Genomic DNA, 56,592 nt, shown 5'->3' on the forward strand with positions numbered 1-56,592 from the left:
GCTCCACCAAAGCCTGGGATACCGAACCCCAGCCGAGGTGGAAACCGAATTTTGGAAGCAGAACTTGCCACAGGCAATAATGGAAATCAAGGCAAATGCCTAGGAACAAAACCCGGGGCACTTCAGTATCGAGAGTCATCGGTAGCGACCGCACACCACTTTCACTGCCCGAGTAAGGCTCTCATCAACACGGCCCAGCCAGACAGCTAGGTCGAGGCGCACGCCATGGATGAATTTGAGGTCGCGGGGTCGTAGCGGCTTAGGGGAGTATCCTGGGAGCTAGAAGTCCTATTGGGAATTGAGGCTCTCATGTTCAGTATTACGCAACGTGCTTGGAACGTACTTATCTTCACAGGTATTGCGGCCGCTGTTTTCGGAATTATCGCGCTGATATGGCCAGCCCAGACGGCGCTTACTCTTGTCCTTATCTGGGGTTGGTATGCCTTTATTGACGGCGTAATTGAGCTCGTTGCGGCATTCCGGCCTGAGGGGCGCGCCACGCGCGGGTTGTTAGTAGTCACGGGCATTGTCGGCGTGCTTGCTGGACTCGTGGCTATTTTCCGCCCCCTGGAGAGCGCAGTGGCGCTCGCCTGGGTACTGGGAATCTGGTTGCTGGCCCGTGGAGTGTCCTCGGCTATTTCAGCTTTTTCGGAGGCATCCGTTACTCCACGGTGGACGCTGGTGCTCGGTGCCGTGTGCTTCGTGGTCGCGGGCTTGATTTTCATCATGAACCCAGGTGCGGCAGCGTTGACGCTGAGCATGTGGTTGGGCGCTCTGGCCCTCGTGTGGGGAGTGTCGATACTTGTGGCAGGATTCGCACTACACCGCATGTCTGGGAAAGAGAAGGCAGCGGTGTAGACCTCGCGATCTTCTAGGCGTGAGCGCTTAAGCCCTCAACTAGCGGCGTGGTCGCACGACCGATCAGCCGCGAAAGCGTGCCATCACTAAAGGCGAGGTCACCCGCACGGATGGCCTCGCCTAGTGCTGTGCTGAACCCGATTAGAGCCTCGTCTACGCCGGCTTCGCCCAGCGCGCTGATCAACTCAGCGGTACTCACAGGGCGATACTCCACCTCGCGTCCGATGACTGTAGATATGGCGCTTGCCAGTTCTTTGTAGTCCCAAGGCTCGTCGCCGCCCAATTCAAGTGTGTGGCCGAGGAAACCTTCTCCCAATGCAATGGCTGCGAGGCCCGCCGCATAGTCAGCACGACTGGCACTGGCCACTTTACCTAGCCCAGCGTTGGCCAAGACTGTTCCGGTGGTGCGGGCGGTAGCTACATCGGGAAGATAGTTTTCGGTGTACCAGTTGTTACGGGCTATGACGAAGGGGACGGCGCTGGCCTTGAGCGCAGCCTCGGTTTCTTTGTGCTCCGGAGCCACGGGATTGCTCGTAGTATCCGCCTGCGTGACGCTGGTGTAGATCAACTTGGAAATACCTGCCTCCGCGGCGGCGTCGATGACGGTCTGGTGCTGCTTGATTCTTTTTCCAATTTCGGAACCAGAAACAAGGATGACGGTGCCAGCGCCTTCCATGGCTGAAGCCACGGTTGCGGGATCATCGTAGTCCATGCGGACTGTGTTGACTCCCAGCTGCGCCAAGGGCTGGAGATGCTCGGTGTTGCGGCCGGCAGCAATGATGCGTGCAGGCTCCAAGCCGCGTTCAATAAGCGCGTGTACTGTAAGCGAGCCGAGGTGGCCGCTGGCGCCGGTGACAAGGATGGTGGGTTGCTCGTTGCTCATGATGAGAGCCTCTCTGTAGGTCTAAGGCGGGGGAGGGAATGTTCCTCCCTTGCCTTTGCCACAAAGCGCAACACTTATGGTTTATTCCATATTATCCCCGCCCTGTTGAAACATGGCGGAGAGCAAATGCGCGTCTAGGAGTTCAGACGGCGTACGGCCTCACGAATGATTTCGGGACGCTTAGAGAAGGCGAAACGCACCTTTTGCTTCCACGGATCGGGATGATCTGTAAAGGCGGTCAGCGGAATGGCCGCCACGCCCTTTTCTGCAGGCAGGCGCTTACAAAACTCTCCTGCGTCTTCACCAACATCCGCGACGACATAATAGGTTCCCTTTGTATCGTGCACGCGGTAGCCGGCGCTTTCGAGGCCTGCCACGAGGATAGACCGGCACTCGGAGAGCTCTGCGACCATGCTCTCCACCCACGCGCCTTCTTCGCGCAGCGCATACGCCACCGCAGCCTGGAAAGGCGTGGCGCCGACGAAGGTGATGAACTGCTTGGCTTTCACCACGCCGTCGAGCAGCGCGGGGGTGGCAATGGCCCAGCCCGTTTTCCAGCCTGTCACGTTGAAGGTCTTGGCGGCTGAGGATACCTTAATCGTACGTTCAGCCATGCCAGGCAGGAGCCGGATTTCTCTATGCTGGGCATCCCCGAAAGTCAGGTGTTCGTAGACTTCGTCGGAAAGGACGAGGAGGTCTCGCTCAACGCACAGGCTGGCGAGGTCACGCATCCCCTGCTCACTAAAGATCGCGCCGGTGGGATTGTGCGGGGAGTTGATGATGATCATGGCCGTACGATCCGTGACGGCGGCGCGGATGGCCGGGACATCAATATCCCATGTATTGCCAACGGCTTTGAGAGGGACTGCGACGCGCTGGGCACCGGCGAGTGCGATGGCTGCGGCATAGGAGTCATAGTAGGGCTCTATGACTATGACTTCTTGGCCGGGTTCAACCAAGCCGAGAACGGAAGCGGCGATAGCCTCCGAGGCTCCTACCGTGACAAGCACGTTGTCCACAGGAACGTTGTTGTCGGCGCTGATGGCCTCGCGCAGGGCCATTACGCCCATTCCGGGAGCGTACTGGTTATGGCCGGTGGCGATCTGTTCCTGGGCGATCTCGAGCATGCGCTTCGGGCCGTCACTATCAGGAAAACCTTGACCGAGATTGACCGCGTGGTTGTCCAGAGCGAGTTGGGTCATGGTGGCGAAGATGGTCTCGCCGAACTCTTGCATCCTTTTGACGACCATTAGAGCACCAAGAGATCGTAGCGGGTGGCTTTGACGTCACTGAGGCGCTTGCGTGCGCGCTCGAGGCGTGCCCATTCGTCTTGGGGGATTGACTTGCGGGCAATGCTTACCGTCTCCGCATCAGGGGTTCCCCAGGCGATTGGCATCGGTGTGACCTGCTGCCAGTGCTGCGAATCCGAGCTGTTGCGGTGTCCAGAGACGGCCGCGACTGGAATCTTGGTTCCCACGGTGCGCTTGACCCCAGGAATACTCGTTACGGTGCGCAGGCACACTCCCCAGCGCGGCTCGATGGTGGGGTCGACGTTGGTATTAACCAAGGCCATCAGGACCATGTCACGCTCGTTGACCTCGGCGACAACGGCAGGGGCGAGCGGGTACTTGTCATAAAGATCTTGGGCGGTTCCCACCTTGCGCGAGGCCAAAACCCCGACGATGGCAACGAAAATACCGAAGAATAGAACCACGAGGCCGACGGTTATCCGCCACGCGGCATCCACGGTGAGATAGAGCGCCACCGCGCCGGCGATGAATAGCAGGCCCATGACAAGCCCGGAGTTGCGCAGGCGAGACGAGTCCCGCAGGAGTTCGTTGTTTTTATGTGCGAAGGTCTCATCGACCTGAAACTTGAAGATCTTCATTAGCTCATAAGTCTACTGCGTCGATGAGGCGATAGGAATATCCCTGCTCGGCGAGGAAGCGTTGCCGGTGAACTGCATAGGAGGCGTCGAGGGAATCGCGGGCCACCAGAGCGTAGAAGGCGGCTTCGCGGCCGTCGGCCTTAGGGCGCAGCAGGCGCCCGAGGCGTTGGGCCTCCTCCTGGCGGGATCCAAAGGTGCCAGAGACCTGAATGGCAAGGGCTGCCTCAGGGAGGTCGATAGAAAAATTTGCCACCTTGGAGACGACGAGAGTGGGCAATGCGCCACTGCGGAACTCGTCGAAGAGTTTCTGGCGGCGCTTCGTCGAGGTGCGACCATCGATGACCGGGGCGCCCAGATGCTCCCCGAGGGCGGAGAGTTGGTCAATATAGGCTCCAATAACAAGTGCCTGTTGACCGTGGTGGAGCTCCAAGAGCTTGTCGACGGCGTGCATCTTGCCCTGGGCAGTAGCGGCAACGCGGTAGCGATCTCGGGCGGTGGCCGTGGCATAGGCCATGCGCTCGTCGAAGTTCATGTCGACGCGCACTTCAACGCAGTCTGCGGTAGCGATGTATCCGGCGGCCTCGAGCTCTTTCCACGGGGCGTCGTAGCGCTTAGGGCCGATGAGGGAAAACACGTCTGATTCCATGCCGTCTTCGCGCACCAAGGTTGCGGTAAGGCCGAGGCGACGCCGCGATTGCAGGTCCGAGGTCATCCGGAAGACCGGGGCGGGAAGTAGGTGCACTTCGTCGTAGATGATAAGGCCCCAGTCCCGCGAATCGAATAATTCCAGCGCTCGGTACTCACCTTTGGTCTTGCGCGTGACCACCTGGTACGTAGCTATGGTGACCGGCTTTATCTCCTTCTTTTCCCCTGAGTACTCGCCGATCTCGTTGGCGGTCAGCGAGGTGCGTTTGAGCAGTTCCTCACGCCATTGGCGTCCGGCGACCGTGTTGGTGACGAGGATAAGCGTGGTGGCCTGGGCCCTGGCCATGGCTGCGGCTCCGACGAGGGTCTTTCCCGAGCCGCAAGGCAGGACGACCACTCCGGAGCCACCAGCCCAGAAGGAGTCTGCGGCATAAGACTGGTAATCACGCAGCGACCAGCCTTCCTCTTTCAGCGAGATGGGGTGGGATTCCCCGTCGACGTAGCCGGCGAGATCCTCGGCGGGCCAATTGGCCTTGAGGAGCTCCTGTTTGAGTCGCCCGCGTTCTGAAGGCGCAACCGCAAAGCTGTGCTCATCAATGCGGGCACCGAGCATGGCGCCAATCTTCTTGTGCCGAGAGAGCTCTTCGAGGATGGGGACCTCGGAGGATTCGAGGATGAGACCGTGGGCGGGGTGTGACTGGAGGCGGACTCTGCCGTAGCGCGACATGGTCTCAGCGACGTCGATAAGCAGGGACTGGGGCACGGGAAACCGGGAGAAGCTCTCTAAGACGTCGACAACCTGCTCGGCATCGTGGCCGGCGGCGCGGGCATTCCACAGCGCCAGCGGGGTAATCCGATAGGTGTGGATATGCTCCGGCGCGCGCTCAAGCTCGGCAAACGGGGCCAGCGCGGCTCGGGCCTGTGCCGCCTGGGGGTGGTCGATCTCGAGCAAAACGGTTTTATCGGATTGGACAATCAAGGGTCCAGACATGGACGTTCTCCTCGGAATACTTGTGGCTTTAGGTCAGCTTAACGGAGGTGATCCGGTGCAATGGGAAACGGATTGTGGCACCGTCTGCGCTCGTGCCATCGACCTGTCCACCGGCCACAGACAGAGGGGTGATCTCGCGCTTGCGCGGGTTGCCTGCCTTGTCCGCATAGGTGATGAGGACGGTCCTCCTCCCGCGCGCCGCTGCCTGCAAAATATCTAACTCTGCAGCCTCGGGTTGGGTGGGGGAGGGCTGGCTGGCACTAGCTCGCAGGGCCGCGATGGCGCGTTGCGGGTCGGCAGGATGCGGGCGTGGCTTCTTGGGTGCAGGTGTCGGTACGAGTGCCGGTTGGGCAGTGGCGTTAAGCGTAGCTCCCGTAGCGTCTTCCGCGGCGGGAGAGAGCCCGTGAGCGCGCAGCTTCTCCAGCAGTTCTCCCACGTGCAGGTCGGACACGGCCACCGTCGGGGCGAGGCGGCGTAGTTCACTCAAGCTGCGCACCGCCAACTCGAGCAAGGCCGGATCTTCGCTGCGCAGATAGCTCAGTGCTACCCCGGAACGCAGCGTGCCGTGACGTTTGGCCGAGTCTTCGACCAAGTAGGCCACCGACTGCGGGACATCGCCGCGCTCTTTCAGAAACGCGAGAATCTCTGGGGCAGATAAGCCACTATCCATAGCCCGGCGAATAGATTCCTCGCTCAGGCGGTAGACGCTGGCTAGACCAGGCGATTCGAGGTCTGCCATGCTCACAAGAGTGCGATGGGCGGATGGAACAAGAGGTCCTGGAACCAGGATCGTCATATCGGCTTGGATGAGGAAGTGATCCACCGGCTCGGGGGTCAATGCTGCGGCGGCAGCTGGTCCCTCGATGAGTACGCGGGTGGCCTGACCTTTGGCCACCGCGCCGATCCACTCCGCCTCGTGGACAAGGGCTTCGATAGTTGCGACGGCGGTATGGGAAGAGACCAAGGGTGCCGCAAAGCGGAGCTCCTCATGAAACTGTGCAGAGTCTAAAGGCACGCGCGCATGCAGAAATATCTGGAGAATCCTCTCCCGGAGTTGCGGCACAGAGGTAGATCGTGCGTCGGGGGATAGAGTGCGGCCGGGTGCCTGTGGGTTCCACGGGGAGTATATCCACGCCTCGAGTATGCGCCGCCATTGATCTGCCAGAGAGAGGTCAGCCCACTGCGCACCCTCCTCAGTAAGCGCTAGGAAGTTGCCCTCGTATCCGTGCGGCTCGCCGCGGCTGACTAGGCGCGCGGCGTGCGCAAGCTCACTCAAGCGTCTGACTTCTTCAGGCCTTAAGTCCAGCCTCTTGGCGAGTGCCTGCAAGGGGCGCACACCGACGGTTTTATCCTTGAGCAATTCGACGGGGCGAGGCCCTATTTCCTCCAGCACGCGGCTAATTCCGCGCACTACTTCGAGCCCTGCGGCAGCGCCTGCCTGATCGGCCTCTGCGGATCCTTCCATAGGCGCGTCTCCCATGCGGCCGGTGGGCTGCAAAGGAATCGCTTCAGGGTAGAGCCCATGTAGCGCGCGATGGATGGCCTGTGGCAGCCGGACGGTGGAAGAATCCACGCGCTGCAGCAGACCCTTGGCTATAAGGCGCGGAATGGGCCGCAGTGGGTCCGCGGCTGGATCTGCATCCCGGGAGGTGCCAAGGCCTCCGGAGGCGTCGAGAGTTCGCACAATGTGAGCTTCATCGGCGGGTAGATCAGCTATGGCCTGAGGATCCGCGGTTAGCTGATCGAGCAAAGACCAGCGGGTGGGCAAGGCCGGCATGAGCTCACGCGGGATCATTACTTCCCCGAAAACCAAACCGCGGGCCTTGAGCTCGCGGGTGACCTGTGGATTTGGATCAGCGACCTCTTCTAATTCCCCGCCGCGGCGCGCAATCTCCTCGAGCACAGCAAGTTGTTGGGCGTTGCAGTCAGCCAAGGCCCTGGCGAGGGAAGAACGCAGGGACAGGCGGGTGGCCAAGGAGGCAAAGCTGGGGGGAAGAGGAACGAGGGCGTCGGGGCGATTGCCCAAGAGCTTGGCGAGTTCCGAGTTAGTTCTTTGGGAGAGCCAGTCACGAAAACTGGGAGCAGATATGGATTGGGTCATTGTGACGTTTTAGTTTAGTGGGCGATTAAGTTACTTTTTCGCGCCGGGTTTGGAATAATGAGCACTATGTCGAATGAGAAGAAGGGCTTCGTCTCCCCGGCTTGGCCGAAAAACGAGCACCGTGAACACGCAATTACCGAGGTTTCTTCACCCTTTGCTGGTGCTCCCAGCCCTTATGGTGATGATCTGATTCTCCCCATGCCGGCGGAGAAACTCAACTACGTGCATCCCTACACTCGCATCAACAAGTAGCGCGCGTCGAAATTCCCGCTCCTCTCAGCAGGCCAAGGCCTGCTGAGAGGAGCCCTTTTTGGGTGTGTACCAAAGTAGAACAAAAGGCGGGGCGGGCAAGAACCAATGAAGTGGTCCTTGCCCGCCCCGCCTTTATTGCGCGTAGCTGCTATTCGGCGCAGCTACCATCTTGAGGCGTGAAACTTTTTAGAGGCTTCCGAGCAGCTGTGCAACGGGGTCAATGTAGTTGCGGTTTGCAGAGTAGAAGTCATTGAAGTTACCGCGGTTGGCGTTGTAGTGAGCGGTCAGCTCAGCAGGAACGGCGATGCCGTACTTGGCGGCGGTGTCAGTGACCAGCTTATAAACGGCGTCTACAGCGAGCTCATCCGGCTTGTTGGCAGCTGCCTGCTGCACGGCGGCAGGAGCGGCGGCGGGGACTGCTGCAGGCTGCGCAGCAGGGGCGGTGCGCTGGGCGGCACCGGAGTTTAGGCCTAGGCGGGAAGAGCAGGAAGGCCATGCGCCCCAGCCCTGGGAAGCGAGCACGCGCTCGGCGACGACGATCTGCTGTTCGCGGGATGCCTGGCTGGCAACGGGTGCGAACTCTCCTCCGCCGTGTCCGCTCCAGGTCTGTGCAGAGAACTGCAGGCCGCCGTGGTAGCCGTTACCGGTGTTGATGGCCCAGTTTCCGCCGGACTCGCACTGTGCGAGGCGGTCCCAATCGGAATCAGGTGCGGCGGAAGCGGTCGGCGCCATGATGGCGGCGGCTGCGCCGAGGGCTACGGTGCTGGCGGCAAACTTAGCGGCGATGGAGCGGTGCTTGGTGGAATGGCGTCCCATTAAATAAAATCCTCTTCTCTAGGTTTCTCGCGCCCACGTGAAAATCAGTCCGGCAAGTGGAGTGTGTGAAAATTTGGCTGTACATAGATGCGAGACGCCGTGGGAACCCCGGACTGTGTGGGGCAGGGTTCCTGAAGTGGACGTCTCAAGTACCTGAGGGAGAGAGTAGCCGTTTATAACGAAATAGTCACGTAATGGGCAAGGAATTGTGTCGAACGTGGAGTCGCTATCTACGTTTCCGCTGGTCGTGCCGAAAGTGTGAGTTACGCCACTAATGTGATGTGTGTTGTTGTTGTGATCGAGGGTGGTGTGTTATTGCCCGAAAATTGTCTATCGCGGTAGACTTAATCTCCTTGTTTACTTAAGAGCTAAACCGAGAAGAGAAAGTGGGTAGGCGCGTGCCAATCGGCAAAGTTAAGTGGTTTGACGCTGAAAAAGGTTTTGGATTCGCCAGCAATCCGGGCGATGAAGACGTCTATGTTGGCCGCTCCGTCCTACCCGAGGGCGTCGAAGAACTCGTGCCAGGTCAGCGCATCGAGTTTGATTTTGCGGCCGGGCGGCGCGGCCCCCAGGCTCTTCGCGTAAAAGTACTGGAAACGCCTCGCCGCAAGCACGCTCACGCGCGCAAGCCGGTAGAACTGGCCAGCATGCTCTCTGATGTGATGACTTTGCTGGAAACCCAGGTGCAGCCCGTCCTTAATAAAGGCCGCTACCCAGACCGCAAGACTGGGCGGCAGGTTGCGGAGATCCTGCGCGCCATTGCCAGGGACCTCGATAGCTAGCTAGTTTGAGGCCTCTTTGAGCTCCTCGTCCGTCATCGTGGACAGGGACCATACAGTTGTATAAGGGGTTTCCTCGCCGGCATCATTGGTGCCGATCATTAGAGAGGAAACCTCAACGACCATCAGCTTGGCCTTCTCGCCTTCGGCAGCACTGTTAGCATTGCCGTCGCTGCCGGCATCCCTCTCAGAGTCCTGGCCCATTGATACGGATCCGGGAATATCTGCGCTCTGGGCGTCATTCGGGCCGTGGATCTTTTCATCGTTGGCTGCGGGATTGTCATAGATGCTCAACACCCGCCACTCGTGGTCGGTGATGTCCTCGGGCAATTCAAGGTGCAGGGTGTCATCGGCTCCGACCGCCAGGTTCGGAACCTCGCCCTCGGGGCACTCGACGCCGGGCTCGCACACGAGGTAGGGCGCAACCTCCAGGGACTCTTCTCCCACGCTGGCCTTGATGGTGACCTCTGCGGGCTCGGGGCCCGGGCGTCCATTCCACCATTTTTGAAAGATGACGACGCCGACCACGATGATGACGACGGCGATGATGAGTGCCAAGACTTGCAGCAGCGTCTTTTTTCTTGCTTCCTTAGGGGTTGCCATGGCCTCAAACTTTACTCGAAGCTCACGCGATAAAGATCAGCCCACCGTTTCCCGGTGATCCAGAAGTCTTTGCTGCCGGGGATATGGGCGATACCGTTGAGGACATTGTCTTTAGAATCAGCCCCGGCATCGTCTAATGCTGAGGCGTCAATAACGCCGTTGACCTCGCCGGAAGCGGGATCGATGCGGAGGAGTTCAGTGCTCTTCCACACGTTGGCGTAGACGAGTCCGTCCACGCACTCGAGCTCGTTGATATTGCTAACGGGGCTACCCTCACGCGTGACGGTGCTGCGGGGGCCGCGCTCGGCAAAGCTCGTCGGATCCAGGTGACGAAGCTGCGCTGAGCCATCAGACATGATGAGCTCATCTGGCATCGCGCACAGACCCCACCCTTGGCCTGGATAGGAGATCTCCCCGGTCTTTTCGAGAGTATCCGCATCGTAGTGCATTGCGCGCTCGTTCTTCCAACTCAGCTGCCAGATGCGATCACCGGAGCGAGTGATTCCCTCGCCGAAGTAATCGGCGGGTAGATCCTCTTGCTGCAGCACCGTAGAATCCGCTGGGTCGAAGCGAAGCAGCCGGGACTTTCCATACTGCCCCGTGCCGATCAAAAGCTTGCCTTGCTCGTCAACCTCAAGGCCCTGCGTAAAGGAGTCCGCGAGCATGGGCACACGCTCGTGAACGACGACGTTGAGCTTTTCGACGTCGGATTGTGTCGCAGAACCTGTCGCAGAACCCGGCTCAGAATCTGCTGCATCGGAGGTGCAAGCTGTAATGCTCACCGCTACTAGAGGAACAAAGGCCATGGAAAGCGCTTTGTGCAGAGAATACGTTGGGGCAGGAGCACGGTGAGGCGTAGTCCCTGAGGAAGGCCGGCGTGCATGCGAAGAAGAACCCATGTGGGTAATTGTGCCTCACATGATGAATAATGAGGAACGTGACTAACCGGAAATCTAGCCCCTTGATTCAAGCGCACGCTATCGACATTGCCCGCGCGGCTTTGGAGGAAGTGGGCGAGGGCGGCGTCGGCAAGCACATCGGCGTTGCCGGAATGGGTGCGAATGTGGCAACCCACCGCTTCGCGGCCGACGTGCCCGGCTACCCCGGATGGGAGTGGCAGGCAGTGGTGGCCTGTGCTGCGGGCTCGCGCCACGTCACCGTTAACGAAGTGGCGCTGGTGCCAGGTGGAAGCGCCCTGCAAGCGCCGGATTGGGTGCCCTATAGCGAACGCCTGCGCCCCGGAGACCTAGGCCCGGGCGATCTCATGCCGCCCGCGCCTGATGACGAACGTTTGGATGAGGGAGAGCTTTCCCCAGCTGGCCTGGCCCAAGCGGAGAAGCGCTGGCGTGCAGAATACGGGCCTAATTCCGAGATGGCGGCGCAAGCCCCACTGCAATGTAAGACCTGTGCTTTCTATCTTCCCTTTCTGCCTAATTTTGGTGTGTGTGCCAATGAATACTCTGCAGATGGGCGCGCAGTACACGCCACCTATGGTTGCGGCGCCCACTCGGGAATCAAGCTCAAGGAAGATTTGCGGCCTTCCGGCTCCGCCTTTGACGATGAGAAGCCGATCTATTAGTTCTTCAAAGGTGCCGAAGGCACTCGGAGGAGTGCAAAAGAACGCGGAACAATAAAGCATGCCGCGAATGTTGTCGGTTGTGTGTTCTCTGCCTCATTGATTTTGTGTTCAAGGTCCCAACAGGCCAGACTGAATCTGTAAAAATTCCTCCTGGCACTAGGTAAAGGGGCTGCATCGATGAGCGATGTACTAGATAAATATTTCAAAATCTCCGAGCGAGGTTCTTCCGTAGGAACGGAGGTTCGCGCCGGCGTCGTCTCATTCTTCGCAATGGCCTACATCATCCTCCTCAACCCCCTCATCCTGGGCACCTCCCCGGATTCCAACGGGCATACCTTGGGAATCCCCCAGGTCGCCGCAGCCACCGCACTGGTAGCAGGCGTGATGACCATCGCTTTCGGCGTCATTGCCAAGTATCCCTTCGCCATGGCGGCGGGGCTGGGTATGAACTCCTTCGTCGCCGTCACCATGGTCGCCACCAAGGGCTTGAGCTGGCAGGAGGCCATGGGCCTCGTCGTCATCGAGGGCATCATCATCGTCCTTCTGGCCGTGTCCGGATTCCGTACCGCGGTATTTGAGGCTATTCCGCGTTCGATGAAAGCGGCCATGGGCGTCGGTATTGGCATGTTCATTGCCATCATCGGCTTCGTGGACGGCGGATTTGTCACCCGCGTGCCGGATGCCGCACAGACCACCGTTCCGGTTGGGCTGGGCATCAACGGTTCCATCGCCACGTGGCCCGCATTCGTCTTCGTCATCGGCCTTATCATCTGTGCCTTCTGCGTCATCCGGAAGATCCCCGGCGGACTCTTTATAGGAATCGTCTCCACCACTATCATCGCCATCATCATCCAAAAGGTCACCGGGTCTGAGGACTGGGGCATGGCCACCCCAGGTGCGCCGACCTCGTTGGGTGGGCTGCCTGACCTGTCCATCGTGGGCGATATCAGCATCTTCGGCGCGTTTACCCGCTTGGGCGTCATCGCCACCGTTTTGCTCGTCTTTACGCTCTTGCTGACCAACTTCTTTGACGCCATGGGCACCATGACCGGTTTGGGCAAGCAGGCCAACCTCGTTGATGAAGATGGCGTACTGCCGGACATGAAGAAGGCACTGGTTGTTGAGGGCGTCGGTGCAGTAGCCGGCGGTTTGGGTTCCTCCTCCTCGAATACCGTATTTGCTGATTCTTCCGCTGGTATCGGTGACGGCGCGCGCACCGGTCTGGCCAACATCATCACCGGTGTGCTTTTCCTCCTGGCGATGTTCCTCACCCCGCTTTACGAGATCGTTCCCATCGAGGCCGCCGCCCCTGTACTGGTCATCGTGGGTGTCATGATGGCCAGCCAGATCACGGAGATCAGCTGGACCAAGATGGAAATCGCCATCCCTGCCTTCCTCACCATCGTGGTCATGCCCTTTACCTACTCCATTGCTAACGGCATCGGTGTCGGTTTCATCTCCTTCGCGCTCATGGCTACCTTCGCAGGAAAGGCCAAGCAGGTGCACTGGATCATGTGGCTGGTGGCAGCCTTGTTCGTGGTCTACTTCGCCATGACGCCCATTTCGAGCTTGTTTGGCTAAGGCGGTACTCTCAGGTGCATGCGCACCTCAATTGCTGATCCTCGTGACCCTCGCCTCGACGATGTCAGGGACTTGAATAAGTCCGACAAGTCGGGCGAGGGTCTCGTCATTGCGGAGGGGCCTTTGGTGGTCTCCCGTCTAGCCCAGTCTCGTTTCTCCTTGCGCTGCGTCGTCGGCTTTGGCCCCAAGCTCGATTCCTACGTGGAGCAGTACGGAGACCCCGGCTGCCCGCTCTATGAGGTGGAGCGGGAAGTACTGGCCCAGGTGGCGGGATTCGACATGCACCGCGGCCTCGTTGCCGCCGCTGACCGCGCCCCCGAGCCCGAGCTTTCCAGCGTTCTGGAGGAAGCGACAACCCTCGTCGTCCTCGAAGGCGTGGGAGATCATGAAAATATCGGCGCTATCTTCCGCAACGCCGCGGGAATGGACGTTGACGCAGTCCTACTCGGCTCGGGGGCCGCTGATCCTCTCTACCGCCGTTCGGTCCGTGTATCGATGGGGCACGCGCTGCGGCTGCCCTTCGCCCATTTAGAGGGCGGGCACACCACGTGGCAACGCTCTCTTGAAAGACTGCGCAGCGCAGGATTCCGCCTAGTGTCTTTGACTCCGGACGAGTCTGCTGTGCACCTGGCTGAGGCTATGCGCGGCGCCGACAAGGTGGCATTGCTCGTGGGGGCGGAGGGGCCGGGACTGACGGAACATGCCATGCGCGCCACCGACGTACGCGCCCGCATCCCCATGGCCGCGGGCACCGATTCCCTCAATGTGGCCACCTCGGCGGCCATTGCCTTCTATGAGCGCCAGCGCTCGCGGACGGCCTTCGCTGCGCGCGAGATGTAGCTAGAAGCACGGGAAGCAAGCCGCTTTCCGCTCTCCCAGAGCTCCTGACTCGTTGAACCAGGCTCGGTGTCATCGGCGAAGTTATTCTCATAATCGTCATAATCGCTCAAGCCGAGCTTTCCGGCGGAATCGCTCGCGAGTTCACTCAGGGAGCGCCGTGATTGGCGCGCCCGCGCGATCTTCGGCTCCGGCCTGCCATCTACCGCATAGCCCACGACATCTAAGTCGGGGCCGTCGCTGCCGATCTCAATTCCAAGCCAATAAGACTGTGCCTCCTGCATGAGTCCACGCGGCTCAAACGGCAGGGAGATTCCTCCCAGTGCAGGGTACTTTTCCCCCGCCCAATAGGCAGCCTCAAAGGGCTCCGGCAGCCCGTGGTCCTCGAGGAGCTCGAAGCGGGTGCCGCACAGGGAACGCTTGAGTTCTTGCTGTTCCCAATGTGCGAATCCGGCGTAGCCCTCATCTCCGCCTTCACTGAAGGCATAAATATTGCGGGCTGGCACTGCCTCCAAGAGGTTGGTGGGTAGCTTGGACAACCGCAGTGACTCGCCCTCGATGACTGTCTGCACGACCGCGATCCCGGGATAGCCGCCAATGTAGTACTCGTGCGGGTCTGCCGTAGCCGAGCGATTCAAGGGAAATTGACCGATAGCGGTTACCGGCAAGCGCGGATTGAGCTGAGCCAAAAACTTCCGGCCAAAGCCGCGGTCTGCCTTGGGCTGGGAAGCCAGAACCTTGGCTGGATCTGGGCAGTTGACGTACCAGACGGTGAGGACTGCTCGAGAGATTTCCACGGCAGATTCCTTTTAGTCGCGCGGACGCTTGGTATTAGAACGCACACCAAGGAGGACGTCCTCCCAATGGGGCGTCACTGCCTTGCGACGGCGCTTGCTTGGCTTGCGCTCCGCGGGTGGATTCTGCAGGAAATTATCCTTTTCTTCTCCGGCAGAGCCGTCTGCCTGCGCGGGCTCTTGGGAGGAGGCAGATTCATTGGCAGAGGCTTTCTCTTCCCCGGAATCTGCGGAATCCTCTGCCCCCTCGGGGCGGGGTGCTGTGGGGGTGGTGAAATCTGCAATGTCCGTCACCGAGCTGGGGCCTTGTCCGTCGAAGGCTTCTTCGTAGCGTTCTCCTCTTCCGATGGAGGTCAGAGAACGTACAGGTTGCACGAAGTCAGGGTCCGTGAGATCGGCTGCAACTGAGTTGCGAGCTTCCACTGTGGCCGGCGTGGACATGGACTGCCGGAAAGTCCACTCCGCCTCGTTCTGGGAAAGGCCGGCCTTCCAGGTGATACGCACGATCCACGGCTCGCCCTGGTGGCGGTAGGCATCCCAGGTTGATTCGGAGAGCGAATGCCCGCGCGCTGCGAAGGAGGTGGCGAGTATTTCCCACAAGGTGAGCTTCGCCGGTCCATCCTCGCGCACTGGGTGTGCCTGCTTGGCGACGTCGGCCACGCGCTCGCGCTCCAACATCACTGGGTAGGCAAAAGGCTCAATGCGTGATTCCGGTACACCCAACTCAGCGGCAAGATCGGCTGCAGACGCGCCAGCGCGGATGCGATTCTGAATCTCTGCAGGACGCAACGGGATGGGCTCGGTCGCGGCTCGCTGCTGCGTGGGCAGGGAGTGAGGCTGGGTTATCGCCGTGGTAGCCGCCTGGCGCCGCTGGCTGGCGGGGGCAGCAACGCCCGCGCCTTCCGATGGTTGTTGCTGCGGTTGCGCCGCAGCAGAATCAGCAGCAGCAATAACGTCAGCGGTGGGGGAGAGCAGCTCGCGGAGCTCTTCGGTGACAGCGAGGAAGAACTCTTCGCCACCTTCAGTGCGCAGCACCAAGGAAGATTCGGTTGAGTCGCTGCTGACGAGGAATAGCTCGCGCATAAATGGCGCTCCTTCGGCACGGTAGATCGACAGGTATCCAGGCCGACGCCCGTGGGCGGCAGCTGTGATTGGTTCCACTCTAACGCAGAAAGGCCCCCCGATCCGCTAAGGACCGGGGGGCATGTTGTCGCTATGGACTAGCGACGATCAAGGATGTAGTCGATGGCCTGGGTGAGCTTTTCGACGTCAGCCGCATCAATGGCCGGGAACATACCAACGCGCAGCTGGTTGCGTCCGAGCTTGCGATAAGGCTCCACATCGAGGATCCCGTTAGCGCGCAGAGTCTTGGCCAGCGCAGCTGCGTCGACGTCATCGGCGAAGTCAATGGTGCCGACGACGAGGGAGCGTGCCTGCGGTTCCGCTACGAAAGGAGTTGCCTCCGCGCGCTTTTCCGCCCAAGAGTAGAGGATCGAGGAGTTCTTTGTGGTGCGCTCGACCATTCCATCGAGGCCGCCGTTCTCATTCATCCACGCGATCTGGCTCTCGAGCATGATGAGAGTGGCCACGGCCGGGGTGTTATAGGTCTGATTCTTCCGGGAGTTATCTACAGCCGTCTGCAGATTGAGGAAGGCCGGGATGAAGCGCTCGGAGGAATTGATCTTCTCGATACGCTCGAGGGCCGCCGGAGAGGCTGCGGCCAGCCACAGCCCGCCGTCAGAAGCGAAGCACTTCTGCGGAGAGAAGTAGTAGACGTCCGCATCGGCGATGTTTACGGGCAATCCGCCGGCGCCGGAGGTTGCGTCAATGAGCACGAGCTGCTCTTTGTTCTTGGGGTTGGGGCGGACGACGGGCACCATGGCGCCCGTGGAGGTCTCGTTGTGAGCCCAAGCGATGACGTCTGCACCCTCGGAGTCAGCTGCGAGAGGATCCGGGGAAGTGCCGACGGGGGACTCGTTGATGGTGGGGGCGTCTAGCCACGGAGCGAGCGAGCTGGCCTTGGCGAATTTTGCGGAAAACTCGCCGTAGGTCAGGTGCGCGGACTTACGCTGAATGAGGCCATAGGTAGCGGCATCCCAGAATGCCGTTGCGCCACCCAAAGACATGATGATCTCATAGCCTTCCGGAAGGGAGAAGAGATCCGAGAGGCCCTCCCGAATAGATCCGACCACGTTCTTGACGGCGGGCTGGCGGTGGGACGTGCCGATGATGGTATTCGCGCCCTTGTTAATTGCCTCAATTTGGGCGGGGCGAACTTTGGAGGGGCCACACCCGAAGCGCCCGTCGACGGGGAGTAGATCTGCTGGCAGGGAGATTTCTGGAGAAGTCATGCGGATAGTTTAACGATTTTTCGAGGGCAGGGAAGAAAAATATTGAACTACTCGCTGTTGGCAGTGTCACAAAGTTTGATACTGTGTGAGGAGATTAAGTCAACCATGCCGGTATGATCCCGGCGTTATTGTTGAGAAAGGATCAACAAGTGGCATCTGAAGACGACAAGGTCGTACTCCACTATCCTGGCGGAGAGTACGAGATGGGTATCAAGCAGTCCACCGAAGGTGACTCCGGCTTTGATATTGGCAATCTTCGCAACGCAACAGGCCTGGTTACTTTCGATCCCGGATATACCGCAACGGGCTCTACGGAATCGAAGATCACCTTCATCAATGGCGAAGAGGGGATTCTGCGCCACCGTGGATATGACATTGCGGATCTGGCGGAACATGCCAGCTTCAATGAAGTCTCCTACCTCCTGATTAAGGGCCACCTGCCTAATCTGGATGAGCTGCACGCTTTCAACAACGATATCCGCCACCACACCTTGTTGGATGAGGACTTCAAGGCGCAGTTCTCTATCTTCCCGCGTGATGCTCACCCCATGGCGGTGCTGGCATCTTCGGTTAATATTCTCTCGACTTACTACCAGGATCAGCTCGATCCCCTGGATGAGGAGCAGCTCGACAAGGCAACCGTTCGCCTTCTAGCCAAGGTCCCCATGCTGGCTGCTTACGCCTATCGTGCATCCCAGGGCAAGCCCTATATGTACCCGGATAACAACCTCAATGCCCGGGAGAACTTCCTGCGCATGATGTTTGGTTACCCAACCGAAGAGTATGACGTCGACCCCGTGGTTGCTAAGGCTCTTGATAAGCTGCTCATCCTGCACGCGGACCACGAGCAAAACTGCTCTACCTCCACCGTGCGTATGATTGGTTCCGCGCAGGCCAACATGTTCGTCTCCATCGCCGGAGGCATCAACGCTCTGTCCGGCCCGCTGCACGGCGGCGCTAACCAGGCGGTGCTGGAGATGTTGGAGGATATCCAGGCCAACAACAACGGTGACGCCACTGACTTCATGAACCGCGTGAAGAACAAGGAAAAGGGTGTCCGTCTCATGGGCTTCGGGCACCGCGTCTACAAGAACTACGATCCGCGCGCAGCCATCGTGAAGGAAACCGCACACGAGATCCTGGAGCACCTCGGTGGCGATCCCATGCTGGATCTGGCCCTGCAGCTCGAGGAAATTGCCTTGAACGATGACTACTTTGTCTCGCGCAAGCTTTACCCGAACGTGGACTTCTACACCGGCCTCATCTACCGTGCTATGGGCTTCCCCACGGACTTCTTCACGGTTCTCTTTGCCATCGGCCGTCTTCCAGGCTGGATTGCGCAGTACCGCGAGCAGCTCGAGCTCAACACCAAGATCAACCGCCCGCGTCAGATCTACACCGGTGAGGTTTTCCGCAAGGTAAACCCACGCAGCGAGCGTTAGTTCTCCAGCTGAGGCAGCACTGATACCGCCGAATCGATGCTTAACCCCTATAATGAGGAAAGCTCGGTTCGGCTCTTGTCGTTCGAACCTTAAGAAAACCTCCATAGTTCCCAAGGAGAATTATCCCCATGGAAAAGCCTGTTATTGAAGCTCAGACCGGTCCCGCCCCGACTGACCTCGTCATCGAGGACATCGTTGTTGGTGACGGTGCCGAGGCGCAACCGAGCGGTGTCGTTGAAGTGCACTACGTCGGGGCGGACTACGAAACCAACCAAGAGTTTGATTCTTCTTGGGATCGTGGACAATCCATCGAGTTCCCATTGACTGGCCTCATCGCCGGCTGGCAAGAAGGTATACCTGGAATGAAAGTGGGCGGACGCCGCCAGCTCATCATCCCTCCGGAAAAGGCCTATGGGCCTGTGGGCGGTGGGCATCCGCTCTCTGGCCGCACCCTCGTCTTCGTTATTGACTTGATCCGCGCAGAATAGCGTGTCTGCAGCCGGGCAGGCTGCAGTGTTCGACGCTGAACGGACCCTGACTTTTCACCCCATGTCGTCTTGGGGGGAGTCAGGGTTCTTTTGTGCTTCGCGCAGCAGAGTTCTTTTGCGGTAGGTCTCTTTTGTTGATCCCGCCCACAAGTGCGCGCGAAAAAGGCACAATGGGCTCTATGAACATTCCAAGCGTTAGTTTTAATGATGACCGGGAAATGCCCCAGCTCGGCCTGGGCACGTATAAAATGCAGGGCGAAGAGTGTAAAAGAGTAGTCCGGGAGGCAATTGAGCTCGGCTATCGCCACTTTGACACCGCGACCTTGTACGACAACGAGGAGGCCGTGGGCCAGGCTATCGCTGATGCCATTTCCGCTGGTGACGTCACTCGGGACGAGCTCTTTGTTACCACGAAGGTGTGGCACAGCCATCATGGAGCTGAGAAAACCCAGCAGTCTTTCCATGACTCCCTGTCCAAGTTGCAGCTTGATTATCTAGATCTCTACCTCATTCACTGGCCGTGGCCGCAGGGAGGGCTTTTCGTAGAAACCTTCGAGCAGATGGCTCGCATGCAGGGGATGGGGCAGATTGCCTCCATCGGGGTTGCTAACTTCTACGGGGAGGTGCTGAGCGAGCTCATTGATAAGACCGGCATCGTTCCGGTGCTCAACCAAGTGGAGCTACACCCCGGGTTTACTCAGCCCGCACTCCGGGAGTTCCACCAAAAGCACGGAATCGTGACTGAGGCGTGGTCCCCTCTGGCGCGAGGCATCGTTCTCAATAATCCGGATGTGAAAGCAATCGCTGCAGCGCATTCTGCCACACCTGGCCAGATCGTCATTGCCTACTTGCTGGGGAAAGGAATCTCCGTGATTCCTAAGTCGAGTCACAAGGCGCGGCTGGAGGAAAACCTCAAATCGGTGAAGATCAAGCTCAAGCGCAGTGATATCGAAGTGCTTGATTCCTTTGAAGGCAAGGAAGGCTTTGGCCGTATGTTCAAGGATCCGCGGGAGTTCCCGGGAGCGCAGGGGTAGAACTTGGCTTCAACTAAGTTCCCACAATGGAGGTGTTAGCACTTTTAAGGAAGTGCTAACACCTCCATTTTTTGCGCAAAGGCCGCATTGAGGAGGGAGAACCCGCGGTCTTGCCTTAGAGAACAGTGAGTGAATTGCCAAGGATTCATTGCAAAATTGCAATTTGCAAGATTGGCAAACGGCCTAATGGGGAGAATCGGGGGTGCTTCGCAGTTTGTTAAAAACGCACTACGTAACGTTTGTTGGGGGTAGTTAAGGCTTGTTAAGGGGCTTTTCTTGGCAGGATTCACGACGTTGCAAAATCTGCAAGGTAACTTACAATGCAATGCGAAACGTGGCCTAGGCCACTCAAACTAGTTTCGTGAAAGATTGAAAACTAGCAAGGAGAACACAATGTCTGAAGCAGTTGCCTCAGCTGATACTCGCCGTGAACCCACGGCAGAAGAGTTCATTGAGATGCGTGACAGTCAGGAGTTCGGTCGGCTTCGTAGCGCCTACCGAAGCTTTACGTTCCCTATGACTGTGGCGTTCTTTGTCTGGTACGTGGTTTACGTGCTGGCAGCAGTCTTCGCCCCAGACTTCATGGGAATCGACATCGGAGGCGGCTGGAACGTCGGCCTAGTATTTGGCCTGGCCCAGTTCGTCACCACATTCGCTATCACGTGGGTCTACGTGAGGTACGCGAACAAGAAGATCGAGCCGCTGGCGGCCGATATCCGTCAGAAGTTGGAGGGCTAAGAAATGACCACAGCATTTTTTGCGCAAGAGGCCGCCGAGATCTCGGCAGGTAACCCGATTCTCAACATCGCTGTCTTCGGCGCATTCCTAGTCGTGACCATGTACTTGGTACTGCGAGCCGGCAAGTCCACCAAGGAAGCCTCGGACTTCTACACCGGTGGAGGCACCTTCTCCGGGCGTCAAAACGGTCTGGCCATTTCGGGTGACTACCTCTCGGCAGCATCCTTCCTGGGCATCGTCGGCGCGGTTGCGCTGACCGGATACGATGGATTCCTCTACTCGGTAGGTTTCTTCGTTGCCTGGTTGGTCGCTTTGATGCTTGTGGCGGAGCCTCTGCGCAACGTAGGCCGCTTCACCATGGCTGATGTGTTGTCCTTCCGCCTTAAGCAGCGTCCGGTTCGCGTGGCCGCGGCCATTGCGACCATGTTCGTCTCGCTGTTCTACCTCATTGCACAGATGGCGGGCGCAGGCTCCCTCGTGGCCGTCTTGCTCAACATCCATGACTTATTCTGGCAGGCCGTAGTCGTCGGCGTGGTCGGCATCCTCATGATTGTCTACGTCCTCATCGGCGGCATGAAGGGCACCACCTACGTGCAGATGATTAAGGCAGTTCTGCTCGTGGCTGGCGTGCTTGCGATGAGCATCATGGTTTTTGTCTCCATCAAGGGCGGATTTAGCACCCTGTTCCAAGAGGCTATTAATAGCCACGCTGCCTCGCAGAACATTGTTAAGCAGGGCTACGAGGCCTCCCAGATTATGGAACCCGGTATGAAGTACGGTGCATCGGTGACCAGCAAGATTGACTTCATCTCGCTGGGCATGGCGCTCGTTCTCGGTACCGGCGGCCTGCCGCACGTACTGATGCGCTTCTACACCGTTCCGACCGCAACTGAGGCTCGTCGCTCTGTTACCTGGGCCATCGTCATCATCGGTGCCTTCTACCTCATGACCCTCATCCTGGGCTACGGCGCAGCAGCTTTGGTCGGCCCAGACCGTATTCTGGCAGCGCCTGGCGGCGCTAACTCCGCAGCTCCGCTGCTGGCTTTGGAACTTGGTGGCTCGGTGTTCATGGCGGTTATCTCCGCAGTCGCTTTCGCTACGGTTCTCGCCGTGGTCGCTGGCCTGGCCATCACGGCCTCCGCCTCCATTGCTCACGATGTCTATCACTCCGTTATTCGCAAGGGCCAGTCCACCGAGGCCGAGCAGGTCCGCGTCTCCCAGATCACCGTCGTGGTACTCGGAATCATCGCAATTGTCTTGGGCGTTCTGGCCATGACCCAGAACGTGGCCTTCCTGGTCTCCCTGGCCTTCGCCATCGCGGCATCGGCCAACCTTCCGACCATCTTGTACTCCCTTTACTGGCGCCGCTTCAACACCGCAGGTGCAGTGGCCTCGATGTACACCGGTCTGATTTCCTGTCTGCTCCTCATCTTCTTCTCCCCGGCAGTCTCCGGATCCCCGTCGTCGATGTTCCCCAACGCGGACTGGGCACTGTTCCCGCTCTCCTCGCCGGGCATCATCTCCATCCCACTGGCATTCTTCATGGGTTGGTTCGCCTCCATCATCACCAAGCCAGACAACCTTGAGGCGTTGTCTGCAGAGATGGAAGTCCGTTCCCTCACCGGCGTCGGTGTGGAAGCGCCGGTCGATCACTAGAATCAGCGCCGATATGGCCGCTGATGCGGCCAAATGCAAGCTAATCGAGGTCACTGTCTTAGCAACTGGGTACTATCTACTTCGTGCCTAAACATGACCCGATGCGGAAGGCGGCAGCGGTGAAAACCGTTGCCGCCATCGCTGCGTTTTCGCTCTCTGTTTCATTCTTGAGTGCGTGCACAAACAGTGAGCGCGCATCCACACAGACCAAGCGCGATGACGGCACCTTAAAGTATGGGGAGTCATCCGTGCCGGCCAGCGCGGTCCCCGATAACACCGGTGAGATCCTCGGCGGCAATGACAAGCTCCAGCAGCTGAGCTACTACCGCATGAGTGATGGCATCCGGATGGGATCTAAATCCGAGCATGCTGCCCGCCCAGCGCTCAGTCTCATCAAGCTCTATATTGCGACCTACGTTGTGGAAGAGGGCGAGTTCGCCGACAAGTATGAGGCCTTGGATATGGTGGCAAATTCCTCCGATATCAGCGCGGAGGAGCTCTTTGACAAATACCCGGAATCTGTCGATGACATTGCCAAAGAATATGGGCTCGAATCCACCGAGTCCGGTCCGAGCTGGGGGCAGTCCTTGACCTCTACCTATGACGTCGTGGACTTCATCGTGCAGCTGCGCAAGCGCGATGAGACTCACCCAGTTCTCGTAGCCATGGCACACGCTGATCCCATTTCGGCTGATGGATACGAGCAAAACTATGGCACCGCGGAGCTTGATGATGTCATTGGTACAAAGTGGGGCTGGTCTGATGGGCGGGACCTGCACTCATCGGTATCTTTCGGGGAAGATTTTGTAGTCGCCGCCTCGAGCTATGGTAGCGCCGACGATCTCAGTGCTTATGTGAAAAAGCAGGTAACCGAGGACAACATTGAAAAGGCGGAGCGGCGTTACCAGCGGGCGCAAAAGGGGGAGACCTTCCCGGAGACCACAGAAAGAAAGAGCGCCGAGCCGCAGGCTACTTCTACTGTTCCTTCTAGCTCAAGCTCTGGTGCGGCTTCTACTTCCAGCGCCAGTCGTCCCTCAGCCACGTCCCAGCGATAGCAATTGCAGGCGCCGAGGAGTCTCCGTTTTCAACGAAGCTGGCAAAACCTACGTCGCCTGCGATGCCAGTGAACCAACCGTGGGCGCCGCCTGAACCGGTTTCCGCGGTTCCCGTCTTTCCTCCAAGGTCCGGTATATCGCTGAGCGTCTTGGCGGAGCCGGTCGTGACCGTTTCCTTCATCATCGAGTGCAGGCTTTCCACCGTGTGTTCGGGCAGTGGAGCGGGCTGGTGGTCAGCCTCTAACGCTCCTACTTCAAATCCGCCTGGGCCATCGACACTCGTGATAAGCCGGGGCAAAGCCATCGTTCCGTTGTTGGCTAATGACGCCTCCATCAGGGCCAGCCCGAAAGGCGAGGAGAGTACCTCACCCTGGCCGATTGCCGCCTCAACACGGGCCGCGCCGGGCGAAGTCAACGGGACGGATCCAGTGACCGTCGTCAAGCCAGGCGAATCAAAATCAACGCCGAGCCCCAGGCTTAGGGCCGTGTCCCGCATCGTCTCCGGGGCGAAGGATTGGGAGATGAAGCCCTGGGTGGTGTTGCAGGACTGCGCAAACGCGGTGTGCATGGGGACTTTTCCGAGATCGAAGTTGTTGTCGTTGGGAATGATGCGTCCATCAATCTCCGCTGTGCCGGGGCAGTCGACTATGTCATCTGGGCCCACCGTTCCCGAAGTCAAAGCGCCCGCCGTGGTGACGGTCTTGAAAGTTGAGCCAGGCGGAAATAGACCAGTCAGCGCGATGCTTCCTTGTTCCGATGCGGCGGCATTCTGGGCCACGGCAAGGATATCTCCCCCTGATCCGATGGCGACGAATGCGGCGGGTTTACTCTCCGCATCGACGGCACGTTGTGCCGCCGCCTGCATGGGGAGATGCAAGGTGGTGGTGATGCGAACGATGTGCTCCGGGGCTGCGCTACCAAGAATCTCCTCGCCTTGCTCTGAAACCGCGCGCAAGCTCCACCCTGCCCCCTTCTCCAATGCCTCCATCCAGTAGTCCGAGAGGCCTTGATCCAAGGGAATGCTGAGCTCCCGCGAGTTGGATAGCAACCGGCTTTCCTCCCGCATGCTGAGACCGTCGATGGACTGCAACCGCGCCCTGACGGTGTCCATATCCCGACTTCTCACGCTAAAAAGCGCAGTGCTCTCGCCACCTGCGGCATTGATGCGCTCCTCAATCCATTGGGGCGTGACATCGGGGAGAACTTCGGAGACGGCGTGCGCAATCTGTGCTGCCTGCCCCAATTACGCCGGCCCTGCGCTGATGACGGTGACCTGGGTCCACGACAAGAGCTTATTGCCGCTGCGATCCACGACCGGGGTCTCTACCCTGCGATCGGTGGAATAGAGGAAGGTGGTGTCGGTTGGCGCGGCTTCATCCAGCAGCGCGGGGCTCCATTTAACTAGGCCGCTATCAGGATCGCGCTCCGCAGTGCCAGTTGTCTTCAACTCCTCGCCGGAGGGCACCGTCCACGTGGTTTCCGTGCGATTCTCGCCTCCGGGCAACAGCGAGACATGCAGCTTTGTATCTCCGATGTTGTCACGCAACTGTTGAAGAGCTTCGGCCGTGGCACCTGGACCGCAGCTGTGTTTGGCGGCCGTCGTGGCATCTGCCTCGTTGAGGGCCTGGATGAAATCTTCTACTGGGTCCTTGCTCCAAGGAAAGCTACAAGCGTTAAGCGAGAGCGCGGAGAACCACAAGAGCGCCGCCACCGCCTGGCGTGAAGCTATGGTGTTTAACCTGGACTTCTTCTGCACGAACATGGAGGCGACGCTAACAAGTCAGCATGCGCGCCAACAAAGCAAAAAGGCGGGATCCGGGCATTCTCAGTGCGAATAACCGTTGATAGGCAGGCCAGGAACGGGCCAAGAATTCACATGGCTAGACGGATCTCATCCACAAGCAGGCGCGCTATCCTCCCTATGGCTACATCAGCGGCGGGAAGGTTAGCGCCGATTCTCGCCGAGCGAGTGACCACTGAGACGACAATCGGTACTTCACCCGGAATGCTGATGAGTGAGGTTTCTCCGCGTATGGGCCCGATGGTGCCGGTTTTGCCGGCGAAGCTGACATCAGCGGCGGGAAAACCGGAGGGGATTCGGTGCGTGAACACCTGCTGGCCCAGGACTTTGGCAGCAAAAGCCCGGCTAGGCGTGCTTAGCTCATCCGTGGTGAAGAACCAGTCGAGCATGCGGCATAGCTCTTTCGTCGTGCTTGTTGCACGGTAAGCACAGTAGTCTGTCGGCGCGTTCGGGGCTTGGGCGAGCAGGCGGATGGTTTCGCTGGCGGCCGAAGAATCCTGAGGTAAATCGGGAAGGTGTGCTGCTGCTATATCTGGAACAATAATGGTGGTGTTGTGCAGCCTTGCACTGCTCAGTACGCGATCGAGAAAGCTCTGAGGAATGATTCGCAGCAGGGTATGGGCCGCCGCGCTGTCGGAGACCATGATCATCAAACGAGCAAGATCCCGGATGCTGATGGAGACTGGGTCATCGAACATGCCCAGACCGATCATCCCCGGTGCTCCCGCCCGCGCAGTGACCTCGAGGCGAAGCCGCGGATCTATGGCACCCGCATCGACGGCGAGGCAAAATGCGCCCAGCACGTGCAGCTTATACATCGAGGCGATGGCGATGTGCTCGTCCTGGCCGCGTCCCAAGCACGGCCCCTGTGAACCAAGTAGCCGTGCTGCGGCCCATCCATCGCAGCCGGCTGTTGTGAGAATGCTGCCGATGTCCTCCTGTAAACCCACCTACTTCACCATTGCCTCGAGTGTTCGGGTGGATTCCCGCAAAGCGGAGTCGATCAGGGCCCGCAGATCGCGGCCATCCGGGGCGCTGAGATGATGCGCGGGAACCACCGCGCGCAGGCGTAGGTTGAAAGTGCTCGGCAAGAAAGTGCCCGGCCACAGTTGCGCGTGCTCGGGCGTTACCAACGCGAGGGCCTTTCCTGCCGCCACTAGTGCCGAAAAGGTTGCCCGGCCGGGGAAAGATTCCACACGCGGGGATAATCCCGCTGAGAAGAAAGCATCGGACAAACGGTCCGCCGCGGCGGGGCTAATCGCCCGATTGTCGTCGTAGAGCGTATATCCCTGCAGATTATGCCCACGCAGGCGCTTCGACGATACTCCTGCCAGGATTCGGGGGACCTCGTGGAGCTGTCCGCGCGCGAGCGATCCCGTCGGGGAAGGATCTTCGATGACTGCGCAATCCAGGGTGCCCTCACCAACGGCCGTGAGCAACTGCTCGCAACTTGCCTCGCGCACGTGAAAGTCAGGCGCTGTCGAGGCCAATTACTGTGCAACAGCAGTAGCGCAAGGAACGGGCACCGAGGGCGCCAAGCCCAGCCGGATGCTCGAGTTGTGATTGGAAGAGTCTGTGAGCCTTTGCAGTTCATAAGCATCCCGCAGCAAGACGCGGGCTTGGGGGAGCAAAAGCTTTCCGCTCTCGCTGAGCGTGACACCCTGCGGGTGGCGCTCGAAAAGAGAGGATCCAATGGATTGCTCCAGGCGTTTGATCCCCTGGGACACCGGGGATTGCGTCAGGCCCAGCCTCTGTGCCGCGCGAGTGACGCTGCCTTCCTCCGCAACCGCCACGAAATACTCCCAGTACTTGCTGTGACGAAGGGGAGCGGCCATGTCTCAAAGGGTACTGGCCTAACGCTTCAAAAGCCTAGTGGACACAACGCGGCAAGCTCGGCTGGCTGTTCATTTTCCTGTACGCGGTGCTGTGATGCAGTCAAGCTTTCCTTTTAAAAATGATGTACGCCACATTATTGATTGATAGTTTTATTTAACAGAAGGTGATGTGAAGCACAGACACCTTTCGTGGCGGCAGTGGACTTGGCCATCAGCGCTTGACAGCCCTGTTGGTGGAGAAGGTGCGTCACAAGAAGTTAACCAGGAAGCGGAGGTTTTATGGCCCAGTCCAAGTCACAATCGCGAGTGGTGACAGCGGTGCTAATGGTGTTGGCCGTGGTGGCTACTGTTGCTGGCATGGTGGTTTCCTCCACCCAGGCGGAGGGGACGACGTCGCGTTCGAACCTGTCTATCATCGCCGGTGCGGCGACGGGTGGGGGATGGGACACCACTGCCCGTGCGATCCAACAGGTCTCGCGTTCGGAGAACATTGTTAATAACCTGCAGGTAGTCAACATCCCTGGTGCAGGAGGGCTCATCGCCCTTGAAAGCCTGGCGCAATCGGTGGGCAATGAGAACCGGCTGCTCATCACGGGCGGAGGGATGATCGCCTCCTCCGTCATTGCCCAGCCTGGAGTCTCGATCGCGGATGTCACGCCTATCGCGCGGATGACCGAGGAGTACTCGGTGATTGCGGTGCCTGCGGGCTCCGAGTTCGCCACCTTGGAAGACTTCGCTAACGCCTGGGTCGAGGATCCATCCTCCGTTGCGGTTGGAGGGGCATCGATTGGCAACACCGATCACCTCCTAGCCAGCCGCAGTGCTTTGGCCTTGGGCATCGACGTCAAGAGTATGAAGTACATCCCTTTCGAAGGCGGCGGGGAGTTGCTCAACGCGATGCTATCGAACTCTGTCGATGTCGGCGTGACGGGATACAAAGAAATCCAAGACCAAGTGGAGGCAGGCAGCCTGCGCGTCTTGGGGATTTCCGCGCCCGAGCGCCAGGAAGGAGTGGACTTCCCCACACTCCAAGAGGGCGGTATCGACGTCGTCGCCGCAAATTGGCGGGGTGTGGTTGCGCCACCGGGTCTGAGCGAGGAAGAGAAGAGTGAATTGGTCGCCATCTTGACCGAGGTCAACGAGTCCGAGGAGTGGCGGGAGATTGCAAGCCGCAATGGTTGGCAAAACACCTTCCTTACGGGACCGGAGTTGGACCAGTTCTTTGCCGACGAACTAGCACTGGCAGAAGACACCGTAGAAAGGCTGGGACTGTGATGAACCAACAAACGGATCAGAATTCGGGCCACAGAGCAGAACAACAACCAGATAATGGTTCCAGCAAGGCCGCAGTAAAGAAGAGCCGAATTCGTTATGGCGAGTTCACCATCGTGGCGATTCTCGTGGTCATTTCAGTGATCCTGCTGCTGGGAAGGCAAACTATTGAGGTCGTTGGGGATACGACTCCCGGGCCACTTTTTCTTCCAACTCTCCTTGGAATAGCTGGGCTTGTTGTGGCAGCGGCGTTGGCCGTTGACATTGTTGTTTCAGGGCGGAGATCCACCGCGGAGACGCATATCGAGGATGGCTCCTTCTCAGGAGACATGCTAGAGGATCTTGGCCAAGTAACGGAGGAGGCCAAGGACATTGCCGTCTCAACGGAGGACAAGGCTACTGCCGCGCCGTTCCTTATCATCGGGGGATTCGTTGTGGTCATTCTTGCGCTGCCATACCTGGGATGGATCCTCGGCTCGGCCGCATTATTTGGGATTGTCAATTATGCCTTGGGCAGCCGCAACTGGTGGCGAGACATCGCAGTCGCGCTTCTTGTTGGGTCGATAACTTATTTACTTTTCGTCACGGGGTTAGGCCTTAACCTGCCCTCCGGAATCTGGGGGAACATCTAATGGAACAACTGCAGCTTCTCCTCGGCGGCTTTGCGGAGGCTTTGTCCCCTAACCACCTGCTCTTCCTAGTCATCGGCGCAGTACTTGGCACCGCGGTCGGCGTGCTCCCCGGCCTAGGATCGTCGATGGCGGTGGCTTTGCTGCTACCCATTACCTTTGCCCTTGATCCCACAGCGGCGTTCATCATGTTTGCGGCCGTCTACTTCGGTGGACTCTTCGGCGACTCCACAGCCGGCATCCTCCTGAACACGCCGGGGCAGGCCTCCGCCATCGCGTCCTCCCTCGAGGGGCACCGCATGGCCAAGGATGGCCGTGCGGCAACGGCGCTGGCCACTGCCGCTATAGGCGCATTTATCGGCGGAACCCTCGCCACCATCCTGGTGGTCTTTGCCTCGCCCTACATGGTCATCTTGGCCACCAAGTTCGGCCCGGCTGAGTACTTCGCGCTGGCCGTATTCGCCTTCGTGGCTATTTCCTCGGTGGTCTCGGAGTCCATCATTCGCGGGCTTGGCGCCCTCATCATCGGCCTGGCCCTGTCCATGGTGGGAATTGACGGCCCGAGCGGCACCGAGCGCTTCACTTTTTCGGTCCCGCAGCTTTTCGAAGGCATCGACATCGTTGTCGTCACTGTCGGTCTTCTCGCGGTGGGGGAGATCCTACATTCGGCCACTGCGCGCGAGGACGTTGTTTCCAAGTCCCGCATCGCCTCCGCACCGCGGGCAACGATGTCGGGCGCGGACTTTCGGCGCGCGCTGCCCTCGTGGCTGCGCGGTACCGCATTCGGCGCTCCTTTCGGTCTGATTCCGGCCGGCGGCTCGGAGATCCCCACCTTCTTGGCCTATGGAAATGAAAAACGCCTAGCTAAGAAACGCGGCCAGACCGACTTCGGTACCACTGGCTCCATCAACGGCCTGGCTGCACCGGAGTCCGCCGGCAACGCCACCGCCAGCACCTCCTTGGGAACACTGTTGGCCTTAGGCTTGCCGACGTCGGCTACAGCAGCAATCCTCCTCGCCGCATTCCAGCAGTTTGGCATGCAACCAGGTCCCCTGCTCTTCGAGCGCTCCGGGGACATGGTGTGGACGCTGCTCGCTTCGCTGTTCTTGGCGCTTATCGTCCTTTTGGCCTTGAACCTGTTCATGGCCTCGGTGTGGGCGAAACTGCTGCTCATTCCCAACAACTACCTCTATGCCGGGATCTCTGTCCTGGCGGTACTTGGGGTCTATGCAGTAAGCGCCTCCACGGTAGATCTCCTCATCATGTTGTTGCTCGGCTGCCTGGGATTCCTTATGCGCCGCTATTCGGTGCCCATCGCGCCGGTGCTTATCGGCCTCATTCTGGGACCACTGGCCGAGGTCTCCCTGCGCCGCGCGCTGACCATTTCGGAGGGTGACCTGTCTGCCTTGGTCTCGAGTCCAATCACCATCGGTATCTACATCTTCCTCGCTGGGGCAGTAGCCATGACGCTCTTCCAGCACGTACGGCACATGGGTGCCAAGGCACCCGCGGCTAACACGGCCTCGGAGAAGGCAGTCTAAAGCAAAACTAAACCTCGACTACCAAGCTATTTCTACTGGTAGTCGAGGTTTTTGGTGCCCCAGATAGGATTCGAACCTACGACACCGGCTTTAGGAGAGCCGTGCTCTATCCCCTGAGCTACTGGGGCAAGGGTGGTTTAAGTGCGCCGACGTGTTCGGCTACTTGCGCCAAGAAAATAGATTACCAGCATGGCCCGTGGCGGCGCTAAATCAGATAACTTGTTAGTCATGGCAAATAATTCCGCCGGTAAAACTACTGGTAACACCACTGATAAAACTGACCTTAAGTTCATCGATGTGCAGCGTCGCGAGGTCTTTACCGAGCTCGTCACCAAGGATGGCGTAGACACCCTCGCTGTAGAGAAAACCATCCCTGGTGGTTCCTCCAAGCGGCTGCTGCTGCTCAATAAATTCGATGCCCAGCAGCTGAAGAAGGAACTTGAGAACTATCTTCACACCATCTACTCGAAGGAGCTCTCCGGCATGGATGCAACGCTCTCACCGGCAGATATGGTGGAGCTTTTCGGCGAGGATGAAGACGAGTAACCCTGAGTAGCTCTGGCTATAACGAAGTATCGAAGAGCTACCCACGCACGGCGCTAGGACTTGACGCCGTGCAGTTCTTCTATCTTGGCACGCACGGCAGAGGCCTGTGGGTTGGTTTCATGGGTGCCGTCGCCATAGAGAACCGTTGGGACGATGCGGTTGCCGTCGTTGACGGACTTGATCCATTCGTTGATGTCCTCGGTGCCTTCCGCTTCGACGTCAATAAGTTCATAGGGGGTATCCGTGCGGTCGAGGCGTTCGCGCAGGCGGGAGCAAAACGGGCACCAATCCGCAAAAAAGATCGTGACATCTGCGCTGGTGTGAGGTGTTTCGATGGCCATTTAGGCTGAACCCTTTCTTTGATATGTCAGGAAGCGGTACTTAAGAGGCAGCTCACTGGGAGGCTGCCCGGGAATGTCGAGGTGACCTTTTTCGGAGACCAGCCAGTCAGTGCTGGCTTGGAGGCCGAAGTCACTGGGGACCTCAGGTGCATAAACCGCCCGATCCCCGTAGATATTCCCCACGTTGACCCCGATGAGGGTGACTTCGATGGTATCGACGCGGTCAAGGGTTGCCGCGTAAAGCTGTCCGCCGCCGATGACCCAGGCGGAATCTAACGGTGGAATGGTTGGGCTGACACTGGCGCCTGCGGACCATTGTCCGGCCTCCCGTGAGGAGACAACGTAATTGTCTCGCCCAGGCAGCGGACGAAAGCGCGGGTTTAGCGAATCCCAGGTGCGCCGACCCATGACCACCGGACTGCCCACGGTCACTGCCTTAAAGTGCTTGAGATCCTCTGGGACGTGCCAAGGCATGGCCTGGCCGTCACCGATGACGCCGTCGAGGGATTGAGCCCAAATCGCCCCCAGCATTAGACGGACACCGGGGCCTTGATTGAAGGGTGGGGGTCGTAGCCGATGAGCTCAAAGTCGTCGAAGTTGTAATCAAAAAGGGAAGCGGCTTTGTGGAGTTTGAGCTGGGGGTATTCACGCGGTGCCCGGGAGAGCTGTTCCTCGACTTGGGTGATGTGGTCATTGTAAATATGGCAGTCACCGCCGGTCCAGATGAGGTCACCGACTTCCAAGCCCGCCTGCTGAGCAAACATGTGGGTCAGCGCGGCATAGGAGGCCAAGTTGAAAGGAACCCCGAGGAACATGTCCGCAGAACGCTGATAGACCTGCATGCTGAGCTTTCCATCCGCAACATAGAGCTGAAACAGAAGATGGCAGGGCATAAGTGCCATCTTGTCGAGCTCCGCGACATTCCACGCGGAGACGATATTGCGCCGAGAATTCGGATTATTGCGCAAGGTGTCTAGGGCCGATTGGATCTGGTCAATGTGTTCGCCAGCTGGTGTGGGCCAAGAACGCCATTGCACTCCGTAGACGGGTCCGAGCTCGCCGTTCTCATCGGCCCAGGCATCCCAGATCTTCACGCGGTTTTCTTGCAACCAGGAGACGTTGGACTCGCCGCGCAGGAACCACAGTAACTCGCCGATCACGCCATGGAAATAGACTTTCTTCGTGGTCAGGAGGGGAAAAGACTTGCTGAGGTCGTAGCGTAACTGAGCGCCGAATATCGAGCGGGTTCCCGTCCCAGTGCGGTCGCCTTTGGAGGCGCCATCGTGGAGCACGGAACGGAGCAGGTCTTCATATGGCGTTGCGATCATGGTGAACAGTCTAATCAAAGAGCTGGTGAAGAAAACAGCGGGGCAAAACAAGGCTGAGGCCTCAAGCTCTGGAATGCAGACCCTAGTGGACGGAGTTCGTGAAGGACATCAACGGTGCTTAGAAGCCACCGTTGATGTCGGCGTACTTGGCCGCGTGCTCCAAGATGTCATCGGCCAATTCGGGGCGGCAGATGAGGAGATCGGGGATGAACGTGTCCTCGTTGTTGAAAGTGATGGGGCTGCCATCGAGGCGCGAGCAGTGCAAGCCAGCGGCCAAGGCAACGCCCACGGGGGCTGCTTGGTCCCATTCGTATTGCCCACCGGCGTGAATGTAGCCATCAAAGTCACCGAGTAAGACGTGCATGGCCTTTGCCCCAGCGGAACCTACTCCCACGGTGTCAAAGCCCATGTTCTCGGCGATGTAGCTTGCCACCTGTGGCGGACGGTTACGCGAGACCACGAAGCGCTTGGCCAGCGGGCCGGTCACGGCGCGCACATCTGAGGACTTGAAGGTGACGCCGAGGTCCGGCAGGCTTACCGCGGCAAACTGGGGAGCGCCGTCGATGACCAACGCAATATGGACTGCCCAATCCTGGCGGCCGGTGGCAAATTCCTTGGTGCCGTCCAAAGGATCGATGACCCATACGCGATGCTTCTTTAACCGGCTGAGGTCATCGGTGGCCTCCTCTGAGAGGATGCCGTCTTCCGGGCGGTGGTGCGCAAGCACCCGTGCTATCCATTCTTGGGCGGCCTCGTCACCGGCATCACCGAGCGAAAGCCCCCGCAAGAGGCCGCCATTGCGTACTCCTTTGAGGATCTCGCCGCAGCCTTCTGCGAGGGAGTTAGTCAGGCGGGAATCAGAAATCTCAACGCTCATGCTGACCAGACTACCCCGCGGGTTAAAGTAGGGCATGCCGGAAAATATCCTTTCACGTTTCCATCCCCAGGTAGCGGGATGGTTCCAGGAGGTTTTCGCCGCCCCAACTTCAGTCCAGGCTGCGGCTTGGGAGGCCATTTCCCGCAACGAGCATGCCTTAGTTGTGGCGCCGACCGGCTCCGGTAAGACGCTGGCGGCCTTTCTCTGGGCCTTGGATAGCCTCGTTGAAAGAGAGGGCCAGACTGCGCTTCCAGTGGGAAAGGCGCAGGGTACCCACGATGGGGTGCGCATCTTGTATATTTCACCGCTTAAAGCCCTCGGCGTCGATGTGGAGAATAACCTGCGGGCGCCACTGGCGGGAATTTCCCGTGTGGCTGAGCGCATGGGACTGCCCATCCCGGATATCTCGGTGGCGGTGCGCTCGGGAGATACCCCAGCCGCGGAGCGTGCACGCCAGGTACGCAAGCCCCCAGACGTGTTAATTACCACTCCAGAATCTGCCTATCTCATGCTCACGTCTAAAGCCGCGGGCATTTTATCTACGGTGGACACGGTCATCGTGGATGAGATTCACGCACTGGCGGGCACGAAGCGCGGCGTGCACCTGGCGCTAACCCTCGAGCGGCTGGCGGCGGTGGCAGGCTCCTTCCAACGCATTGGGCTTTCAGCCACGGTGCGTCCCCTGAGTGCGGTTGCAAACTTTCTCGGAGGTGGTCGCCCCGTAGAGATAGTCGCACCCCCTGCGCAGAAGCGCTGGAGTCTGCAGATCCACGTGCCGGTGGAGGACATGTCAGATCTTCCCACCCCGGAGCATGGCTCAACCATCGGTGAGCTCACTGTTGATGATCGCATTGGGATCACCCGCGAGAATCTCCCGCCGGTGGCTGAGGATTCAGCGCTGCCGAGTGCGAAGTCGATCTGGCCGTTCATCGAGGAGGAACTCTATAGAGAGGTCATGGAGCACCGTTCAACGCTCATCTTTGTCAACGCCCGCCGCACCGCCGAGCGTTTGACCTCGCGCCTCAACGAGCTCTATGCGCAGGAGTTTGATCCAGATAGTCTTTCCCCTGAGACCAGGCGCGATCCCGCGCAGCTGATGAAGCAGGTGGACGTGGCGGGCAAGGCTCCCGCAATCATCGCCCGTGCGCATCATGGCTCGGTTTCTAAGGATGAGCGCGCGCAGACAGAGACGATGCTCAAGGAAGGTACCCTGCGCGCCGTGGTGGCGACCAGCTCCCTTGAACTGGGAATCGACATGGGTGCCGTCGAATTGGTTGTCCAAGTAGAGTCGCCGCCCTCGGTGGCCTCCGGCCTGCAGCGTGTGGGCCGCGCCGGGCACTCGGTGGGGGCCGTCTCGCACGGTTCTTTTTATCCCAAGCACCGTGCAGATCTCGTCCAATCGGCTCTGACCGTCACGCGCATGCAAGAGGGGCTCATCGAGGAAATGCATTCGCCGGCCAACCCTCTTGATGTGCTGGCGCAGCAAACCGTGGCCCAGGTCGCCGCTCATGCGGATGGTATTGACGTCGATGAATGGTATGACACCGTGCGGCGAGCCTGGCCCTACCGCGATCTGGCCCGGGAGGTGTTTGACTCGGTCATCGATCTGGTTAGCGGTGTCTATCCCTCCACCGACTTTGCGGAACTGAAGCCGCGGGTAGTCTATGACCGAGTCACCGGGTTGCTCACCCCACGACCAGGTGCGCAGCGCGTCGCCGTTACCAGCGGAGGAACCATCCCGGATCGCGGCATGTTCGGGGTGTTTCTAGCCGGTGGCCAAGGCGCGCCGCGCCGAGTGGGAGAACTCGACGAGGAGATGGTCTACGAGTCCCGTGCGGGTGACGTATTTACCCTCGGGGCCACAAGCTGGCGAATAGAGGAGATCACCCGCGACCAGGTCATAGTGACCCCGGCCCCCAGTCACACAGGCCGGCTGCCTTTTTGGAACGGTGACCAGGCCGGCCGCCCCTTCGAACTGGGGCAGGCGCTGGGCGCGTATCGCCGCGACGTGCGCGAGGACCCGGGTCTTATCCGCGACGTCGACAAGCGCGGGCGTGCGAATATCTTGGCCTACCTCAACGAACAGTACGAGGCCACGGGTCTCGTTCCCGATGAAAAAACCCTGCTTCTGGAGCGTTTTCACGATGAGCTAGGGGATTGGCGAATAGTGCTGCACTCGCCCTTTGGCCGCGGAGTCAACGCTGCATGGGCTCTCGCCGTAGGTGCGCGCGTGGCAGAAAGAACGGGCATGGATCCTCAGGCCGTTGCCGGCGACGACGGCATCGTCCTGCGCCTTCCGGAGGGTGAGGAGGAGCCGGATGCGTCCCTTTTTATCTTCGACGCGGATGAGATAGCAGATCTTGTCTCCGAGCAGGTGGGCGGCTCAGCGCTTTTTGCCTCTCGCTTTCGCGAGTGCGCGGCCAGGGCTTTGTTGCTGCCACGGCGCAATCCGGGCAAGCGTGCCCCTCTCTGGCAGCAGCGGCAGCGCGCCGAGCAGCTTCTCGACGTCGCCCGCAAATATCCTTCATTCCCCATCATCTTGGAGACAGTGCGAGAGTGCCTGCAGGACGTTTATGACCTCCCGGCTTTAAGCACCACGATGCGCGAGCTCGGGCATCGCCGAATTCGCATCGCGGAGGTGACAACGCAGCAGCCCTCGCCCTTTGCTTCGACGCTGCTCTTTAACTACACAGGCGCCTTTATGTACGAGGGGGATTCGCCCCTGGCGGAAAAGCGTGCTGCTGCGCTGGCTCTTGACCCGGCGCTCCTGGCCAAGTTGCTGGGAACCGTCGAGCTGCGCGAGCTTCTAGAACCCGAGATCATCGAGCAGGTGGATGCGCAACTGCAGCGCACTGCGCCGGGGCGAAGGGCGCGCACCACCGAGGAGGTGGCGGATCTCTTCCGCGTCCTCGGCCCTATTCCTATTGATGAGCTACCCGCGCACACGGATGTCCCGCTCGCGGCGATCAAGGGCCTTGGCTCGCGCATCATGTTCGTGCGGATCGGCGGGCGCGAGCACGTGGCCCAGTCTCACGATGCGCCATTGCTGCGTGACGGACTAGGGGTTCCGGTCCCGCCGGGCGTGGCGGCGCAGCAGGCCACCATCACCGATGCTTTGGCACAGCTGGTGGCGCGTTGGGCACGCACGCGTGGGCCCTTCATATTGCGCGATCTCGCGGAAGCCTTTGGTCTTTCTGTCTCGGCCGCGCATACCGTGCTTGGATCCTTGGATAACATCGTGGAGGGGCGCTATCGCCAGGGAATCGAGGAGACGGAGTACTGCGCGAGCGAGGTCTTGCGCATCATTCGCTCGCGTTCTCTTGCGGCGGCGCGTGCAGCCACCGAGCCCGTCTCGCAGGCTGCTTATGGGCGTTTCCTCCCGGATTGGCAGCAGGTCGCGCCCAGTGGACAGCGCCCGGCGTTGCGTGGGGCTGATGGGGTATTTGCCGTCGTCGAGCAGCTGGCCGGGGTGCGCCTGCCGGCCTCTGCGTGGGAGTCTTTGGTGTTGCCGGCGCGGGTGGGGGACTACTCTCCACCGCTGCTTGACGAGCTCACCCTCAACGGGGAAGTGCTTATCGTCGGCGCGGGTAAGGCCGGCAACGCGGATCCTTGGATCATGCTCTTGCCGGTGGATTACGCGGCCCAACTCATTCCACACCACGACACACACTCCCTGAGTGTGGTTCAGCAGGCGGTAGTGGCGGTTCTATCCCGGGGAGGCGGATTTCTTTTCCACGACCTTGCCCGGGAAGTGCCGGCGACGCCCCAGGAGCTGCGGGAAGCAATGTGGGAGCTTGTGGAGATGGGCATAGTTTCCCCGGATTCCTTTGGCCCAGTGCGTTCCCATCTTGCAGCCTCCGGTCGGCGCGCTGCCACCGCCCATCGTGCCAAGCGGCGCCCCACCCGCTCGCGCCTGCGCATGGGCAGGACCTCTTTTGCCCAGGCGCAGCAAGCGGGACCGGGAGCCGGTGGCGCTGTGCCTAACGATATGGCGGGGAGGTGGGCACTGTCCATGGCGGCTTCGACGGAGGCCACCGCCCGCTCGGTGGCGCACGGGGAGGCCTGGCTGGATCGCTATGGCGTTGTCACCCGCGGCAGCGTGGTCGCGGAGGACGTCATAGGAGGTTTCGCCTTGGCCTACAAGGTACTCTCCGGTTTCGAGGAAAGCGGCAAAGCACTGCGCGGTTACGTTATTGACGGGCTGGGCGCTGCGCAGTTTTCCACGCCCGCCGTCATCGATCGACTGCGTGGCCTCGCGGATTCCCCCGATGTCATGGGCTGGCCCTCGGGGACGCAGGAGCCGCAGACTTATGTCTTGGCCGCGGCGGATCCCGCTAATCCCTACGGCGCCGCGCTGCCCTGGCCGCAGCGCGATGATAGTGATGGCCAGACAGGTAAGGGTGGGCCCACGCGTGCGGCTGGTGCGCTGGTAGTGCTTGTCGACGGCCTACTCATCGCCCACCTTAGCCGTGGCGGCCGCAGCCTGAGCACCTTCTTCGATGCCCTGCCTGGAGGCATTAGCCACGAAGAAGCGGTGCGCTTTCTACTGGTGGCAGTAACTGAGCTTATCGCCGCGGGCAGGCTCTCACCCCTAGTCATTGAGAAGGCTAACGGGCGCCCAGTACACGAAAGCGCCCTGGCTTCGCTCCTGCGGGAAGCGGGTGCCGGCATCACTCCCAAAGGCGTGCGCATCAGCGCCCAAGCGCGTGCCCCGCGCATTCCGCGCGGTGGGCGAAGGGTCAGCCAGGCGATAGATGACCTCAGCTTTGACGATCCGCAGGACCCCGCGAGCCCTGATGAAGGTAGAGACCCAGGAAGGACAGAAGGGGGCGGAGGCGGCTTCCGTCCGCGCGGCCCAGCGCCGTTTCGGGGGCAGCGGCGTCGATAGCGTTTCACGCTATGGGAGGAAACCTGCGGCCGATGTGGCGCCCGCCTCTCTCGGAGGTGATAGGCGGGGGATTTGGGTTCCCCCGCCCTTGTAGGAAGCATCTATAACGGGATAGAAATATATCTCATGTCAGACACTACCGCCCGCCCCAATAAGGCCCCGAATATGCTTGCTCCTAATGCTGATGACACTGGGATGAAAGGCGCGCCGGGTAATCCGGAGCGCCTTGGAAAAGAGGGCAAGCGTGCTCTCATCGCCGCGATGTCCGGAACCGTAATCGAGTGGTATGACTATGCGCTTTATGGTGCCGCTGCTGGATTGGTCATCGGACCGCTCTTTTTCCAGGGATCGGCTGTGGGCGGACAGCTGGCAGCCTTCGCTACTTTTGCGGTGGGATTCGTTGCGCGCCCCTTGGGAGGAGTGCTCATTGGGCACATAGGTGACTCCTGGGGGCGGCGTCCGGCAATGATGCTTTCGATCATGCTGATGGGAATTGCGACTGTGGGCATCGGGCTCCTTCCGACCCAAGTACTCATCGGCGTCGCCGCGCCGATCTTGCTGGTTCTCTTTCGCCTGATTCAAGGCATGGGCGCCGGTGCCGAGTTGGCTGGGGCTATGACAATTGTGGCGGAGTTTGCGCCCCTGCGGATGCGGGCATTCTTCACCGCCCTCGTGCTTTCGACGCCGCCCCTCGGCATGGCGATGGCAACTGGTGCATTCTTGGCTGTCTCCTCGCTAGGGGAGGAAGCCCTGCTCGGTGGGGCATGGCGCATTCCTTTCCTGGCTTCCGCCGTGCTTTTTGCAGTGGCCATCTTCATCAGACGCCGCCTCGAGGAGACTCCGGAGTATGTGGCTGCGGTGCAGCGCACCGAGGAGCAGCGGGAGGAAATCCCCTTTGTGGCGTTGTTAAAGAAGAGCTGGCGCGAAGTAGTCATTGGTTTCGGCGCGGTGACCGGACATAATGCCCTCAACTACGCAATGGCAGTATTCGGTATTTCTCTGATGACCTCGCCCGCAGTGGGAATGGAGCGGCCGACCGCGCTCGCTGCCGTGACTTTGGGAACCCTCGCCGGAGTGCTCGGCACGCCCTTCGGCGGCCTAGCCGCTGATAAGTTCGGGGCAGGACGAGTACTAGCTATAGGCAGCCTGTGCGCTGCAGTATTTGCATTCCCGCTTTTTAACGCGCTTTCTTCCGGCAACGCAGTGCTGGCTGGAGTCATGATTGCGGTTGGTTATGGGTTCATCATCGCCATGACTTCGGGCGCTCAAGGGGCATTTCTCGCCAGCTTATTCGGTGCTCGCGAACGATATTCTGGAATTGCCCTCGCCCGCGAGCTCAACGGAGCTGTAGTAGCCGGGTTTACCCCGCTGGTATTGGCATGGATCATCCAGGCCTCGGGTGGAAGAGTCATCTTCGGTGCCATTGCCGTTGCTATTTGCTGCGCTATCTCTGTGGCGTCGGTCCTGGCCGCGCGCACAAGGACGGTTCACTAGAGCTGGCATCGGAGCAAGAATCTGGGTTCTCCAGCGCAGAATGGATAGCACGGTGGATTTAGCGCGCCGAGGAGAGTAATCCTGAAACTGAAACAAGATAACTAAGACAGATTTTTTGGAGGAATGAAGAAATGCGTATGAAGAGGCAGCTGCCGGATATTTCGGAGCTGAAGAATGTCATGAAGTTTGGCAAACCCACGCTGGATCGCCGCGCAGCCCGTCTTGATAAGGCGGCTGATGTGTGGGATCTGCGAAAGATCTCCAGGCGGCGCATTCCTAAGGCTGCCTTCGACTATGTTGATGGCGCTGCGCGTGATGAGGTGACCTACCGGGAGTCCCGTGATTTCTTCCGCGAGATTCGTTTGCTTCCGAACGTCCTCACTGGGGCAGATGATGTCAAGTTGTCTACTACCATCGCGGGCGCTGACTCTTCCTTGCCCTTCGGCATTGCCCCCACAGGCTTTACTCGTTTCATGCACTCAGAGGGAGAGGACGCGGGCTCAGCCGCAGCCACAGCCGCGGGTATCCCCTTCACGCTCTCAACCATGGGTACCCGTTCCGTGGAAGAAGTGGCGCGTACATCGGGCACTGGGCGGCGCTGGTTCCAGCTCTACCTGTGGAAGAATCACGCGGCCTGCGAAGACCTCATTGATCGCGCCGCCGCCACTGGCTATGACACCTTGGTTGTCACCGTAGATACGCCGGTGGCAGGGCAGCGCCTGCGTGATACTCGCAACGGCATGCGCATCCCGCCGCGGCTAACGCTGGGAACTGTCGTGGATGCCGCGTGGCGGCCAGAGTGGTGGTTTAATTTCCTCAGCACTGATCCGGTCACCTTCGCTTCCCTTACAAGCACGACAAGCACCTTGGGCGAGCTGGTTAACACCATGTTTGACCCTGCGCTGAGCTTCGAGGACTTGGCGTGGATTCGGCAGCAATGGAAGGGCAAGCTCTTTGTGAAGGGCATTCTTAACCCCGCCGATGCACGCAAGGTCATAGATCTCGGTGCAGATGGCGTAGTCGTCTCCAGCCATGGTGGACGCCAGCTCGATCGCGTGGTCAACACCCTGCAAGCGCTTGAAGCAGTGAAAGCCGAGGTAGGCGATGAGGCAGAGATCATCTATGACTCGGGCATAATGTCGGGCACCGACATAGCCATAGCGCTAGCCCTAGGAGCAGACTTTGTGCTCATCGGCCGCGCTTATCTCTATGGCCTTATGGCGGGTGGACGCGAGGGCGTCGACCGAGTCATCGAGCTCTTGTCCGCGGAGCTAAAGAACACGGCGCAACTGTTGGGGGTCACAGACATAGCGGAACTCAATCGCAGTCACGTCATCACACCGTGGCAGGCGCAGCGCGAGCATGAGCTCTCCTAGATGCCAGAAGGAGATTCGGTACTACAGCTGGCCAATAGGCTTCACTTCATGGAGGGCCGGGAGGTCACTGGGTGCTCCTTTCGCGTACCGCGCTATGCCACGGTGCATTTAGAAGGCACGAGCTGCCAGCGGGTGTGGCCCTATGGCAAGCACCTCTTCATGCAGTTCGATGACCGTATAGTGCACACACATCTGAAGATGGAGGGCACGTGGGCTATCCACTACGTGGGGGACAGGTGGCGTCGTCCAGCACACAGCGCGAGGGTGGTACTGGCTCTGGCCAATCGCCCACGTGATATTGAGCTGGTGGGCCACTGGTTAGGCCTAGTAGAGGTTTTTGGACTCGATGATTACTACGAATCCATCGCCGACTTGGGCCCCGATATCCTCTTGCCGCGGTGGGATAGGGAAGAGGCCGTGCGCAGGATTTCTATGCGGCCGGGCCGATCCATCGGGGCAGCATTGCTCGACCAAGGCAACGTGGCCGGCATTGGTAACGAGTACCGCGCCGAAGCCTGTTTCATTGCGGGGGTGCATCCGGCAGCCCGAGTGGGGGACATTGACTACGAGCATGTCCTCGACGTCGCGCGCCGCATCATGTGGGCCAATAAAGATTCCCCTATCCGCGTGACCACTGGCGTGCGGCGGGCAGGGGAAACAACCTACGTATTCGGGCGGAATAACGCGCCCTGTCGGCGTTGCGGCACGCTGATCCAGAAGGGGTTTCTGGGCGGAGTAGACGCCGGCGGCGATGAGGGCGAGCTCGAGCGGGTTATTTGGTGGTGTCCGGTGTGCCAACCGGCTCCGGTGGGGTCGAACCGGGGTCAGCCTGGCTGGCGTTAACGGGCGAATCCCGGTTCTTCCGGCGCCTTTGACGCAGGAAAAGATAAATGCCCACGCCCACCACGATGAGTACGAGGAGGACATAGATCACCGAGGAAAAGCGGTCGATGAAATCGGAAACGATGTGGTAGTTCTCGCCGAGCTGAAAACCCAAAAGAATTAGCACGGTATTCCAAATCAGCGACCCCGCAGTGGTCCATAGACCGAATTTGAGCATTGGCATGCGGTCTACGCCGGCGGGGATTGAGATGAGCGAACGCACTCCGGGAATGAAGCGCCCGAAGAACACAGACGCGGAGCCATGACGATCGAAGAATCCGAGCGCCTTGTCAACGTCCTCCGGCGTGGTCAGCCACATCCAGTTGGCGATGCGGCGCAGGCGAGAGATGCCCACTGCCGCGCCGATCCAATAAAGCACGAAGGCTCCAAGGACAGAGCCAATGGTGGACCAGGTTATGGCGGCCAAGAGGTTGATCTCCCCGCGCGAGGCCGTAAAACCGGCGAGGGGGAGAATGACTTCCGAGGGGACCGGCGGGAAGATATTCTCAAGGAAGATGGCGATACCTACCCCGGGGGCGCCCAAGGTGTTCATCAGGCTGACTATCCAGTCGATGACAGTGTGCAAGTCATATCTTTCTGTTGTGAGGAAGCGGGGTGGTGAAACCAGCCACCGAGCTTAGCAAAAGCCCGGGGTAGCGAAGATGTGACAAGTGTGAGACCTTAAAGAATGCGCGCTCGGAAGGCCGCGACTCGACTAGGGTAGCGGTTATGAAGACGATTTTAAATATTATTTGGTTTGTTGTCGGCGGATTCGCCCTTGCTGCCGGATACTTCATTTTTGGCGTGGTGGCCTGCTTGCTAGTGGTTACTATTCCGGCAGGCGTGGCTAGCTTCCGCATGGCGCGTTTCGCGCTCTGGCCTTTTGGGCGCACTGTGGTGCAACCGGTGGGCGGTACCGGCGGAATGTCGGCCTTGAGCAACGTCGTGTGGTTCATCTTCGCAGGCGTGTGGCTAGCAATAGGCCACATGGCCACTGCGCTGGCGCAAGCAGTGACGATTATCGGGCTGCCCGTTGCCTTGGCCAATCTCAAGATGATCCCTGTGACCTGCTTCCCCTTCGGGCGCAAGATCGTCACCAGCGATAGCATTCCAGCAGGTTGGGAACCGATGATCCGGCTCTAGAAACTAATTGAGGACCCCGTTGTGTCTTTAATGAAGGTCTCTAGCGGACCTAGAGGTTTTGAGTGCAGTGTTTTGTAGGTCAGTTGTCCTGAATACTGAGATCCGCTTTTGCTACCGGTCTCCGCATGAGCCCGATCATTCAGGATAGGCCGGATGGCTTTGCTACCGCACTGCCAAGTTCTGGCGAGGCGGCCCGTCTGTGGATAACTGCGTCCGGCGCGGGCGGGTTATCCACAGTTCTCCGCCTTGGTGCGGGTTGGGGATTGTCGCGGCGGTGGGCGGTGTCTTAGCGTGGCGGTCATGGGTTTGCAGGAGTATTTCGCACAACTTAGCCGAGGTGTTGACCTCGTTGCTGAGTGCTCGGGGCTATCTGCCCCAGACCTTGAAAAGATGGGGGCCAGCGCGCAGGATGCCGCCGAGCTTTTAAGCCTGCACACCATCTACTTTGGTCCCACACCCTACAGCGGCAAGCAACGCTCGGCCGTTAACTCTGCTCGGCGCAACGGGCACACTCTGAGCACCCTGCGCCAGATCGAATCCTTTACCCGCCGCGTCAAAGAACAACGAGCCGCATGGAACCTACGCGTAGAGCTATGCGCCACGCCCAGCGAGCAGGTTACTGCGGTAGCCAGGCGCCGGCTGCGTGAAATGCGTGTTCCCCGCACGTATTGCGAGCGCGCGCTGCTGCGCCAGCACCCCAACGGGCTAGCTACCTTGACAGTGACCGGCAATGGGCTGGATATGGCAGATGCTTTCCGGACTATTGACCACAAGCGGCCAGGGACAAGTTTTATCGCCCGCATGCTCGGCAAGGCAGACGGGGCCACCACACGTACTCGTGTGACGACTATGGCAGTCCTCCGGCTGGAGGACTACGGGAAGCTTGTACGCCGCGAGCGCGATGATGTGCTGATACGCACCACCAGTGGGGCTGTTATCACCGGCGCGCAGCTTGTAGAGCGTGCCTGTGCCAACGAGGGTCTTATTACGGTGATTAGTCGGGCGCTGGGGCCGGTGGACTTGTACCGCTTTGAGCGCTTCGCATCATCAAAACAGCGCACGATGCTCGCAGCAGAGCACCCTACCTGCGCGTGGCCAGGCTGTAGCATCCCGGCAGAAAGAGGACAGTTCCACCATCTCACGCCGTGGAGTCACGGTGGGGAGACTAACGTTGCCAACCTGGTGACCTTGTGCAACTACCACAACGGGGTTAATGAGGATGATCCGAATGCGCCACCACGCCGCGGGCGCCTGGCCCGCCAAGACGGAAAGATAGTCTGGCAGCCGCCCGCACACTAGCCGTTAGGACAACAAGCCAGGCGGCGACTTTCAGCACCCCTAAAACAAAGCCCGGTGGGGAAACCAACAATGCGTAGGGCTATGACTGTGCGGTGGAGGGGATCCCGGAAAATACCGGCAAGGGACTCGCGTTTTTCCTGCCACTCCCACCACGCACTTTAAACCTCGGAAGAGCCACTTTAGCGGTGACTGCGGTACCAGCCCACGAGTTCATCGGTGGAGGAATCACCTGAGTCGACCTTTACCTTGCCGGACACGGCAGGGGCCAGGTCATTTGCCTGCTGCTTTCCTAGCTCGACTCCCCATTGATCGAAGGAGTTGATGTCCCAGATAGCGCCCTCGGTGAAGACAATGTGTTCGTAGAGTGCGATGAGTGAGCCCAAAGCATCCGGGGTCAGTTGCTGCGCAAGCAGGGTAGTGGAGGGCCGGTTACCCGGCATCACCTTGTGCGGGACGACGGCTGGGTCAACGCCTTCTGCCGCAATTTCATCGGCATTCTTGCCAAAGGCCAGCACCTTGGTTTGGGCAAAGAAGTTGCCCATGAGCAGGTCATGCATGGAGCTGGAGGAATCAGCCGTGAAGAAGTCCTCGTGTGGACGGGCGAAGCCGATGAAGTCAGCCGGAACGAGCCGGGTGCCCTGGTGCAGAAGCTGGAAGAAGGCATGCTGCCCATTGGTTCCAGGCTCGCCCCAGAAGATCTCCCCCGTGGTGGTTTCAACCGGCGTGCCATCGTGGTGGACGCACTTGCCGTTCGACTCCATGGTCAGCTGCTGCAAGTAAGCAGGGAAACGACCCATGTCCTCGGAGTAGGGAAGAACCGCGTGTGTCTGTGCGCCGTGGAAGTTGGAGTACCAGATATTGAGCAGACCCATGAGGATGGGCAGGTTGCTCTCAAGCGGGACAGTACGAAAATGCACATCCATGGCATGGAAACCGGACAGGAAGCGCATGAAGTCCTGCGGGCCGATGGTGCACATGAGTGAGAGGCCGATGGCGGAAGACACCGAGTAGCGTCCCCCGACCCAGTTCCAGAACCCAAACATGTTCGCGGTGTCGATGCCGAATTCCGCGACCTTTTCAGCGTTGGTCGAAACAGCCACGAAGTGCTTGGCGACGGCGCTTTCATCGCCGTCGAACTGCTCGAGCAACCAGCGCCGCGCAACATGGGCATTAGTCAGAGTTTCCTGGGTGGTGAAGGTCTTGGAGGCGACGACAAAGACTGTGGAGCCCGCGTCTAATCCTTCGAGGGTGGCAGCCATGTCGGCGGGGTCAACGTTGGAGACGAAATCAGCGCTAATTCCTGCTACCTCGTAGGCGCGCAGCGCCTTGGTAGCCATGGCCGGACCCAAGTCTGATCCGCCGATACCGATGTTGACGATCTTCTTGATGGTGTGTCCGGTGTAGCCGAGCCACTTCCCAGACCTCAAGGCGGTGGCGAAATCGCGCATGTGGCCAAGGGTTTCGTGGACCTCTGCGGCGACGTCTTCCTCGCCGACCACAAGATCCTCTGTAGCAGGAAGGCGCAGCGCGGTGTGTAGAACCGCGCGATCTTCAGTGTTGTTGATGTGCTTGCCCTCAAACATGGCCTCGCGGCGGGCTTCGAGGTCTGCGGCCTTGGCCAGCGCGAAAAGGGCGTTGAGAACCTCATCGTCGACGAGGTTTTTGGAGAGATCTGCGTGCCATCCCGCTGCGTCGAAAGTGTAGCGAGAAGCTCGGCGTGGATCCGCCGCGAAGAGTTCTCTAAGTTTGAGGTCTTTCTTAAGTTTAAAAAGCTCGGAGAGCGCGGTCCACTGCGCGGTGGCGGTGATGTCCATAAAAGAGGCCTTTCTAAAGGTGAAACGGTCCGGCGAACACCGGGGTATCAAATGCGAGCAACATTCCACTTTCCCACCGTAGTCCAATTGCTCACACTGAGCAGTAGAAAAAGCTAGCCGAGCTTGCCGCGGCCCATACGCAAAAGCGCCGAGGCGATGGCGGGGCCCTCCTCACCCAACTCGTCTTGGAACTCGTTGAGGATAGCTATCTCGCGGGTATGGACAAGACGGGTTCCGCCGCTGCTCATACGGGTGCGTCCTATCGCCTGAGAGACCTCCGTGCGGCGCTTTACAGCGTCAAGGATGAGGCGATCGAGACGATTGATCTCGGCGCGGTAGCGCTGGATCTCTGCGTCAGTGAGCGGATCATCGCTGCCAGAGGGGAAGCGGATGGCCATGCCGTTGTCCACAACACCACTATCGGCGGCGGTGCTGCCAGAGGCGGAATCCGCAGGGGAGTTAGATGTGGAGTCAGAAGCGGATTGAGGGGGGAGATTTTCTTCTAAAGACATAGGTCCCAATTCTGCCACCGAGCCCGTCTAAAGGGAACATGAGGCGAGATGAGGTGACATGTCCGAGGAGGCTAGTAGGTTGGTAGGCACTATGAATAACGAGTCTCCCTTTTCCCGCATCTCGCCGGATCGCGCCGGATCCTCGGCCGCCCCGGTTGTTGGCAATTCACGCGAGGTGGCCACGTCCCCGAAACCCGCAGCGGATCCCCTAACCCAGGGGCTAAATCCGCAGCAGCTGGCCGCGGTGACCCACATTGGTTCTCCGCTGCTTATTGTTGCTGGCGCAGGCTCAGGAAAGACGGCCGTGCTCACGCGCCGCATTGCTTATCTTATGCGCAGCAGGGGGGTGGCGCCCTGGGAGATTTTGGCTATTACCTTTACCAACAAGGCCGCTGCGGAAATGAAAGAGCGCGTCGGGCAATTGGTGGGGCCCGTGGCTGAACGCATGTGGGTGTCTACGTTTCACTCCATTTGCGTGCGCATTCTGCGCCAGAACGCTCAGCTGGTGCCCGGGCTGAACACTAATTTTACTATCTATGACGGGGATGATGCTAGGCGTCTGCTGACCATGATTGCCAAGGACATGGGCATAGATCTGAAGAAATTCACTTCTCGCGTTTTGGCTAACCAGATCTCTAATCTAAAAAATGATCTGGTCTCCCCGGATAGTGCTGCGAGCGAGGCTGCAAAAACGAAGAATCCTTTCGATATTGTCATCGCCCAGGTTTATGCGGAGTATCAGCGCCGCCTGCGTGCGGCCAACGCGGTCGACTTTGACGATCTTATTGGAGAGGTCGTGCGCATCTTTCGGGAGTACCCGCAGGTAGTCGCGTTCTACCGGCGTCGCTTCCGGCATGTCCTCATTGATGAGTATCAAGATACCAACCATGCGCAGTATGCCCTGGTCTCTGAGTTGGTTGGCAAGGGAGAGCCTTCTGCTGAAGCGCCGCAGCTGTGCGTAGTCGGAGACTCGGATCAGTCTATCTATGCTTTCCGTGGAGCAACCATCCGCAATATCCAAGAGTTTGAGCGCGATTACCCGCAGGCCAAGACAATCTTGTTGGAGCAGAACTATCGCTCAACGCAGACCATCTTGAATGCCGCCAACGCGGTCATCTCCAGGAATGAGGGTCGCCGTGAAAAGAATCTGTGGACCGCGCATGGACAGGGAAAAAAGATCATCGGCTATGTCGCCGATAATGAACATGATGAGGCGCGGTTTATCGCCTCCGAGATTGATTCTTTGGCCGATCAGGGCCGTAGCTACTCGGATATCGCCATCATGTATCGCACCAATAATGCTTCTCGTGCCTTGGAGGACATCTTCGTGCGCTCGGGCATTCCCTATAAGGTCGTCGGCGGAACCCGCTTCTACGAGCGCCGCGAGATCCGTGACATGGTCGCCTACCTGCGCATTATCGATAACCCGGATGACACCGTTAGCCTGCGGCGCATCATTAACGTCCCCAAGCGGGCGATTGGGGACAAGGCGCAGGGGCAGATCTCCTTGCATGCGGACAATCTCGGCATCAGCTTCGGCAAGGCGCTGCATGATGGCGCTGCCGGCGCAGTCGCGGGTTTAGGCACCCGCGCTGTTAATGCCGTTTCCAAGTTCGTAGAGATGATGGAAGGGATTCGAGCACAGATTCCGGGAATGAGAAATGCGGTGACAGGGCAGCCCGATCTCGGCGAGCTGCTCAACCTTGTGCTGGACGCCACGGGATACCGCGAGCTTTTGGAACAATCCAACGATCCGCAGGATGGAGCGCGTCTGGATAACTTGAACGAACTCGTCTCGGTAGCCCGAGAGTTTTCTTCCGACGCGGCAAATAACTTGGCGTTCGATGGCTCGGACGCTGAGGAAGATCCGCAGCTGGCAGAGGGAGAAGCCGCACCGGGCTCCCTGCAGGCCTTCCTAGAAAAGGTCTCTCTTGTCGCTGATGCGGACCAGATCCCCGATAGTGAGATCGGAGTGGTGACTCTGATGACTCTCCACACAGCAAAGGGCCTAGAGTTCCCAGTTGTGTTTCTTACAGGTTGGGAGGATGGCCAGTTTCCACATATGCGCTCGCTCGGTGACCCGAAAGAACTGAGCGAGGAACGTCGCCTGGCCTATGTGGGTATTACTCGCGCACGTGAGCAGCTCTATCTCACTCGCGCAATCCTGCGATCTTCGTGGGGCAATCCTATGACCAATCCTGCCAGCCGTTTCCTTGGAGAGATCCCAGAAGAACTCCTTGACTGGCGCCGCGAAGCGCCCGAAAGCAGCTTGTCTGGCGCGTGGGGCGGCGATGACTCTTATCAGTACGGAAGATCCTATGGCAAGGACTGGTCTGGGTGGAATAAGAACAAAAAGAGCACTGCGACTTCCCCTTCGCAGCGCTCCTCATCCTCGCACTCAGCTACCTCGATGCCACGGAATAATCACCTCAATCTTGCGGTCGGGGACCGCGTCAACCATGCGAAATATGGTCTCGGCACGGTGATTGAGGCCGCCGGTTCCGGTGCCAGGGCCACCGTTACGGTGGACTTCGGCTCGGCCGGTAAGGTGCGGCTCATGCTCATCGGCGGAGTGCCGATGGAAAAGCTCTAGCAGCCGGAAAAGCGCGCTAGATGGTGATGCCGCGCTCTTTGAACCACGGCACAGGATCAACAGGCGTGGTGCCATCAGGGTGAATTTCAAAGTGGAGGTGGGGGCCGGTTGAGTGGCCCTCACTGCCCATGCCGGCGATTTCTTGCCCAGCACTGACTCTGTCGCCCACAGACACGTAGAGCATATTGGCCGGCATGTGGCCGTAGACGGATATAGCTCCGTCGTCGTGGCGCACTCTAATCCAGTTACCAAAGCCCTGGGCTGGGCCGGAGGAAATGACCTCGCCGTCCATGACGGAGTAGATCGGGGTTCCTACGGGGTTGCCTATGTCGATGCCATTGTGCGTGGTTCCCCAGCGCTCGCCGTAGACGGAAGTAAAAGTACCCGTCGTGGGAGAAGACACCGTGTTGCCACTGGCGTCGCGCCCCGTTTGCTTGGTTACCTCGGGAGTATCTGCTGGTGGACGGAAGGCCTCGATGAGTTCCTTGATGAGTGCTGGGTCTAAAGCGATATCCCACCCACCTTGGCCTTTAGAGGACTGTCCCTCGGTGTCTGCGTCTGCGGCATCAGCGCTTGCTGCGTCGGCGAGCTCCAAAGCGGCTTCGTAAAGCGCAGCGTCGTTGTTTGCTGGCGTATCCACCGCGCTCGCAGGAGCGACTGTGGTCAGGGCGAATGTCATACACAGTGCGGTGGTGCCAAGCACTGTTCGCTTGACGGCGCGATTCATGCGCTTCATAAATGAAGTCCTTATCGTGACGTTCCAGGGATGGGGCAGTGACGCTCTTTTTGGGCAACGAGATAAAAGCTATCTGTTGTTGTCACATCGCGCAATGACTAATCTACCCAGCTCAATGCACTGATGTTCGAAACAGGACTAAGTTGCCAGCATGTTGCGCGTGTTGCAGGAGTGAAAACTGTTATAAAAAAGTTCTCGGGCAACTGTGTGGGGGTGTGGGGAAGGGGGGTGCCCCATGCGATGGCTGTGGGTGAAGTTCTTCTTCCCACTTAACGGTCTTTTCTTCCCGCCATATCCGCCGCTTAGGGGGTATAAGGGATTGAAAAGCTCCCCCTTTGAGAATGCGTTGGTGGTCAAAAAATATCTCCTGTGAGATGGACTACAACGTTTGGTTGGCGGCCTGAGATGAGGGTTGATGGCCCGAAGTTAAGCAGCGTGTCGGAGGTGCGACGGAGTGGAGTGCAACGCCAGGGTGACGCGGTTGAACTTGGATCGGCGCACGCTATGACGGGAATCGGCGCAGAACAAAAGCGCGGGAGCGCTGTGTTGCGGCGATCCCGCGCTGCTGCGGAAGAAAGGTTGGATGGGAAGTTCGGGGGAGTTGTATCCCTAGCCGATGTTGATCCCGCGCTCTGCAAGCCACGGGATGGGATCAATTGCGCCCTGGCCGGCGGGGTGAATCTCGAAGTGAAGGTGGGTGCCGGTGGAGAATCCCAGGCTGCCCATTCCGGCGATCTTCTGGCCTGCGTGGACCTGCTGGCCCACGGCGACGTCTAGGGTCTCCATGTGGCCGTAGACGGACATGGAGCCGTCTTCGTGCTTGATGCGGATCCACTGGCCGTAGCCAGAGGCGGGGCCGGAATCGATGACGGTGCCGTCCATGACCGCGAGAATAGGCGTTCCATTCGCGTTAGCGATGTCGATGCCGGAGTGGAAGGAGCCCCAGCGGGAGCCAAAGCCGGACGTGAAGCTGCCCTCGGCCGGGCGGACGACTGAGGGGCCGCGGGCGGCCTTGTCGGCGGCAGCGCGCTCGGTAGAGGCTGCTACTGCCTTGTTGAGCTGATCTGCCAAGTCCGTGATGGGCTTGTTGTTAGATACGGCCAAGATCTGCGGGGTTTCGGCGAGACCGTCAGCGACGGCCGCCTGGGCGCGCTCAAGCTCTCCGGAGTTGTTTGCCAAGGAGAAGTTGACCGACTGGGCCTTTTGTCCTTGGGTGTTATCGGCTTGAATATTAGCCGCGGCCGCTCCGCCAACACCTGCGGTGGAAACCGCTCCAGCAGCTACCGCGATAAGGGCGATACGGCCCTTGCTGGTCTGCGAGGTGATGATCTTACGGTGGCGTCCGGCGTCCCGCTGGGTCTTGCTTCGCATCAAATCAACTTCCATTCTCTTCACAATCTGCGTACCGGATATGGCGTTACAGTCCATCACGGTTGGTTACGAGATTGTGACCTTTCTGTTACCAACGAGATGTAACAGTAGCGTCTCGGAAATGTGACAGCAACCCTAACCGGAATAATTTTCTTCCCCCGGGCTAAACCTGCAGAACTCGCCGCCGTTTCTAAGGAACGGAATTGGCTACCCCCGCGGGTGGGGTCGGTGTAACGCTACGGAGTGATGGTCGAGAGTGGACTCCTGCGACCGCCGTGTTCACTCTAGTCACAGTAATATATATAGGTATCGGCGGCTCTTACTTTCAAAGATAGGCGGGATCTGCAAGGTGCAGGTCAGCGTTGGACCTTGGGGTATTGGATCGCTCGTGTGTATCGATTCTCGTCGCGCCAAACGTGCTCGCGGGCATTCGCGTGGCACAGTAGAGGCGATGAATAGGAACACCAGCCCCCAATCGCGGTCCACCTCGCGTCCGCGCGCGCAGACGAGAGGCCGCGGTCACCAGTCCATCGACCCAGCCTCACGCATCGCGCACAAGGCTGGGGCGCAGGCGAAAGCGCGCCGCGCGCGACCCCCGCTGAGCAAGTTTGAGCGAGCCCGCCGCATGGCTTTTGCCGTGGCTCTGCCTCAGGCGGTGCTTATCCTCGCTATTTTGGCGGTAGCCTTGGGCGCTTTGTTGCTGACAGGCACCTCCCTAGCCTGGCTGCCTGCAGTCATCGCTGAGTCTTGGATGGTTCTAAATCTCGGGCCCGTAGTGGCAGGCGGAATAACCATCTCCGTGATGCCACTGCTGCCGGCGCTGCTCTTTGCATTCGTTATCGCGCGCCGGATCCGCAACACGATTCGTAGCAAGGTGAGCATCAATGACGTGGCTATTCTCGCGGTCGCGGCAGTGGTGGTGCCCGCAGCACTGACAATCTTGGCCTGGCTAATGCTGTGGGACGCGGGGAAAGTATTCGATGTTTCGCCCCCCAACCTGGCTATGGCTTTGCCGCGGATTCTGCTTCTGCATCTTTGTGTACTGGCCGGTGGAATGGGCCCACGCCTGTGGCGGGCGTTGGCGCGGCGCTTCGGGGTTTCAACCCTGCTTGTCGACGCCGCTTTCTCAGCCCTGCGCTACTTGGCCTATGCCGGAATCGTCTCCTTGGTGGTGTTTGTGATTGTGGCGGCAGTGGGATGGGGACGCCAAAGCGAGCTGCTTGCAAGCTATCCGCATCTCGGTGCCGGTGGGGTTGTGGGGCTGGTAGCTCTGAGCCTGCTTTATCTGCCCAACGCCGTGGTCTACACGATGGGGGTTTTAAGCGGCGCCCAACTGCACGTCGGCGATGCTAGCGTGAGCCTCTTTAATGTCGATCTGGTGGCCTTGCCGCCGGTGCCTCTATTCGGCGTCGTACCCGCATCGGTACAAGCGTGGGCCGTAGTTTTGTTGTTGGCCTTGCCGTGCAGTGCCGCCTACCTCTTCTACCGTCGCCGTCCCAGCTTTCAATTCGCTGCTGTAGCAGGGCTCATGGCAGCCGTCGGAATGCTCATCCTAGGCTATCTTTCGTCCGGGGAACTCGGATACTACGGGTTCACCGGTCTGAGCGTGTGGGTGGCTGCGGGGCTCAGCGGGGTCTGGCTGGCAGCCGTCGGACTAGCATTTGCTGCAGCCTCCCTCTTACTCCAAGCACAGAGTGCACGGAGTGCCGCCTATGAGGAAGAGGCGTCGGTTGTGCCCGCGCCTGAGGATCAGGTTGAATCTGATGACGCTGGTGAGGTCGCAGAAGAGGAAGATTCGCCGGAGGACCCAGAGATCTCAGCGGGGTCAGAAGACACTGACGTGGACATTGATGTAGACCCCGACGATGGCAGCCGCGATTATGCGGACGTGGTAGACGCGGAGGTTGTGGACGCTGAAGTTGTGGACGCTGAAGTTGTGAACGCTGAAGTTGTGAACGAAGACTCCGCTTCGAAAGGGACTGAAGAAGCAGCTCAGGAAAGCTCCATTTCTGTGGATCAGGACGAGGACTCGGCTCCTGAGAGCGAAAGCGCGGAGGATAAAGAGCACTAATTGCCAGGCGGGGGTAGCCGCGGGCTAAGATATGCCTGTGACTTCACCTCTCCAGCCGCAAAAACCCTCCTATTCACCGCCTTTGTCTGTCGTCGTCCTTGTTTCTGGGACGGGTTCGCTCCTGCAGTCCATCATGGACGCGCAGGAAGGAAGCTACCGAGTAACCAAAGTCGTCGCCGATAAGCGCTGCCCCGGGATCGACCGGGCTCAGGATCGCGGTATCGCGACCGAGGTAGTAGAGATGGGTGCGGATCGCACCGAGTGGAATCAACGTCTGGTTGCCGCCGTCGAGGCGGGGCAACCAGACATAATTGTTTCTGCAGGTTTTATGAAGATCCTGGGGCAGGCGTTCCTAGACCGGTACGAGGAGCGCATCATTAACACCCACCCCGCACTTCTGCCCTCTTTTAAAGGGGCGCACGCCGTGCGGGATGCGTTGGATTATGGAGTGAAGATCACAGGTTCTACCGTCCATTTTGTTGATGCCGGGGTGGATACTGGGCGCATCATTGCTCAACAGGCAGTGGAGATTGTTGAGAATGATGACGAGGCCAGCCTGCACGAGCGGATCAAAGTGGTAGAACGCCAGCTCATTGTCAGAGTGCTGCGTGCAGCGCAGATCGTGGACGGTCGTGTCCGCGTACAGCTCTAGTGTTATTTCCCTCAACCTTGGTCAGGAAGGCTGCTTCTTACTATGAATGACGACCGCAAGCAGATTAAGCGGGCACTAATTAGCGTTTACGATAAGTCCGGTCTGGAGGATCTCGCTCGGGCGCTTGATGCGGCTGGGGTCGAGATCGTCTCGACTGGTTCGACCGCCGCAAAGATTGCGGATCTGGGAATCGCCGTTACCCCAGTGGAAAAGCTCACCGGCTTTCCTGAGTGCTTGGAAGGTCGCGTAAAGACTCTCCACCCGCGCGTGCATGCGGGGATCCTGGCGGATACGCGCAAAGAAGATCATCTCCATCAGTTAGAAGAGCTGGACATTCAGCCTTTCCAATTGGTTGTTGTTAACCTCTATCCCTTCCGCGAAACGGTTGCCTCCGGCGCGGACTTTGACGGCTGTGTTGAGCAGATCGATATTGGAGGCCCGTCGATGGTGCGTGCGGCCGCCAAGAATCATCCTTCCGTGGCAGTCGTTGTGGATCCCGCTCGTTACGGTGAGGTCGCCCACGCTGTGGAGAACGGCGGCTTCACCCTCAGTGAGCGCCAAGCCTTGGCCCGCGATGCCTTCCTGCACACGGCTGATTATGACGCGGCTGTGTCGCAATGGTTTGTTGAGCAGCTAGGGACTGAGCAGGCAGGCGCACAGGCACTGCGCTACGGTGAGAACTCCCATCAAGCAGCCACGGTAACGCGCATCGGCACCGCCGGTCTGGCGAATGCTCGGCAGCTCAACGGCAAGGAGATGTCCTACAACAACTACCAGGACGCCGATGCCGCATGGCGCGCCGCATGGGATCACAAGCGCCCGTGCGTCGCCATCATCAAGCACACCAACCCTTGCGGCATTGCGGTATCCGAGGAATCCATCGCGGCCGCTCACCGTGCCGCACATGCCTGTGATCCGCTCTCTGCTTTCGGAGGAGTCATCGCGGTCAACCGCGAGGTTTCCGTGGAAATGGCGGAGCAGGTCAAGGAGATCTTCACTGAGGTCATCGTTGCGCCTTCCTATGAAGATGGCGCCGTCGAGATCCTGCAGACGAAGAAGAACCTGCGTGTTCTCGTGGCTGAGTACGAGGCTCCCACCACGGAGAATAAGTTTATCTCTGGTGGTTTCTTGACTCAGGACCCCGACACCTACCAGGCAGAGGGCGACAAGCCGGAGAATTGGAAGCTCGTGGCAGGCGAGGCCTTGTCCGAGGCGGACATGGCGCAGCTGGAGTTTGCTTGGCGCTCAGTGCGCGCGGTGAAGTCGAACGCTATTCTGCTGGCCAAAGACAATGCCACCGTTGGAGTAGGTATGGGCCAGGTCAACCGCGTGGATTCCGCCAAGCTGGCAGTCCAGCGCGCGAATACTCTGGCTGAGGGAGAAGACCGCGCCGCTGGCTCTTTCGTGGCCTCGGATGCGTTCTTCCCCTTTGCTGACGGCCTCGAGGTGCTTCTCGAAGCCGGGGTCAAAGCCGTTGTGCAGCCGGGCGGCTCCATCCGCGATGAGGAAGTCATTGCCGCCGCGCAGGCCGCAGGAACGACCATGTATCTGACTGGGACGCGTCACTTTGCCCACTAGGAGTATTTAGAGGAATCTCCCCTCCCTGCAGATTCACAACCGCGGGTACCTCTTGAGCTAGTCCAAGAGGTACCCGCGGTTGCGTCTTAAGTAGTGCCCTAGGGTGGCGATTTTCTCATTGTACGGAGGGGGATCCGATGACAAAGGAGGAACCAGAAGCAGGCTGGTCCGCGGCGTCGAAGAAGCTCGCAGTGATGACTACCATTGTGCGCCCAGACAGCGGGAGCTGCAGCTCAGTGGGTTCACCAACATCGACTCTTAAGTCTTGAAGGCTGCCGGTTCCATCATTGATGAGCACGTGCGCGTGATCGACCTCAGGGTTGCTGCGGCTATCGGTGAATCCCAGTGTCATGGTCAAAAGCTCGAAATCCCCGTCCCGGAACTCGAGCGTGGCCGTGGCGGAATCCCCAGTTTCAGCCACATAGGAGTGGGGGAAGCTAACTCCTTGAATCATGGCGGTGGTGTCCTCTTGGCTAAAGTCAGAATCTAGACTCCAGCTACTGGTGAGCGAAGTTCCCGCCGGCTGATATGGCTCCTCCTCCGTTGTTGCCGAGGTGTCTCTCTCCCCGAACGCCCACCACGCCGCGCCTCCGAAGGCGATCGCTAAAGCCAACATCGCCGCGATGAGGCCTGCGATGGCAG

52 protein-coding genes and 1 tRNA gene (1 of these 53 only partly in view) are annotated in these 56,592 nt (G+C 59.4%); 26 read left to right on the forward strand and 27 right to left on the reverse strand.

What is annotated here, in order from left to right:
* The first annotated feature begins 309 nt into the window (after positions 1–309).
* On the forward strand, positions 310–858 hold the full coding sequence (locus F4V60_RS03740) for an HdeD family acid-resistance protein (protein ID WP_075731030.1): 549 nt from the start codon (positions 310–312) through the stop codon (positions 856–858).
* Positions 859–871: 13 nt separating this feature from the next.
* Here F4V60_RS03740 and F4V60_RS03745 read toward each other — a convergent pair whose 3' ends face one another.
* From F4V60_RS03745 to F4V60_RS03765, 5 genes are all read right to left on the reverse strand, one after another.
* On the reverse strand, positions 872–1,741 hold the full coding sequence (locus tag F4V60_RS03745; protein WP_075729398.1) for an SDR family oxidoreductase: 870 nt from the start codon (positions 1,739–1,741) through the stop codon (positions 872–874).
* A 134-nt stretch (positions 1,742–1,875) separates the two neighbouring features.
* Complete coding sequence (locus F4V60_RS03750) at positions 1,876–2,991, reverse strand: aminotransferase class I/II-fold pyridoxal phosphate-dependent enzyme (protein ID WP_075729399.1); 1,116 nt, start codon at positions 2,989–2,991, stop codon at positions 1,876–1,878.
* A complete protein-coding gene (locus tag F4V60_RS03755) occupies positions 2,991–3,629 on the reverse strand; it encodes a DUF3239 domain-containing protein (protein ID WP_075729400.1) in 639 nt (212 codons plus the stop codon). Before F4V60_RS03755 ends, F4V60_RS03750 begins: the two co-directional genes overlap by 1 nt.
* A 4-nt stretch (positions 3,630–3,633) precedes the next feature.
* Complete coding sequence (locus tag F4V60_RS03760) at positions 3,634–5,265, reverse strand: DNA repair helicase XPB (protein ID WP_075729401.1); 1,632 nt, start codon at positions 5,263–5,265, stop codon at positions 3,634–3,636.
* Between the two features lie 28 nt (positions 5,266–5,293).
* A complete protein-coding gene (locus tag F4V60_RS03765) occupies positions 5,294–7,366 on the reverse strand; it encodes a helicase-associated domain-containing protein (protein ID WP_075729402.1) in 2,073 nt (690 codons plus the stop codon).
* Positions 7,367–7,432: 66 nt separating this feature from the next.
* Between F4V60_RS03765 and F4V60_RS03770 the strand changes: the two genes are divergently transcribed.
* Entirely contained in the window at positions 7,433–7,618 is a 186-nt protein-coding gene (locus F4V60_RS03770; RefSeq protein ID WP_075729403.1) for a hypothetical protein, read from the forward strand.
* Positions 7,619–7,804: 186 nt separating this feature from the next.
* Here F4V60_RS03770 and F4V60_RS03775 read toward each other — a convergent pair whose 3' ends face one another.
* Complete coding sequence (locus tag F4V60_RS03775; protein WP_075729404.1) at positions 7,805–8,434, reverse strand: resuscitation-promoting factor Rpf1 domain-containing protein; 630 nt, start codon at positions 8,432–8,434, stop codon at positions 7,805–7,807.
* A gap of 398 nt (positions 8,435–8,832) precedes the next feature.
* Between F4V60_RS03775 and F4V60_RS03780 the strand changes: the two genes are divergently transcribed.
* Positions 8,833–9,216 (forward strand): cold-shock protein, encoded by a 384-nt coding sequence (locus F4V60_RS03780; RefSeq protein ID WP_075729405.1) that lies wholly within the window; start codon positions 8,833–8,835, stop codon positions 9,214–9,216.
* Here the strand turns inward: F4V60_RS03780 and F4V60_RS03785 are convergent, their stop codons facing one another.
* Entirely contained in the window at positions 9,217–9,816 is a 600-nt protein-coding gene (locus F4V60_RS03785) for a DUF2771 domain-containing protein (RefSeq protein ID WP_075729406.1), read from the reverse strand.
* 11 nt (positions 9,817–9,827) lie between these two features.
* Complete coding sequence (locus F4V60_RS03790; protein ID WP_084559128.1) at positions 9,828–10,715, reverse strand: glutaminyl-peptide cyclotransferase; 888 nt, start codon at positions 10,713–10,715, stop codon at positions 9,828–9,830.
* Between the two features lie 29 nt (positions 10,716–10,744).
* Between F4V60_RS03790 and F4V60_RS03795 the strand changes: the two genes are divergently transcribed.
* The 3 genes from F4V60_RS03795 (at position 10,745) to F4V60_RS03805 (ending at position 13,816) form a co-directional block, all read left to right on the forward strand.
* Complete coding sequence (locus tag F4V60_RS03795) at positions 10,745–11,395, forward strand: DUF3027 domain-containing protein (protein ID WP_075729408.1); 651 nt, start codon at positions 10,745–10,747, stop codon at positions 11,393–11,395.
* A 177-nt stretch (positions 11,396–11,572) separates the two neighbouring features.
* Positions 11,573–12,976: an NCS2 family permease gene (locus F4V60_RS03800; protein ID WP_075729409.1), complete on the forward strand. Its 1,404-nt coding sequence runs from the start codon at positions 11,573–11,575 to the stop codon at positions 12,974–12,976.
* A gap of 18 nt (positions 12,977–12,994) precedes the next feature.
* Positions 12,995–13,816 carry a TrmH family RNA methyltransferase gene (locus tag F4V60_RS03805; protein ID WP_075729410.1) on the forward strand — a complete coding sequence of 274 codons (822 nt, stop codon included), beginning with the start codon at positions 12,995–12,997 and terminating at the stop codon, positions 13,814–13,816.
* Here the strand turns inward: F4V60_RS03805 and F4V60_RS03810 are convergent.
* The 3 genes from F4V60_RS03810 to serC form a co-directional block, all read right to left on the reverse strand.
* Positions 13,768–14,610 (reverse strand): DUF6928 family protein, encoded by an 843-nt coding sequence (locus tag F4V60_RS03810; RefSeq protein ID WP_075729411.1) that lies wholly within the window; start codon positions 14,608–14,610, stop codon positions 13,768–13,770. The two genes, F4V60_RS03805 and F4V60_RS03810, sit on opposite strands and share 49 nt — an antisense overlap.
* A gap of 12 nt (positions 14,611–14,622) precedes the next feature.
* Positions 14,623–15,690 (reverse strand): septation protein SepH, encoded by a 1,068-nt coding sequence (gene sepH / locus F4V60_RS03815; protein ID WP_075729412.1) that lies wholly within the window; start codon positions 15,688–15,690, stop codon positions 14,623–14,625.
* A gap of 137 nt (positions 15,691–15,827) precedes the next feature.
* A complete protein-coding gene (gene serC / locus F4V60_RS03820; RefSeq protein ID WP_075729413.1) occupies positions 15,828–16,958 on the reverse strand; it encodes a phosphoserine transaminase in 1,131 nt (376 codons plus the stop codon).
* 149 nt (positions 16,959–17,107) lie between these two features.
* Here serC and F4V60_RS03825 point away from each other — a divergent pair, with 149 nt between their 5' ends.
* From F4V60_RS03825 to F4V60_RS12510, 6 genes are all read left to right on the forward strand, one after another.
* On the forward strand, positions 17,108–18,400 hold the full coding sequence (locus F4V60_RS03825; protein ID WP_075729414.1) for a citrate synthase: 1,293 nt from the start codon (positions 17,108–17,110) through the stop codon (positions 18,398–18,400).
* Positions 18,401–18,528: 128 nt separating this feature from the next.
* Positions 18,529–18,888 (forward strand): FKBP-type peptidyl-prolyl cis-trans isomerase, encoded by a 360-nt coding sequence (locus F4V60_RS03830; RefSeq protein ID WP_075729415.1) that lies wholly within the window; start codon positions 18,529–18,531, stop codon positions 18,886–18,888.
* A 170-nt stretch (positions 18,889–19,058) separates the two neighbouring features.
* Positions 19,059–19,922: an aldo/keto reductase gene (locus tag F4V60_RS03835; protein ID WP_075729416.1), complete on the forward strand. Its 864-nt coding sequence runs from the start codon at positions 19,059–19,061 to the stop codon at positions 19,920–19,922.
* A gap of 393 nt (positions 19,923–20,315) precedes the next feature.
* A complete protein-coding gene (locus tag F4V60_RS03840) occupies positions 20,316–20,660 on the forward strand; it encodes a DUF485 domain-containing protein (protein ID WP_075729417.1) in 345 nt (114 codons plus the stop codon).
* A gap of 3 nt (positions 20,661–20,663) precedes the next feature.
* Positions 20,664–22,316 carry a solute symporter family protein gene (locus tag F4V60_RS03845; protein WP_075729418.1) on the forward strand — a complete coding sequence of 551 codons (1,653 nt, stop codon included), beginning with the start codon at positions 20,664–20,666 and terminating at the stop codon, positions 22,314–22,316.
* 83 nt (positions 22,317–22,399) lie between these two features.
* Positions 22,400–23,371, forward strand: coding sequence for a hypothetical protein (locus F4V60_RS12510; RefSeq protein ID WP_232315974.1), 972 nt, complete (start codon positions 22,400–22,402; stop codon positions 23,369–23,371).
* Here F4V60_RS12510 and F4V60_RS03855 read toward each other — a convergent pair.
* The 5 genes from F4V60_RS03855 to F4V60_RS03870 all read right to left on the reverse strand — a co-directional run bounded on the left by F4V60_RS03855 (position 23,328) and on the right by F4V60_RS03870 (position 27,007).
* Positions 23,328–24,614: a penicillin-binding transpeptidase domain-containing protein gene (locus F4V60_RS03855; RefSeq protein WP_232315975.1), complete on the reverse strand. Its 1,287-nt coding sequence runs from the start codon at positions 24,612–24,614 to the stop codon at positions 23,328–23,330. The two genes, F4V60_RS12510 and F4V60_RS03855, sit on opposite strands and share 44 nt — an antisense overlap.
* On the reverse strand, positions 24,615–25,133 hold the full coding sequence (locus F4V60_RS12715; RefSeq protein ID WP_232315976.1) for a hypothetical protein: 519 nt from the start codon (positions 25,131–25,133) through the stop codon (positions 24,615–24,617).
* A 110-nt stretch (positions 25,134–25,243) separates the two neighbouring features.
* The gene (locus tag F4V60_RS03860; RefSeq protein WP_075729420.1) at positions 25,244–26,122 is read right to left on the reverse strand and encodes a serine hydrolase; all 879 of its coding nucleotides are present in this window, start codon (positions 26,120–26,122) and stop codon (positions 25,244–25,246) included.
* Positions 26,123–26,662 (reverse strand): type 2 periplasmic-binding domain-containing protein, encoded by a 540-nt coding sequence (locus F4V60_RS03865; RefSeq protein WP_157105730.1) that lies wholly within the window; start codon positions 26,660–26,662, stop codon positions 26,123–26,125.
* The gene (locus F4V60_RS03870; protein WP_075729422.1) at positions 26,663–27,007 is read right to left on the reverse strand and encodes a LysR family transcriptional regulator; all 345 of its coding nucleotides are present in this window, start codon (positions 27,005–27,007) and stop codon (positions 26,663–26,665) included.
* A 309-nt stretch (positions 27,008–27,316) separates the two neighbouring features.
* Between F4V60_RS03870 and F4V60_RS03875 the strand changes: the two genes are divergently transcribed.
* From F4V60_RS03875 to F4V60_RS03885, 3 genes are read left to right on the forward strand one after another with little or no spacing between them, the layout of a single operon-like run.
* Complete coding sequence (locus tag F4V60_RS03875; protein ID WP_170216836.1) at positions 27,317–28,282, forward strand: Bug family tripartite tricarboxylate transporter substrate binding protein; 966 nt, start codon at positions 27,317–27,319, stop codon at positions 28,280–28,282.
* Positions 28,282–28,911, forward strand: coding sequence for a tripartite tricarboxylate transporter TctB family protein (locus F4V60_RS03880; protein WP_075729423.1), 630 nt, complete (start codon positions 28,282–28,284; stop codon positions 28,909–28,911). The genes F4V60_RS03875 and F4V60_RS03880 overlap by 1 nt, the downstream gene beginning before the upstream one ends.
* Positions 28,911–30,449: a tripartite tricarboxylate transporter permease gene (locus F4V60_RS03885; protein ID WP_075729424.1), complete on the forward strand. Its 1,539-nt coding sequence runs from the start codon at positions 28,911–28,913 to the stop codon at positions 30,447–30,449. Before F4V60_RS03880 ends, F4V60_RS03885 begins: the two co-directional genes overlap by 1 nt.
* Positions 30,450–30,501: 52 nt before the next feature.
* Here the strand turns inward: F4V60_RS03885 and F4V60_RS03890 are convergent.
* Positions 30,502–30,577 (reverse strand) — tRNA-Arg (locus F4V60_RS03890).
* A 100-nt stretch (positions 30,578–30,677) separates the two neighbouring features.
* Here F4V60_RS03890 and F4V60_RS03895 point away from each other — a divergent pair.
* Positions 30,678–30,995: a cg0963 family protein gene (locus F4V60_RS03895; RefSeq protein WP_075731034.1), complete on the forward strand. Its 318-nt coding sequence runs from the start codon at positions 30,678–30,680 to the stop codon at positions 30,993–30,995.
* 53 nt (positions 30,996–31,048) lie between these two features.
* On the opposite strand, the gene F4V60_RS03900 is transcribed toward F4V60_RS03895, so the two are convergent.
* The 4 genes from F4V60_RS03900 to F4V60_RS03915 all read right to left on the reverse strand — a co-directional run bounded on the left by F4V60_RS03900 (position 31,049) and on the right by F4V60_RS03915 (position 33,541).
* Complete coding sequence (locus tag F4V60_RS03900) at positions 31,049–31,336, reverse strand: glutaredoxin domain-containing protein (RefSeq protein ID WP_075729425.1); 288 nt, start codon at positions 31,334–31,336, stop codon at positions 31,049–31,051.
* Complete coding sequence (locus F4V60_RS03905) at positions 31,337–31,867, reverse strand: dihydrofolate reductase (protein WP_075729426.1); 531 nt, start codon at positions 31,865–31,867, stop codon at positions 31,337–31,339.
* Complete coding sequence (locus F4V60_RS03910; protein WP_174775540.1) at positions 31,867–32,673, reverse strand: thymidylate synthase; 807 nt, start codon at positions 32,671–32,673, stop codon at positions 31,867–31,869. The genes F4V60_RS03905 and F4V60_RS03910 overlap by 1 nt, the downstream gene beginning before the upstream one ends.
* Positions 32,674–32,782: 109 nt before the next feature.
* On the reverse strand, positions 32,783–33,541 hold the full coding sequence (locus tag F4V60_RS03915; protein WP_174775539.1) for a 3'(2'),5'-bisphosphate nucleotidase CysQ: 759 nt from the start codon (positions 33,539–33,541) through the stop codon (positions 32,783–32,785).
* Between the two features lie 34 nt (positions 33,542–33,575).
* Between F4V60_RS03915 and F4V60_RS03920 the strand changes: the two genes are divergently transcribed.
* The 4 genes from F4V60_RS03920 (at position 33,576) to F4V60_RS03935 (ending at position 42,142) form a co-directional block, all read left to right on the forward strand.
* Complete coding sequence (locus F4V60_RS03920; RefSeq protein WP_075729428.1) at positions 33,576–38,429, forward strand: ATP-dependent helicase; 4,854 nt, start codon at positions 33,576–33,578, stop codon at positions 38,427–38,429.
* Positions 38,430–38,624: 195 nt separating this feature from the next.
* On the forward strand, positions 38,625–39,923 hold the full coding sequence (locus F4V60_RS03925) for an MFS transporter (protein ID WP_075731038.1): 1,299 nt from the start codon (positions 38,625–38,627) through the stop codon (positions 39,921–39,923).
* 131 nt (positions 39,924–40,054) lie between these two features.
* On the forward strand, positions 40,055–41,299 hold the full coding sequence (locus tag F4V60_RS03930) for an alpha-hydroxy acid oxidase (protein ID WP_075729429.1): 1,245 nt from the start codon (positions 40,055–40,057) through the stop codon (positions 41,297–41,299).
* Positions 41,300–42,142, forward strand: coding sequence for a DNA-formamidopyrimidine glycosylase family protein (locus F4V60_RS03935; RefSeq protein WP_075729430.1), 843 nt, complete (start codon positions 41,300–41,302; stop codon positions 42,140–42,142).
* Here F4V60_RS03935 and F4V60_RS03940 read toward each other — a convergent pair.
* Positions 42,072–42,767, reverse strand: a complete 696-nt coding sequence (locus F4V60_RS03940; RefSeq protein ID WP_232315978.1) for a DedA family protein — start codon at positions 42,765–42,767, stop codon at positions 42,072–42,074. The two genes, F4V60_RS03935 and F4V60_RS03940, sit on opposite strands and share 71 nt — an antisense overlap.
* Before the next feature lie 143 nt (positions 42,768–42,910).
* On the opposite strand from F4V60_RS03940, the gene F4V60_RS03945 reads away from it, so the two are divergent.
* Both F4V60_RS03945 and F4V60_RS03950 read left to right on the forward strand, forming a co-directional pair.
* Entirely contained in the window at positions 42,911–43,324 is a 414-nt protein-coding gene (locus tag F4V60_RS03945; protein ID WP_075729432.1) for a YccF domain-containing protein, read from the forward strand.
* A 300-nt stretch (positions 43,325–43,624) separates the two neighbouring features.
* Positions 43,625–44,623 (forward strand): HNH endonuclease signature motif containing protein, encoded by a 999-nt coding sequence (locus tag F4V60_RS03950; RefSeq protein WP_075729433.1) that lies wholly within the window; start codon positions 43,625–43,627, stop codon positions 44,621–44,623.
* Between the two features lie 179 nt (positions 44,624–44,802).
* Here F4V60_RS03950 and pgi read toward each other — a convergent pair whose 3' ends face one another.
* Complete coding sequence (gene pgi, locus F4V60_RS03955) at positions 44,803–46,437, reverse strand: glucose-6-phosphate isomerase (protein WP_075729434.1); 1,635 nt, start codon at positions 46,435–46,437, stop codon at positions 44,803–44,805.
* A gap of 113 nt (positions 46,438–46,550) precedes the next feature.
* Positions 46,551–46,835: a chorismate mutase gene (locus tag F4V60_RS03960; RefSeq protein ID WP_075731040.1), complete on the reverse strand. Its 285-nt coding sequence runs from the start codon at positions 46,833–46,835 to the stop codon at positions 46,551–46,553.
* A 205-nt stretch (positions 46,836–47,040) separates the two neighbouring features.
* Here F4V60_RS03960 and pcrA point away from each other — a divergent pair, with 205 nt between their 5' ends.
* Positions 47,041–49,542 carry a DNA helicase PcrA gene (gene pcrA / locus F4V60_RS03965; RefSeq protein ID WP_075729435.1) on the forward strand — a complete coding sequence of 834 codons (2,502 nt, stop codon included), beginning with the start codon at positions 47,041–47,043 and terminating at the stop codon, positions 49,540–49,542.
* A 16-nt stretch (positions 49,543–49,558) separates the two neighbouring features.
* On the opposite strand, the gene F4V60_RS03970 is transcribed toward pcrA, so the two are convergent.
* Together F4V60_RS03970 and F4V60_RS03975 are read right to left on the reverse strand one after the other, a co-directional pair.
* Positions 49,559–50,278, reverse strand: coding sequence for a M23 family metallopeptidase (locus F4V60_RS03970; RefSeq protein WP_075729436.1), 720 nt, complete (start codon positions 50,276–50,278; stop codon positions 49,559–49,561).
* 609 nt (positions 50,279–50,887) lie between these two features.
* Positions 50,888–51,649 carry a M23 family metallopeptidase gene (locus F4V60_RS03975; RefSeq protein WP_075729437.1) on the reverse strand — a complete coding sequence of 254 codons (762 nt, stop codon included), beginning with the start codon at positions 51,647–51,649 and terminating at the stop codon, positions 50,888–50,890.
* Positions 51,650–52,100: 451 nt separating this feature from the next.
* Between F4V60_RS03975 and F4V60_RS03980 the strand changes: the two genes are divergently transcribed.
* From F4V60_RS03980 to purH, 3 genes are read left to right on the forward strand one after another with little or no spacing between them, the layout of a single operon-like run.
* The gene (locus F4V60_RS03980; RefSeq protein ID WP_084559131.1) at positions 52,101–53,720 is read left to right on the forward strand and encodes a cell division protein PerM; all 1,620 of its coding nucleotides are present in this window, start codon (positions 52,101–52,103) and stop codon (positions 53,718–53,720) included.
* A gap of 31 nt (positions 53,721–53,751) precedes the next feature.
* Positions 53,752–54,372 carry a phosphoribosylglycinamide formyltransferase gene (gene purN, locus F4V60_RS03985; RefSeq protein WP_075729438.1) on the forward strand — a complete coding sequence of 207 codons (621 nt, stop codon included), beginning with the start codon at positions 53,752–53,754 and terminating at the stop codon, positions 54,370–54,372.
* A gap of 42 nt (positions 54,373–54,414) precedes the next feature.
* A complete protein-coding gene (gene purH, locus F4V60_RS03990; RefSeq protein ID WP_075729439.1) occupies positions 54,415–55,950 on the forward strand; it encodes a bifunctional phosphoribosylaminoimidazolecarboxamide formyltransferase/IMP cyclohydrolase in 1,536 nt (511 codons plus the stop codon).
* 115 nt (positions 55,951–56,065) lie between these two features.
* On the opposite strand, the gene F4V60_RS03995 is transcribed toward purH, so the two are convergent.
* On the reverse strand, positions 56,066–56,592 hold the 3' portion of the coding sequence (locus F4V60_RS03995; protein ID WP_141255934.1) for a hypothetical protein. 229 nt of this gene lie beyond the right edge of the window; 527 of the gene's 756 nt are visible here — the last part of the coding sequence; its start codon lies off the right edge, out of view — the gene reads right to left on this strand; its stop codon occupies positions 56,066–56,068.

Source organism: Corynebacterium flavescens (assembly GCF_008693105.1).
Classification (GTDB): Bacteria; Actinomycetota; Actinomycetes; order Mycobacteriales; family Mycobacteriaceae; genus Corynebacterium; species Corynebacterium flavescens.

What these genes read in the sequence shown, in the direction of transcription:
- F4V60_RS03740 (WP_075731030.1), top strand. Translation starts at nt 310, where the DNA reads ATGTTCAGTATTACGCAACGTGCTTGGAACGTACTTATCTTCACAGGT.
- F4V60_RS03745 (WP_075729398.1), bottom strand. Translation starts at nt 1,741, where the DNA reads ATGAGCAACGAGCAACCCACCATCCTTGTCACCGGCGCCAGCGGCCAC.
- F4V60_RS03750 (WP_075729399.1), bottom strand. Translation starts at nt 2,991, where the DNA reads ATGGTCGTCAAAAGGATGCAAGAGTTCGGCGAGACCATCTTCGCCACC.
- F4V60_RS03755 (WP_075729400.1), bottom strand. Translation starts at nt 3,629, where the DNA reads ATGAAGATCTTCAAGTTTCAGGTCGATGAGACCTTCGCACATAAAAAC.
- F4V60_RS03760 (WP_075729401.1), bottom strand. Translation starts at nt 5,265, where the DNA reads ATGTCTGGACCCTTGATTGTCCAATCCGATAAAACCGTTTTGCTCGAG.
- F4V60_RS03765 (WP_075729402.1), bottom strand. Translation starts at nt 7,366, where the DNA reads ATGACCCAATCCATATCTGCTCCCAGTTTTCGTGACTGGCTCTCCCAA.
- F4V60_RS03770 (WP_075729403.1), top strand. Translation starts at nt 7,433, where the DNA reads ATGTCGAATGAGAAGAAGGGCTTCGTCTCCCCGGCTTGGCCGAAAAAC.
- F4V60_RS03775 (WP_075729404.1), bottom strand. Translation starts at nt 8,434, where the DNA reads ATGGGACGCCATTCCACCAAGCACCGCTCCATCGCCGCTAAGTTTGCC.
- F4V60_RS03785 (WP_075729406.1), bottom strand. Translation starts at nt 9,816, where the DNA reads ATGGCAACCCCTAAGGAAGCAAGAAAAAAGACGCTGCTGCAAGTCTTG.
- F4V60_RS03790 (WP_084559128.1), bottom strand. Translation starts at nt 10,715, where the DNA reads ATGGGTTCTTCTTCGCATGCACGCCGGCCTTCCTCAGGGACTACGCCT.
- F4V60_RS03795 (WP_075729408.1), top strand. Translation starts at nt 10,745, where the DNA reads ATGAGGAACGTGACTAACCGGAAATCTAGCCCCTTGATTCAAGCGCAC.
- F4V60_RS03800 (WP_075729409.1), top strand. Translation starts at nt 11,573, where the DNA reads ATGAGCGATGTACTAGATAAATATTTCAAAATCTCCGAGCGAGGTTCT.
- F4V60_RS03805 (WP_075729410.1), top strand. Translation starts at nt 12,995, where the DNA reads ATGCGCACCTCAATTGCTGATCCTCGTGACCCTCGCCTCGACGATGTC.
- sepH (WP_075729412.1), bottom strand. Translation starts at nt 15,690, where the DNA reads ATGCGCGAGCTATTCCTCGTCAGCAGCGACTCAACCGAATCTTCCTTG.
- serC (WP_075729413.1), bottom strand. Translation starts at nt 16,958, where the DNA reads ATGACTTCTCCAGAAATCTCCCTGCCAGCAGATCTACTCCCCGTCGAC.
- F4V60_RS03830 (WP_075729415.1), top strand. Translation starts at nt 18,529, where the DNA reads ATGGAAAAGCCTGTTATTGAAGCTCAGACCGGTCCCGCCCCGACTGAC.
- F4V60_RS03835 (WP_075729416.1), top strand. Translation starts at nt 19,059, where the DNA reads ATGGGCTCTATGAACATTCCAAGCGTTAGTTTTAATGATGACCGGGAA.
- F4V60_RS03840 (WP_075729417.1), top strand. Translation starts at nt 20,316, where the DNA reads ATGTCTGAAGCAGTTGCCTCAGCTGATACTCGCCGTGAACCCACGGCA.
- F4V60_RS03845 (WP_075729418.1), top strand. Translation starts at nt 20,664, where the DNA reads ATGACCACAGCATTTTTTGCGCAAGAGGCCGCCGAGATCTCGGCAGGT.
- F4V60_RS12715 (WP_232315976.1), bottom strand. Translation starts at nt 25,133, where the DNA reads ATGTTCGTGCAGAAGAAGTCCAGGTTAAACACCATAGCTTCACGCCAG.
- F4V60_RS03870 (WP_075729422.1), bottom strand. Translation starts at nt 27,007, where the DNA reads ATGGCCGCTCCCCTTCGTCACAGCAAGTACTGGGAGTATTTCGTGGCG.
- F4V60_RS03880 (WP_075729423.1), top strand. Translation starts at nt 28,282, where the DNA reads ATGAACCAACAAACGGATCAGAATTCGGGCCACAGAGCAGAACAACAA.
- F4V60_RS03885 (WP_075729424.1), top strand. Translation starts at nt 28,911, where the DNA reads ATGGAACAACTGCAGCTTCTCCTCGGCGGCTTTGCGGAGGCTTTGTCC.
- F4V60_RS03895 (WP_075731034.1), top strand. Translation starts at nt 30,678, where the DNA reads ATGGCAAATAATTCCGCCGGTAAAACTACTGGTAACACCACTGATAAA.
- F4V60_RS03900 (WP_075729425.1), bottom strand. Translation starts at nt 31,336, where the DNA reads ATGGCCATCGAAACACCTCACACCAGCGCAGATGTCACGATCTTTTTT.
- F4V60_RS03905 (WP_075729426.1), bottom strand. Translation starts at nt 31,867, where the DNA reads ATGCTGGGGGCGATTTGGGCTCAATCCCTCGACGGCGTCATCGGTGAC.
- F4V60_RS03915 (WP_174775539.1), bottom strand. Translation starts at nt 33,541, where the DNA reads ATGAGCGTTGAGATTTCTGATTCCCGCCTGACTAACTCCCTCGCAGAA.
- F4V60_RS03920 (WP_075729428.1), top strand. Translation starts at nt 33,576, where the DNA reads ATGCCGGAAAATATCCTTTCACGTTTCCATCCCCAGGTAGCGGGATGG.
- F4V60_RS03925 (WP_075731038.1), top strand. Translation starts at nt 38,625, where the DNA reads ATGAAAGGCGCGCCGGGTAATCCGGAGCGCCTTGGAAAAGAGGGCAAG.
- F4V60_RS03930 (WP_075729429.1), top strand. Translation starts at nt 40,055, where the DNA reads ATGCGTATGAAGAGGCAGCTGCCGGATATTTCGGAGCTGAAGAATGTC.
- F4V60_RS03935 (WP_075729430.1), top strand. Translation starts at nt 41,300, where the DNA reads ATGCCAGAAGGAGATTCGGTACTACAGCTGGCCAATAGGCTTCACTTC.
- F4V60_RS03945 (WP_075729432.1), top strand. Translation starts at nt 42,911, where the DNA reads ATGAAGACGATTTTAAATATTATTTGGTTTGTTGTCGGCGGATTCGCC.
- F4V60_RS03950 (WP_075729433.1), top strand. Translation starts at nt 43,625, where the DNA reads ATGGGTTTGCAGGAGTATTTCGCACAACTTAGCCGAGGTGTTGACCTC.
- pgi (WP_075729434.1), bottom strand. Translation starts at nt 46,437, where the DNA reads ATGGACATCACCGCCACCGCGCAGTGGACCGCGCTCTCCGAGCTTTTT.
- F4V60_RS03960 (WP_075731040.1), bottom strand. Translation starts at nt 46,835, where the DNA reads ATGGCCATCCGCTTCCCCTCTGGCAGCGATGATCCGCTCACTGACGCA.
- pcrA (WP_075729435.1), top strand. Translation starts at nt 47,041, where the DNA reads ATGAATAACGAGTCTCCCTTTTCCCGCATCTCGCCGGATCGCGCCGGA.
- F4V60_RS03970 (WP_075729436.1), bottom strand. Translation starts at nt 50,278, where the DNA reads ATGAAGCGCATGAATCGCGCCGTCAAGCGAACAGTGCTTGGCACCACC.
- F4V60_RS03975 (WP_075729437.1), bottom strand. Translation starts at nt 51,649, where the DNA reads ATGCGAAGCAAGACCCAGCGGGACGCCGGACGCCACCGTAAGATCATC.
- F4V60_RS03980 (WP_084559131.1), top strand. Translation starts at nt 52,101, where the DNA reads ATGAATAGGAACACCAGCCCCCAATCGCGGTCCACCTCGCGTCCGCGC.
- purN (WP_075729438.1), top strand. Translation starts at nt 53,752, where the DNA reads ATGCCTGTGACTTCACCTCTCCAGCCGCAAAAACCCTCCTATTCACCG.
- purH (WP_075729439.1), top strand. Translation starts at nt 54,415, where the DNA reads ATGAATGACGACCGCAAGCAGATTAAGCGGGCACTAATTAGCGTTTAC.